Origin of the sequence: Hoylesella marshii DSM 16973 = JCM 13450, assembly GCF_000146675.1 — a bacterium.
In the GTDB taxonomy this organism is placed as follows: Bacteria; Bacteroidota; Bacteroidia; order Bacteroidales; family Bacteroidaceae; genus Prevotella; species Prevotella marshii.
The window spans coordinates 796,788-854,458 of the sequence record NZ_GL397214.1; the positions used below are offsets into that span (position 1 = coordinate 796,788).

Genomic DNA, 57,671 nt, shown 5'->3' on the forward strand with positions numbered 1-57,671 from the left:
CTCGTAGCCGGCCATACTCTGCCCGTGCGCTTCGTCGTCTTCATCAAAGGAGCCGCCTTTGGCATCGCCGCCACCGCCAGGGCCTCCGCCCGGAGATATGGGCAGAGAGATGGTTTGCATCACAGCGTCGATGTCGTTGATATGAATCACCTCGATGCGGGGTGAGATGTATGTTTGCTTTTTCATTTCTTTCCTCCTTTAGAATTTATAAAACTTCTTGCCGTTGATGATATACATTTCGCCGCCGGGCAGGGCATTGTAGTCGGTGCCCACGTATCGACCGTCGAGCGTGTAGATGCGATGCGTGTTGCTCTTCAGGTCGGTTTCGGTATCGTTCTCCAATTGGCGGATGTCGGTTGTACCGCTCTCATTGTCAAACACCATTGTAAAGCCTTTGGCGGGTGCCGTGCCCGACTTGCTGTAGACGAAGCAACGGAAAGGGGCGATGTAATCGTTGGCCATGCCGTTCTGCACGGGATACCACTTGTTGCCACTTAGATAGTAGGCTTTCTTGGCAGTAGCAGCGGCGTTGTCGATGCGCTCGGTGGTGCCGCAGAAGGCCCAGTCGCCATCGTCGGTGGCAAGGGTTTCGGTGGTGTAGCCGGCTGGACTTACGGGCACTTCTACGTTCGTCATCACGGGCAGGGTGTGGGTGGCTCCGTCGGTGATGCGCACAAGGTAGGGCTTGTTGGCTTCAAGACGGGTTCCAGTAGGCAAAGCGCGGAAGTAGAATGCTTTAGAAGTACCCCACGATAGGTCTTTCTTCACCAGCTCGTAGGCTTGCATGCCGTTGGGCAGGTTGGTAGGATAGGGCAAGAAGAGGGTGCTCACGCTCTTGCCGCTGGTGTTGGAAAATACACGGTCGCACTGGGCAGTCTCGGTCGTGAAAGCGTAGGGAATGCGGTAGCTGTAGGCATCGTACACCTTAAATACTTTGCACTTGCCTTTGTGAATGATGTTTTCCTCCTCGACTTTAAACTTGGTTTCTTCTGCCGCATCTTGAAGATATACAAGGGTGTGATTCATCAAACCACTGTAAGGGCAGAAAAGAATATTTCGATTCCATTCGCCATAGTAACTAGTAACGCCGACAGTTGCCTTGGTGAAATCTATATACCGCGCATTCGTACATCCGGAAACAGGATTAGAATAGTGCATGCCAAAACCCTCGCCCCATGTGATATATTCTATACCGGTACAGTTTTCGAACTCATCACCAGAGTATATATGCTCAACATGATTGGGGATTTTTAATTCGCCTTTTAATCCTGTGCAATTGCGAAAAGCACCCTCCCATAAATATCCCAGATTATCAGGAAGTATTAGCTTTGTTGCGCCAGTATAATTTTCAAAAGCTTTTCCCTTTATCCCTCTCACAGGATATGAATAGGTTCCATCACTCACTATTGACGGAAAGTGTAATTCTCCTGTGAACGTAGCACTTCCTTTTATTTCACCATTGATTATTGCACTGGCATATGAGGTTCCTCCATCCGATCCTGTACATTTCCAAGTAACGCCATTGGCTGTATAAGTGAAGTCTACGTCCTGCCCTAAAACGGATATGGGCAGAAATACGATGCCTAACAGTAGGATAATTGTAATTTTCTTCTTCATATTCTCTTTATTTATCGTAAATGTTTAACCTGAATATCTTTCATTAAATCATCGTTATTTCCCTCTTGCGCGGCTTGGCAAAAGGGCACGAAAAAGCGAACAAAGGAAACTCCTTGGAGTCCTTTGCCTATAGGGGATGCGGCACGCTTCTCGCGCGCGTATGCGAAAGTGTTTAAAGTATTATCCGACTGGCGGTGCGAATGTGTGTGTGTGTGTGTGTGTGTGTGTTACACTTTTTTCCGGTGTATGCAAATATAAAGCGTTAAAAGATGCAGAAAAATACACTTTTTTCTGCGTCTTGTCGATACCTTTATATAATAAGGTAGCTATGTTCTTGAATGATGGATTTAACACTTCAACTTCTTTTTACCGCGGCAAAGATACATAAAGATGATGAAACGAACAAGAAAAAGCCCGAAAACTTTGCCGCAATCGATGCTATTAAGACTTTTCCTTTCCTTATATGAAGACCATCGCATTCCATGAACACAATCAATTCCCGCAAACCATTGTTTTGCATAAAAAAGACACCATATTATATATAGAGTGCTCAAAGATTAAAATCAGGAGGTTTCGTTTTGCCATTCAAGCCTTTTGCCGTACCTTTGCAGTTGCCCGCGAACAAGATGCGGAGACAAAACAATGACAAACAGATAACAAAAACAATATGACGACTTTATATCCCAAGTTGATAACCGATGCCTTGGCCACAGTGACTTATGCCGGCACGAAAAAGAATCTGATAGAAAGCGGTATGTTAGCCGATGATGTGCGGATAGACGGCATGAAGGTGTCGTTTACGCTTATCTTTCCGCGCGATACCGACCCGTTTCTGAAATCTACTGTGAAAGCGGCCGAAGCGGCTATCCATTACCATGTGGACAAAGCTGTGGAGGTGAGCATCGCTACGGAGTTTGCCTCGAAGCCCCGTCCCGAAGTGGGCAAATTGCTGCCCGATGTAAAGAATATCATAGCAGTCAGCTCCGGCAAGGGTGGCGTGGGTAAGAGCACGGTGGCCGCCAATCTGACCATCGCCTTGGCAAAGCTCGGCTATCGGGTGGGACTGCTTGATGCGGACATCTTCGGGCCATCGATGCCCAAGATGTTCGATGTGGAAGACGAACGCCCCTACGCGATAAAGAAAGATGGCAGAGACCTGATTCTGCCCGTAGAGAAATACGGCGTGAAGCTGTTGAGTATCGGATTCTTCGTCGATGCCGATACGGCTACGCTGTGGAGAGGAAGCATGGCCTCGAATGCGCTGAAGCAACTCATTGCTGATGCCGATTGGGGCGAGCTCGACTTCTTTATTCTCGACACACCACCCGGCACAAGCGACATCCATCTTACTCTGTTGCAAACGTTGGCCATCACGGGAGCCATCATCGTAAGCACACCGCAGAACGTGGCGTTGGCCGACGCACGCAAAGGCATCGACATGTATCGAAACGACAAGGTAAATGTGCCCATCCTCGGGCTGGTAGAGAATATGGCATGGTTTACGCCCGCAGAACTGCCCGCCAACAAGTATTATCTCTTCGGGAAAGATGGGTGCAAGAATCTGGCCAAGGAAATGAACATGCCGCTGCTGGCACAGATTCCTATCGTGCAGAGCATCTGCGAGAGCGGAGATAAAGGCACACCGGCCGCTATGAGCGTGGACACGGCCACCGGTCAGGCATTCATCAATTTAGCACAGGCCGTAGTAACTGTGACCAACCGACGAAACAAGGAGCAGGCACCGACCCAAATTGTACGAGTAAACGAGTAAGTACTTTCATTCCCTAAAGAGCTATGACACAATTCGACAAAAGAAACATCAGCATGATGACCGACCTATACGAGCTGACGATGGCCAACGGTTATTTCCTCAACGGAAACGAAAACGACCGCGTCGCTTTCGACGTGTTCTATCGCCGTAATCCCGATGGAGGCGGTTTCGCCATCTTTGCCGGTCTGGAACAAGTGGTGGAACTCATCGAGGGCTTGCACTTCGACGATGAAGACATCGACTATCTGCGAAGCTTAGGCCTTTTCGACGAACGCTTCCTCGCATTCTTAAAGGACTTCCGTTTTACGGGCGACGTGTACGCATTCCGCGAAGGAAGCATCATCTATCCCAACGAACCCATACTCACAATTGTGGCACCACTGGCGCAGTCGCAACTCATTGAGACGGCACTGCTGACGATTATCAACCATCAGTCGCTCATCGCCACGAAAGCCAACCGCATTGTCAGAGCGGCGCAAGGAAGAGCCATCTCCGACATGGGCGCGCGACGGGCACATAACCTCGACGCTGCCGTTTATGGTGCGCGGGCTGCCTACATCGGTGGCGTGGCAAATACAGCCACTGTGCTCGCGGGCAAACAGTTTGGTATTCCCGTTGTAGGCACAATGGCACACAGCTGGGTGATGTTCTACGAAAACGAATACGATGCTTTCTGCCGCTATGCCGACATCTACGGTAGCAAGAGCGTGTTTCTTGTGGACACGTATAACACGCTGGAGTCGGGTGTGCCGACAGCCATCCGAGTGGCACACGAAGTGCTTCATCCACGCGGCGAACGATTGTTGGGCATCCGTATCGATTCGGGTGATATGGCCTATCTCTCGAAGAAAGCGCGTCGCATGCTCGACGATGCCGGCATGCAAGACTGTCGGATACTCGGTTCCAACAGTCTCGATGAGTTCACGATTTCATCGATGCTCACACAAGGCGGATGTATCGACAGCTTCGGCGTTGGCGAACGACTTATCACGTCGTACAGCGATGCTATGTTCGGAGCGGTCTATAAGCTGGTGGCCGTGGAGCGCGATGGTCATTTTGTGCCGAAAATAAAGTTATCTGAGAATATAGGGAAGATTACCAATCCCGGGCTAAAGAGTGTGTATCGTATCTACAGCGAAGAGGGACAGGCCGTAGCCGATTTGCTGACCTGCCGTGACGAAACACCCGACCTGTCGGTTCCCTACACTTATATTTCGCCCGACAAGCCTTGGCAACAACGGCAATTCCGCCATTGCACAGCAAAACCGTTGCAACAACTCGTTATCAGCAACGGTCAACGCACGATGACGGCTCCTTCGCTCAACGAGATACGCAGCTACGTGAGGCATCAGCTCGACACAGAAATATGGAAAGAGGAGCAACGTTTCAACAATCCTCATGCACATTATTTAGATATGAGCCCCGCCTATTATCAATTGAAGATGAACCTGATGCAGGCTTGTAAAATCTGACAAGTGACGATGATGAAAGACAAACTAATGATTGCCGTGCGCCTCGTAGCATGTGCCTTGATTATCTTTGTTGCCGCTTATCATCGCGACCATCGCATCTTGGGGCACGAGATAAAACCGGCCACTCATGCCAAGGTTAAGAAGATTGTACCCGATACCCTACGTACACTTTCCGATGGTACGGTGGTTATCAATACAGCACCATTAGCCAAAGATGTGGTAGGTTATGCAGGGCATGTACCGCTGGAGATATACCTACGCGAAGGCCGTGTGGTACGCGTGGTAGCACTGAAGAATGCAGAAACGCCCGATTTCTTTGATGAAGCCCGTCAATTATTGGTGCGCTGGAACGGCAAAACACTTGCCGAGGCTGCACGAATGCACGTGGATGCCGTTTCAGGAGCCACCTTCTCATCGCATGCCATCATTATCAACGTGCAGCGCGGTCTGCAATATGCCACCAAGCAAGCGAAACGCCCCTCGCTGTGGCAACGCATTGATTTATCGCCAAAGACTGCGTTATGTCTCATTGTGGTACTCATGGGTGCCATCATTCCCCTATTTTATCGGCATAAACGATACCGCACATTACAACTGATACTCAACGTTGCTGTGCCAGGCTTTTGGTGCGGCACATTCATCTCCTATGCACAACTCACGGGCTATATCGCCAATGGTATCAATCCCTTGACTGTTCTTGTATCGTTCATCATGCTCACAACTGCTTTTATCTATCCTTTCTTTGGTAAAAAAAATCATTATTGTAACCACATCTGCCCTTGCGGTTCGTTACAGGAGTTGGCTGGTAAAGCTACGCGTCGAAAGATACGTATGAGTACACACTTAGTGAAGTGTCTCGACATGTTGCGACGCGGATTGTGGGTGACGCTGATGATGCTGATGCTTATTGGCACGGGGATGGAATGGATGGACTACGAGATATTCTCGGCTTTCATCTTTCAATCCGCTTCATGGACGGTCATTGTGTTGGGCATTGTCTTCGCAGTGTTGTCAATATGGGTTCCCCGCCCCTATTGCAGGTTTGTTTGTCCCACAGGTTCGCTTTTCAAGATGGTGCAAAGCGGAAAGCAAAGCGTGTAAGATGTCAGCCAGACTGCGCACCGGGCATATAGAACGTTCTCCTAAATGGAGTGTTGCAGGTGTGACAGAATCCCACAAACGATACCATTTGCCGTAAGAAAGGTTGCCGAACTTTCCCTGTACAAACGGCATCTGTACATAGGACAAACGGCATCTGTACATAGGACAAACGCCATCTGTACAGGGTACGAATGCCGACTTATCAATCGTAATTTTAAGACCCTTAAAACTTGCGATCTCGAACTTTTGGACATCAAATACTAAAGAATCATCACAAAAACGGGGTGAAAAGTTACGAATGTAAACCACCCTTTAGACTGCTTTTGCATCTTCATCCACAATAAATATCCTCATAAATTTGCTGCATACAGATTTATTTGCTATTTTTGCCCTATCATAAAAGCGAAACTGACGTATTAAAATATAAAAACAAATACAACTTATGACCCCAATAAACGGACACATCTCTCAAATCATAGGTCCTGTCATCGATGTTTACTTCGAGACAGCAGGCCAAGATGCAGAGCAGGTGTTACCCAAAATTCACGATGCGTTGAAAGTTCGCCGCACCGATGGTCGCGAATTAGTGATAGAAGTGCAGCAACACATTGGTGAAGACACCGTGAGATGCGTGGCGATGGACAATACCGACGGTCTGCAACGCGGATTAGAAGTATTGTCTACAGGCAGCCCTATCACTATGCCGGCCGGCGAACAAATCAAAGGACGTATGATGAACGTTATCGGGCAACCCATTGATGGTATGGCCTCCCTTGATATGGAAGGAGCCTATCCCATACACCGCGAGCCGCCGAAATTTGAAGACCTCTCCACCCACAAAGAAATGCTGGCTACGGGAATCAAAGTCATCGACCTGCTCGAACCCTATATGAAAGGCGGCAAGATAGGCCTTTTCGGAGGTGCAGGCGTGGGTAAGACAGTGCTTATCATGGAGCTGATTAATAATATTGCCAAGGGGCACAACGGCTATTCCGTGTTTGCTGGCGTGGGAGAGCGTACCCGAGAGGGTAACGACCTGATTCGCGACATGATAGAATCGGGCGTAATTCGCTATGGCGAGGCATTCCGGAAAGCCATGGACGAAGGCAAATGGGATTTATCCCTCGTAGACCCCGAAGAACTGAAACAATCGCAAGCCACCTTGGTCTACGGTCAGATGAACGAGCCACCCGGCGCGCGCGCTTCCGTAGCCCTATCAGGACTTACCGTGGCCGAGGAATTCCGCGATCACGGAGGAAAAGACGGCGAGCCGGCCGATATCATGTTCTTTATCGACAACATTTTCCGCTTCACTCAGGCAGGATCGGAAGTGTCAGCCCTATTGGGACGTATGCCTTCTGCCGTAGGTTATCAACCTACACTTGCCTCAGAGATGGGGACGATGCAAGAACGAATCACCTCCACAAAAAGAGGGTCTATCACTTCGGTACAGGCCGTATATGTGCCGGCCGATGACTTGACCGACCCCGCACCCGCTACAACCTTTACCCACCTTGATGCCACGACGGAGTTAAGCCGTAAGATAACGGAGTTAGGCATCTATCCCGCCGTAGACCCGCTGGGTTCCACAAGCCGTATCCTCGACCCGCTGATAGTTGGCAAAGAGCACTACGACTGCGCACAACGGGTAAAACAGATACTGCAACGTTACAAAGAGTTGCAGGATATCATTGCCATCTTGGGTATGGACGAATTAAGTGATGAGGACAAGCAGACGGTGAACAGAGCACGGCGCGTGCAGCGTTTTCTGTCGCAACCTTTTACTGTGGCCGAACAATTCACAGGTGTAAAAGGTGCCATGGTGAGCATTGAAGATACCATCAAAGGCTTCAACATGATACTTGACGGAGAGGTAGACAACCTTCCGGAGCAGGCTTTCCTAAACGTAGGTACCATAGAAGATGCCATAGAAAAAGGCAGGAAACTGTTAGAAGCTGCCAAGGCATAAGGCCACACCGGTCGACTGTTGATTAAAACGACGCAGAATGAGCTTGAAGTTAAGGATAGTTTCTCCCGAGAGAATCGTCTTCGATGGTGAGGTGGAAAGCGTATTGGTGCCCGGCACACTGGGCTGTTTCGAGATACTGAAAGACCATGCGCCCATCATCTCATCACTGGAAGAAGGCAAAGTGGAGTACACTGCTAAAGACAGCAAAGTGCATTTCAACATCAAAGGAGGCTTCGTGGAAGTAAAAAGAAACGAGGTATCATTAGTTGTGGAAATGTAGCTTTGAATGGCTACGAACATTTAGGAGTGCGACAAAAAGGGCATACGGATGGAAAAGACAATGACAGTAGACGCAATAGGAAAGCGGTTTCGCAAATACAGCCTATGGTTGGTAGTTGCCCTGTCACTGACAGCGTTGCCTATGATGAACTATTATTGTGGCCGTGTGATGATGCCGTCGCTGCTGGTACCTGTGGTATTCTCACTATTGATGAACGAGGCATACGTATCGGCATGGACGATAACGGCAAGGAAAGCTCCCGCACGTCTGTCGCTTTTCTATATGGCGGCATCGGGTCTGCGCCTGTTTCTGTCGGCATTGGTAGTGCTGGTGTTCTGTCTGATATACAGGGGATGCCCCGAGGTGATACCCTTTGTCGTCTTGTTCCTATCCTATTATATAGCCCTGCTGGCCTTAGAGTGTATCTTCTTTGTCCGCATAGAAAAGCAGAGGAAAAACCAATGAAAATGAAATCAATCAAATATATACTATCCGTCATACTCCTTCTTGCGATTGTTCTCCCTATGAGCGCAACCGAAGAGAAGTCGCCTGTAGATGTGCAGGAAGTATTATGGGGGCATATCAAAGACTCGTATGAATGGCATGTCACTGACATCGGCCACACGCATATTACCCTACATTTGCCGGTCATTGTGAAGAGTTCCACAGGATGGCATGTATTCAGCAGCAGCAAATTTGCCCATGAGAAAGATGCACAAGGCAACCGTCCGGGGCCTTACGGGCTCTATATATCAGGGGGAAAACAGTACCCGAATAAGATATGCGAGCAGGTGAACGGGACAGAGGTACGACCCTTGGACATTTCCATGACCAAGACCGTATGCACACTTTTCATAGATGCCGTGTTGCTGTTGCTGTGTATCCTCATCCCTGCACGCTGGTGCAGAAAGCACAGGGTGACGGATGAAGCCCCGAAAGGATTCATCGGACTCATGCACATGTTTGTGATGTACGTATATGACGACATCATCAAACCGACTTTAAAAGAAGATGCCGACAAGTTTGCACCCTATTTGCTTACCTGCTTCTTCTTTATCTTTACTGCCAACATCATGGGACTCATCCCGTTTCCCCCCGGTGGCGGTAACCTGACGGGTAATATCGCCTGCACATTCTTTTTAGGATGTTGCACGTTTATAGTGACCAACGTCTTCGGCACAAAGGAGTATTGGAAAGAGATTTTCTGGCCGGACGTGCCCCTTCCGCTCAAGGCTCCGCTGCCCATCATCCCGTTTATAGAGTTCTTCGGCATCTTTACGAAACCGTTTGCACTCATCGTGCGTCTCTTTGCCAATATGATGGCAGGCCATGCCATTGCCCTGACGTTTGTCTGCATCATCTTCATCATGTTCGGACTGGGTGCCATTGCTGGAACGTCGATGACGATAGTAAGCGTGGGCATGAGCATCTTCATGACGTTGCTCGAGGTACTTGTATGCTTGATCCAAGCCTTGGTTTTCACCATGTTGAGTGCCATCTTCATCTCATTGGCACGCGTAAAGCATGAACACAAAACGCCTGTGGTGACAGAATCATAAGCATTTTATCAATATCAAACAAAGAATATATCAATATCATTATTAAAATTTACAGACTATGTTATCATTATTATTGGCAGATGTTGCTATTGCAAAAGTAGGTGGTGCTATCGGTGCAGGTTTGGCTGCTATCGGTGCAGGTATCGGTATCGGACGTATCGGCGGACAGGCTATGGATGCCATGGCACGCCAACCCGAGAAGATAGGAGATTTACGTTCGGGTATGATTGTGGCCGCAGCCCTCGTGGAAGGTGTGGCTCTGTTTGCCGTTATTGCCGGAATCTTGGCTATCGTCCTTTAAGGAAGTGCTTAGCGCACAAGTAAACAACGTAATTCACAGTCTATGGATTTATTGATTCCGGATAGTGGTTTGCTCTTTTGGATGGCGATAGTCTTTATCATCGTCCTCGCCGTTTTATGGAAATGGGGATTCCCCGTTATCATCAAAATGGTGAACGACCGTAAGGCCTACATCGACGATAGTCTGAGAAAAGCTCATGAAGCAAATGAGAAACTCACCAATATCCAAAAGGAAAGTGAATCCATTTTGCAGGAGGCACGTGAGAAACAAGCCACCATACTGAAAGAGGCCGCAGAGACAAGGGAAGCCATTGTGCAGGCTACCCAAGCCAAAGCACAGGCAGAAAGCTCACGCCTTTTGGCCGAAGCGAAGGCGGAAATAGAGGGCGAGAAACAGAATGCCATACGCGACATTCGCCTACAAGTGGCTGAACTCTCTGTACAGATAGCTGAGAAAGTATTGCGTCAGAAATTAGATACTGAACGGTCTCAAATGGATATGATTGACCGGCTGTTGGACGAGATTTCTGTTGAACACAAGAACGGGTTAGGATAGTTTATGGATACAGGTATCATATCGGTTCGCTATGCGAGGGCACTGCTAAAGTGCAGCATGGAGGCTTACGTTGAGGAGCATGTATATCATGAGATGCAGCTTCTCTCAAGCAATTATCTTGAAATGCCACTCTTGGGGCAGACGATAGGTAATCCCATGTTTGCGAAGTCTACGAAAGAGGCTATTCTGCTGGCAGCTTGCGGCGAAAAAGTGACCGATATTACAAAACGTTTCATAGCCCTCGTGCTGCGTGAAGGCCGAGAGAATATCCTGCCCTTTATGGCACGTTCATATATCGCACTTTACCGACAACAGAGAAATATTACCCAAGGAAAGCTCATTACAGCGGCGACCGCTTCTCCGAAAATCAGGCAGCGAATGCAGCAAATGGTGGAAGAGAGAACCAAGGGAACCGTGGAGTTTGAGACCGAAGTGAAGCCCGAAATCCTCGGAGGTTTCATATTGGAGTATGATACATATCGGTTGGATGCCAGTGTGCAACGCAACCTGCGTACCATCCTCTCGCAATTGAAACATTCGTAGAGAGGTTCTCTCGTTACAAAATCCTGTGATGGATTCAAACTCGGGTATATACCTTTTATATTATAACTCAAATCTATTAAAATGTCAGATAAAATAAAACCAAGTGAAGTCTCGGAGGTATTGCTGAAACAATTGCAAGACCTTAGCGACGAAGCACAGTTCGATGAAGTGGGCACCGTGCTACAGGTTAGTGACGGTGTGGCACGTATCTACGGACTAAAGAATGCCGAGGCCAATGAATTGCTGGAGTTTGAAAACGGCACCATGGCTATCGTCATGAACTTGGAGGAGGATAACGTGGGATGTGTCTTGCTTGGAACTACCTCCGGTATCAAAGAAGGAATGGTGGTGAAGCGTACCAAACGCATTGCAAGTATCCGCGTGAACGACCATATGTTAGGACGTGTTATCAATCCATTGGGTGAAGCTATCGATGGAAAAGGAGAACTCGACTTGTCCGAATCCTTTGAAATGCCCCTTGACAGGAAAGCCCCCGGTGTTATTTTCCGCCAGCCGGTAAAGGAACCTCTACAAACAGGCCTAAAAGCTGTAGACTCAATGATACCGATAGGTCGCGGTCAGCGCGAATTGATTATCGGAGACCGCCAGACAGGAAAGACGGCCATCGCCATTGATACCATCATCAATCAGAAGAGCTTTTACGAAGCAGGGAAACCCGTGTATTGTATCTATGTAGCCATCGGACAGAAGGCTTCTACCGTTGCTGCATTAGTTTCCACCTTAAAAGAACATGGTGCCATGGCTTACACTATCGTTGTGTCGGCTACCGCTGCCGACCCTGCCGCCATGCAGTATTATGCACCTTTTGCCGGAGCTGCTATCGGCGAGTATTTCCGCGACAGAGGAGAAGCTGCTCTCGTTGTGTATGACGACCTCTCGAAGCAGGCCGTGGCTTACCGCGAAGTGTCGTTGATACTTCGTCGTCCGTCGGGTCGCGAGGCTTACCCGGGCGATGTGTTCTATCTCCATAGCCGTTTGTTGGAGCGTGCCGCACGTATCAACGACCAACAGGAAGTGGCCGAACAAATGAACGATTTGCCAGCTTGTCTGAAAGGGCATGTGAAAGGCGGCGGATCGCTTACAGCCTTACCTATTATTGAAACGCAGGCAGGAGACGTTTCTGCCTACATTCCAACGAATGTAATCTCAATTACCGACGGACAGATATACTTAGAGTCCGACCTCTTCAACCAAGGTTTCCGTCCTGCCATCAACGTTGGAATCTCCGTCAGTCGTGTAGGAGGTTCGGCGCAAATCAAGAGTATGAAGAAAGTGGCCGGTACGCTGAAGATAGACATGGCGCAATATCGCGAACTTGAGGCTTTCTCTAAATTCTCCAGCGACATGGATGCCGTAACGGCCATGACACTGGACAGAGGAAGAAAAAACAACCAATTGCTCATACAACCCCAATACAGCCCTATGCCCGTAGGCGAGCAAGTGGCCATTCTGTATTGCGGAACAAAGGGATTGATGCAGGCCGTTCCCGTGGAAAAAGTGCGCGAATGTCAGGAAACGTTCTTAGACAAGATGCGCTCCACGCATCATGCAGTCATCGACCAATTGGCTTCCGGTCAAATTGATGACACAGCCATTGAGGTGATAGAGCGCACCATGGCCGACATCACCGCCACCTATAAACAGGAGTAGCCACCTATGCCGTCGCTCAAAGAGATAAAAACAAGGATAGCCAGTGTCAATAGCACGCGCAAAATAACCAGTGCTATGAAAATGGTAGCCTCGAGCAAACTGCACCATGCTCAGGTAATGATTGAGAATATGTTGCCCTACGAATGTGAGTTGGAGCATATTCTAAAATCGTTCCTTGCCTCCGTTCCCGAGGTGCAAACGCCTTTCAACGTAGAACGGAAGCACATTCGCAGGGTAGCACTGGTGGTTTATTCCAGCAACAGCAGCTTGTGCGGAGGCTTCAATGCCAACATCTTGAAAATGCTACAGCACGCAGTTGAAGACTATCGGACACAGGGCATCAGCGATATCACCGTTTACCCTATCGGCCGCAAAGTAGCCGAACGAGTAGCCAAGATGGGGCTTCCCTCTGCCGGCGACTACCTCGAATTGGCCGAGAAGCCCAGTGCCGTCGACTGTCGGGATATAGCCAAGCGCATTGCCGAGAGGTTTGTGGAAGGTGAGTATGACAAGGTGGAGATGATTTACCACCATTTTAAGAGTGCCGGTTCGCAGATTCTGACCCGCAAGACTTTCCTACCCATCGATATTAGTACGGAACTCGGCCGCGACAACGACCGCGACCTGTCATCGAATATCGCCACAGCCAAGGCGCAGGAATACCTGAAGAAAAAGGGCAAGAGTAAGGAACGGATAGTGGAAGAGGTCGTGCCGCTGAATGACAACTTCCTCGTAGAACCCGACCTGCCCACCGTCCTCACCCAGCTCATTCCCAAACAGCTGCACTTAATGTTGTACACTGCCCTGTTAGACAGTAAGGCCAGCGAGCATGCCGCACGTATGGTCGCCATGCAGACAGCAACGGATAATGCCGATGAGTTGCTGCGCGAGTTAAACCTGCAATACAACAAGAGCCGTCAGCAGGCCATCACCAACGAATTGCTCGACATTGTAGGAGGATCGGTAAACAACTAATCCCCTACCCTACACATCGTATTTCTATATGCGGCCGTTTCTCACCTCAAGAGAAGCGGCCGCATTTTCTTTCTATCGAGGAACTAACCGGACTCTATCTCATCTATCTAACCCTTATGCGAGTTCGGGATAAGAGAATCTTATTTAATAGCCCCAAAGGGGCGACAGAACACTAACCCGCCATCCTCCATCACCTCTACGGGGTTCATCTTTCCACACATGCTTATCAGGGGTTTCACTCTTTCGAGCTCCACACCCTGCCTAAGGTCTTACGCCCCCTCGGGGCTTACAGTCCGATAGTCTTATCCCGAACTCGCGTATTTGCATAAGCTCTGCAAGCGCCCTTTTTTTACATTTTACCATTTGCATAGGCTATGCAAGCACCATTTTTTTTATTTTGGCATTTGCATAAGCTATGCGAGCACCATTTTTTTATTTTACCATTTGCATAGGCTATGCAAGCACCCAATTTTTTATTTTGGCATTTGCATAGGCTATGCGAGCACTCCATTTTTTATTTTGGCATTTGCATAGGCTATGCAAGCACCCAATTTTTTATTTTGGCATTTGCATAAGGTATGCAAGCACTAAAATTTTTGTTTTGCTCCTTGCAGTCCAACTGCAAGCGCTACTTTTTTTATTTTGCTCCTTGCAGTTCAACTGCGAGCGTTACTTTTTTTATTTTGCTTCTTGCAGTTCAACTGCGAGCGTTACTTTTTTATTTTGCTTCTTGCAGTTCAACTGCGAGCACCAAAAAATTAGAATTACTTATACGTGAGTTCGGCGAATTCACTTTAAGTTAGATTAGATTGTGATTCCGACCTTGGCAGAAATACTCAAAGAAATGCCTGCTTGGATTGAAAAGAAAACAGGAGGACTAAAAGTGTCCTCCTGTTTTGATTCACAACGGCGGGTTATTTCTTCGGCTCCCGTTCGTTGATATAGCCGTGACGGTAGGCATAAAGCAATTCCTCAAGATCCTTAATCTGTTGATTCAACTCCACCCCCTTGTCGGTATCGGCTACCAGCATGCGATGAGCGGACATCTCTACAATCTGTGTGGTACTCTTGATGTCGGTACCTCGCTTGATGGCATCGGCAGCACTGGTAAATGGTTCGTGTTGCACGAGTTGCAGTCCGCGGCTGTGGTAAACAAGGGTGTATCCGGCAATGCCTGTCTCCTGATGGTAAGCTTCGGAAAAACCGCCGTCGATAACGAGCAGTTTTCCGTTGGCCTTGATGGGATTTTCACCTTTGACCACATGCACGGGCACGTGTCCGTTGATGATATGGCGGTTGGTGCCTTTCACGTCGAACGCATCAAGTATGCGGTCTACCACCTCCTCGTTGTCGCGCAGTTTGAAGTATACGCCTTTCTCTTCGTGGTAGATGGCTTTGTCTTTGAAGAAATATCGCTCAAAGGTGGTCATCTTGGCCTTGTCGAAGAGAGGTGAGTCTTTGCCCAGCCAGAGGTAGAGAAAGTAGTCGATGGCATAGCGACGCTCCTTGGCATCGGAGTCGGACTGGAACGCTGTGCGTATCATGATGCCGATGTTGTGCATCAGTTCTTTTCCTTTGTATTTTCGTCCGGGATAGATTTCCACTTCTTTCAGGGAGCCATCTTCGTTGAGCGGTACGGAGGCATGGAAGAGCAAGTTGTTGTTATAGACCGAATACATGCAGCCATGGTTGAGCTGGATGCGGATATGTCGATGGAGCTTCTCACTTAACCGAAAAGAGTTTCTTAGCTTCTCGAGCAGTTCTTCTTCGCCCTTGCTGAGCACGTTCGGCCTCTTGGGGTCGATGGTGGGGAAATGGTTGCTAGACATCTTGAGGGGTTTCCCGTCGATGGTGCATTCTCCTGTCTCGTAGTTGATGAAGTTGAGCATTTCTCGGTCTTTCATGTTCCATTTGGGATGCTTCTCGAAGAGTTTGGCTTCTTCCTTGAACTGCATGATGGCAATGGCTTTGTGCATGAGTGAGGCAAGACGTATGGTTTTTTCATCGAGTCCGTCGCAGACTTTGGGAATGAACTCCGTGCAGGGGTCATCGCCATAGGTTTCCATAGCAAAAGTGGCGAGGGGGAGGAGGTTGATGCCGTAGCCGTCTTCAATGACAGAGAGGTTGCCATAGCGCAACGACAGGCGGATGACGGTGCAAATACAAGCATCATTGCCTGCACAAGCACCCATCCAGAGTATGTCGTGGTTTCCCCATTGAATATCCCAGCTATGGTATCGTTCGAGCGTGTCCATGATGATGTGGGCTCCCGGGCCGCGGTCGTAAACGTCGCCAAGAATGTGGAGTTGGTCGATGGCCAACCGTTGTATGACATGTGCGAGGGCGATGATGAAATCGTCGGCACGTCCTGTAGAGACGATGGTGTCGGTAATCACGTTCACATAGGCTGTCTTGTTGGAATCTTCTGCACGCTCGTGCAGTAATTCCTGTATGATGTAGCTGAAGTCTGATGGCAACGACTTGCGTACTTTTGAGCGGGTATATTTGCTGGAAACGTCGCGACAGACTTTCACCAATTGGTGCAGCGTGATGTGATACCAGTCGTTGATATCTTCTTCTTGTGCCTTGACGAGTTCGAGCTTCTGTTCGGGATAATAGATGAGTGTACACAATTCTTTCTTTTCACTCTCTCGCAATTCGTTGCCAAAAAGGTCGTTTACTTTTCGCTTGATATTACCTGATGCGTTTTTAAGCACGTGCTGAAAGGCCTCAGATTCACCATGTATGTCGGCCAAGAAATGTTCTGTGCCCTTAGGCAAGTTGAGTATTGCCTGCAAGTTGATGATTTCCGTGCTGGCATCAGCCACTGTGGGGAATGACTGTGCGAGCAACTGTAGATAACGCATATCGCGTTCGATGTCATAAGGATGTTTCATAATATTTATTTGTTTTAGTGAGACATTTGCGTATGATATCTGCATGGCGGTTGTGTGATGGTGGAAGCGGCATGTAGCCTTCTTCTAACAAGATGTATTCGTAGAGAATTTGTAGAAGACCGGCTGTAAAGTTTATCAGTCGATGTCGATGCAATAATGCCATGAGCTTGTCTTCATCGTATTCTGTATATCGCAGGGCAATGTATAACTCAGATAGGTGAGCAAACTTCAGTTTTTTGTTCTCTACCATTTTCTTTGTTGATGCCAATGCTTCACAGAGGGTGTCTTCCTTCACCGGACTTCCTGTTGGAAACAGCGGTCGATACGTCGAAGAGGGTAGCACGGCGAGGACAGATGGGGCAAGTGCAGGCATTTGTAATCGTAGCATTTCCACACCTCTTGCTATCTGACCGGACACTCCCTCTGCTGCGGCAAAGACCTGCAGACAGTTCCATTCCTGTGAGTGAAGGGAATGCAGACGAGATAAATATTCCGCAGACAACATATTGGGAGCATCGCTTTGCCGGCATCCTGCATAAAGGAGTGCAGTAAAGGCATCCCATGCATTCAAGGTCATGAAACGGCGAATGTTACTATTTAATACTCTTGCATAAAATGCAAGATACTGTGAGTACAGTTGTGGAGTATTGGTTTCCTCTGGGGAAATCGATAAGCGAAGATGCCCTATGCGTCTGTTCCATCCTAATTCCTCTAAGTGTTTGCGTTCCGTAGCGGAAACGGCGAGCAGAGCATCAGCCTTTCTTACGGCACGAAACTGATAAGCAATAAGACGCGGCAGTTTCTTCTTCCAAAAATCAATACTGATGATAGATGGTTCTAATCCCTTGTCGGGCGAGTAGACCACGATAAAGCCTTTCTGTCGTGAATATTGTATGATTTGATAGATAGAGTAATCCCATGCGCCATGTACATGCACGATGTCGGGTAAAACCTCGCTGAGTATCTGAAAGTAAAGGCGTTTGATAGAGAATGAGGAAATGAAAGTATGATGACCTATACCGCTAAGATAGTGGATAAAAAGATTCTTTGTTGGGATTGAAGCTGTATTATCTGTCGTGACAATGTGCTGTTCTATCGAAGAGCCGCTATGCCCTCCTAATCTTGACAGTTGAAGCATCAGGGTTTCCTCTGCCTGCATTGTCATATGCAGATAATGCAATATTCGCATCTGTGCTATATCTTGTGAGTGATAAAATTGTTTCGGTTGGTCATTAAGTACTTGACTCGGTAGTAGAGATGATGCCATATGATGGACAGCTCAAAAGGAATAATAGCCCCAAGGGAGATGTTGGTGTCGAACCGTCTGAATGCCTTTTTGATGAAGATAATCCGTAACGTGAGCGTAATAACCATAGCCAAAGCCGTAGCAGAGAGGAGTATCGTGTTCATCTCTCGCAAGGCAACTCCTGTGACTATTATTATCGCAATGTAGTTAAAATATAGGACTGTCATGTCCATGTTGAATACGGCTCTCATAGCTGCAGAACGAAAGAGATGCCGGCGGGTCTCTTGATAATAAAGTTGTTTGTGTAGCCACTCTTTACGCGTGGGATTTTCTATGAGCCAACCGTCTTCTTCGGGTTCAATAGCTGTAGAGTGGTATTGTGCAAATTTGTTGATAAGGAAGTCGTATTCTCCTTTTGTAAATTTCAGATTACCTTGGAAGCCATTCTCCGCAAGGAAAGCACTCTTGCGGAACAGAATATTCCGACTGTCTGTAGTATAGGCAATAGATTGTTGTGCTTTTCTCAACAGGTATAGTTCCTTGTAGATATGGGCAAACCGAAGATATGACTTGACATCCTCTCCATAAGCCGAATAACCCATAACGATATTGATATCTTCTTTGCAGTTACGTGCCATGGTCGTTAACCATTGGTCAGTATGAGGTGTGCATGAAGTATCTATCAGCGCTACCCAATCGTTCTTCGCAGCTTTTACACCCAACGTAATAGCCAATTTGTATTTACTCATATAACGCGACGTGGTAGGAAGAAATGTAGAACGCACGCGTTTGTCTTCACAAAATCGGTTGATAACGTCTTCTGAAGCCTTATCTGCCATGTCAGTTACGATGATGACCTCGAACCCCGAAGTATATTTTTGTGATAGAATATGGGGTAGTACCTGTTTCAATTCTTCAGCATTGTTGTAGGAAGTAACAACAACCGACAGCGGAGGGCATGATGCAAAGTCTTCCTCTGATTCTTCCACACGGTTCCTAAATTTGCGGAAGCTGATACTAATCATGGGGGTAATAATGGAAAGGAAAATGAGTGCAGTACTTAAAGTGATTGTTGTCGTGTCGAGTTCTAACATGTTTTTATGCGGTTCTTATTAAATGATGGGAGCACATGTGATGAATTTTCGTACACCTTATTATATATAAGGGTTTCTTGTTTGATTTATCGGAGTACGGATGGGAATAGTACATCACGGAAACAACGACCTACTAAGGCTCTGTAAAGCCTGCGCCTTATCTTCAGCTTTTATTAAGAACGAGATATTATGGTTGCTTCCACCATAGCTAATCATACGGACGGGTATGTCTTTCATCGTGTCTGCAGCCCGTGTCTCAAATCCCACATTGTGCCAATCTAAATCGCCCACAACGCATACAATACACAATTCTGTATCCACTGTCACTGTACCATATTTCTTCAATTCGTCTACTATTTCTGTTAAGTGGGTATCATTATCTATACTCATGGATATGGCTACTTCTGATGTACAAACCATATCGATGGGGGTCTGATAGTGTTCGAATATCTCAAATACTTTGCGAAGGAAGCCTGTTGCCAGCAGCATTCTGCTACTCTTTATCTGAATTGCAGTAATATTGTCTTTGGCTGCAACTGCCTTTATCTCTCCTTTCTTTGTTATGTTGTCAATGAGTGTTCCTTCTGCTTCCGGGGCCATGGTGTTCTTTAGTCTAACAGGGATACCCGCAAACTTAGCCGGTTGCACACATGTAGGGTGTAGTATCTTTGCTCCAAAATAAGCTAATTCTGCTGCCTCTTCAAAGTTCAGATGATGCACAGGCTCAGTCTTCTCCACTATTCTCGGGTCGTTGTTGTGCATGCCGTCTATGTCTGTCCATATCTGTATTTCGTCAGCAGAGAGTGCTGCACCTACCAAAGAAGCAGTATAGTCCGAACCGCCACGTTGTAGATTGTCTACTTCTCCGTAGGCATTCCGACAGATAAAGCCTTGTGTCATATAAATTTGGTAATCGACATTCTGCTTCATAATAGTTGTCAGATGTTCTTTGATATAAGGTAAGTCCGGTTCAGCATTTTTGTCTGTGCGCATAAAGTCGAGAGCATCTATCAGCAGGGCTTTTACTCCTTGCTCGTTTAGGTAATTGATAATCATATTCGTGCTGATGACCTCACCGCAAGCTACGATGCTCTTTTCCTCGAAGCTTGTAAAGAGCTCTTTTGTGAATGAGCGAAGATAATCGAACTGTTTACTTAGGAAAGCCCGTGTTTTCTCTTTCATTTCTGCTGTCATGTATAACTCTTCCACATGCTGCATATATTTCTTTTCGAGGTTGTTGATAACCTCGTGGGCACCTTCCGTATTCTTCTTATAAAGATAATCAGAGATTTCAACGAGTGCATTGGTAGTGCCCGACATCGCCGATAATACAACGAATGTCGGCTCTCCCGAGCTCGTCACGAGTGAGGCTACGTGTTTCATGCGTTCCGGAGTACCTACCGACGTTCCTCCGAATTTCATTACTTTCATGTTCTTTTTTGTTTAATGGTTATTGCCATCCCAGCTTTTGTATTTTTCGAGGGTGGCAACTTTCTTGTATTCATGGGTTACATTCTTCAGTTCTCCATTATCACACCGATATACCGTACCGGGAAACTTATCTATCAGATGAATATTGTGCGTGGTGATGAGGACTGTAGTACCCCGTTCACTAATACTTTTCAACAATCCAACTATATGCAAAGCCGTCTCAGGGTCGAGGTTACCTGTAGGTTCATCTGCTAATATCATTTTAGGATTATTGAGTATGGCTCTGGCAATGGCGATACGTTGCTGTTCACCCCCCGATAATTCATGAGGTTTCTTGTTTTTCATTTCTGTCATGCCTACATCGGCTAACACGTTCTCTATTCGTTCATCTATCTTTGTTTTGTCTTTCCAGCCCGTAGCCTCTAAAACAAAACGAAGATTTTGATATACCGTTTTGTCATGCAGTAGCTGGAAGTCTTGGAAGATAATACCCGTCTCTCTTCGTAACGCAGGTATCTCCTTTCGCCTAAGAGTAGCCATGTCTTTACCCAACACTTCGGCCTTTTCCGATGTATAAATATCAAGTTCACCATACATGGTTTTGATAAGTGAGCTTTTTCCCGACCCTACTTTCCCTATGATATACGCAAATTCGCCGTCGTTTACTTGCAAGGAAACGTTCTTTAATATCTCAACATCTTCCTGGAAGATACTTACATTCCGATAATCTATTACCATTTTTTGAATCTATAACCAATTTCTGATAGTCGGCCGATTGATTTCAACCTAAGCCTCTTGCAAAGGTATAAAAAACTTTCATAATTATCCGTGGCGCTATATAAATTAATTCCTCATAAGAAATAAAGTCTCAATAAATTTGGCTGATTGTCCTAAAATCCATACCTTTGCATCCGTTTATCATGAAATAGTTGAATGAAGAATGACAGAATGACAAATCAGTACCGTGTGAACGAACAGATTCATGTACGGGAAGTTCGTATTGTAGGAGAAGACGGTTCAACAGTTGTCCCTACACGCCAAGCTCTTGATATGGCGCGTCAGCAGGGGGTTGACCTCGTGGAAATTTCTCCGAATGCACAACCACCCGTTTGTCGCATCATTGACTATTCCAAGTTCCTCTATCAACAGAAAAAGAAAGCTAAGGAACTGAAAGCTAAGCAAGTAAAAGTAGAAGTCAAAGAGATTCGTTTCGGTCCTCAAACTGATGACCATGACTATAATTTCAAGTTAAAACATGCCAAGGAATTCCTCGAAGATGGTAATAAAGTAAGAGCATACGTATTCTTTCGTGGTCGCTCCATTCTTTTCAAAGAACAAGGTGAGGTCTTGTTACTCCGCTTTGCAAACGATTTGGAAGAATATGGCAAGGTAGAACAGATGCCGCGCTTGGAAGGTAAAAAGATGTTTCTCTTCATTGCTCCTAAGAAAGCCGGTGTTGCGAAAAAGAGCCAGCAGAAATTAGACCGTGAGAAGAGAAATGCTGAGACCATGAGTGGAGAAAATACTGTGCAAAAAGAGGGAACTTCTGACAATGGAGGACTTTTTGCTAATGCCAAGAATGGCGAAGATGTTCTGAAAAAACTACAAGGCGAATAAAAAAAGACATGCGTAACGCTCGGTATATGCGTTGCCATGGTATATAATAACAATTAAAATTTAAAACAATGCCAAAACAAAAGACAAACTCCGGTGCAAAGAAGAGATTTCATTTCACCGGTACAGGAAAAGTAAAGAGACATCGTGCTTTCCACAGTCACATTCTGACTAAGAAGACCAAGAAACAGAAAAGAAACCTGACTCACCAGACGATTGTTGATCAGGCAAACATGAAGCAGGTACGTGACTTGCTGTGTCTTCGTTAAATCCATTGTCTCACATTTTAAAGTAAGAAAATTATGCCAAGATCAGTCAATCATGTTGCTTCAAGAGCAAAGAGAAAAAGAATATTAAAGCTGACCCGTGGTTACTACGGTGCCAGAAAGAATGTTTGGACAGTAGCCAAGAATACTTGGGAGAAAGGCCTTACGTATGCTTATCGCGACAGACGTTTAAAGAAACGCAATTTCCGTGCACTTTGGATACAACGTATCAATGCTGCCGCCCGCATGGAAGACATGAGCTATTCCACGTTGATGGGTGCACTCCACAAAGCCGGCATTGAAATTAACCGTAAGGTTCTTGCCGACCTGGCCGTAAATAACCCTCAGGCCTTTAAAGCTATTGTGGATAAAGTGAAATAAGTAAACTCTTTTTTTGCTTCCAAAGAGAAAAGATGAAGTAGTTTTTACTACTGCTCATTGAATCAGTGGTATGATAAAGCCCTCTTGAAAGTCTACATCCGACTATCAAGAGGGCTTTATCGTGGGACAGTTTTCCTAACTTATTACGCGAGTTCGGGATAAAGTTATCCAAACCGTAAGTCCCAAAGAGGCTATTGGATGAGATTTTCTTATCGCGAACTCGCGCAACTACTTGGAAGCCGGAAAAAGCTCTCAAAACGGATTTCCAACTACTTGGAAGCCGTCTGAATGCTCAAAACAGAACGATAAAGAACGTTTACATACACATACGCGAGTTCGGGATAAGGCTATCGGACTGTAAGCCTCTTTGGGGCTATTAGATGAGATTCTCTTATCCCGAACTCGCGTAACTTATTCTACCGATGTACAAGGCAAGTGGTGGGTGTAGAGTTTGTTGAATATCTCTTTCACCTTGTTGATTTCGAGAAACGTGGTGCCCGGTCCGTTGCCAATGGTACCGCTTAGATAGGCAATCTTATCGTCGTTGCCCACATAACCTTTTTGTTTCAGCATGCGAACGGCAGCCACTAACATATCGTGAGAGCTGAGATGAGCTTTTTGATAAACGGATATAACGCCATAGCTGAGGTTGAGTTCGCGTTGCAGCTTCTCTTTATAGCAGATGGCCAACACGGGATTGGGACCTCGGAAGGCAGCCAGGTTGCGGGCAGTACGACCCGTTTCGCTGTCAGTAATGATGCCTTTCACGCCCAATATCTCTGTGGCTTCGATAGCACTCTTGGCCAGGAACTCGCGTTGGTCGTCACGGTTCGTAAGCGGCACTTCTATATCGTTCTCGTGCAGCTTATCGCATTCCGCTTGTTCTGCAATGGCGGCCATGGTGCGCACAGCTTCCAATGGATATTTTCCAGAGGCCGTTTCACCACTCAGCATAAGTGCGTCGGTGCGATAATAGATAGCGTTGGCGATGTCGGTCACTTCGGCACGCGTGGGGCGCGGATTATCAATCATTGTGTGGAGCATCTGTGTAGCCACGATAACAGGCTTCTTGGCTTTTACGCACTTGCGAATGATGTTGCGTTGTATGCCCGGAATCTTTTCGATAGGCACCTCAATGCCCAAGTCGCCGCGAGCTATCATGATGCCGTAGGAGGCTTCTATGATTTCGTCGATATTGTCTACGCCTTCTTGATTTTCAATTTTCGATATGATTTTGATATCGCTGTGATGTTCGTCAAGAATCTTCTGCACGGCTAGCACGTCGTTTTTCGAGCGTACGAATGAGTGAGCGATAAAATCGATGTCTTGGTCAATGGCCAGCAGGATGTTGCGGCGGTCTTTCTCCGTGAGTGCCGGCAGATCGATATGTTCTCCGGGCACGTTCACACTCTTGTGAGCGCCGAGCACACCATCGTTTTGTACCTCGGCCACAATGCTGTCGTCTTCGAGTGCCGTAATCTTCATGTCGATGGCACCATCGTCGAAAAGTATATCGTCGCCCACGCGTACATCTTCCACAAATTGCGGATAAGATACGTTGATGACGTCGTGCTCTGTCTCGTTGTCAGGATGTCCATAGATACGCACCGTCTCACCCGTCTTGTACCGGATGGGAGCTTTCAGTCCCGTGGTTCTTACCTCAGGTCCTTTCGTGTCGATGAGTATGCCGATATGGGGCGATACGGCACGGGTGTTGCGGATGATGGTTTTCAATCCTTCTTCGGTGGCGTGCGCCGTATTCATCCTTACCACATTCATGCCGGCGAGGAAGAGACTGCGTATGAACTCTACGTCGCAGCGGCGGTCGCTGATAGACGCTACAATCTTTGTCTGTTTCATATTGAATGTTGTTTTATCCTGTTTGTTATATATATGCTGAACTGATGTCCTATCGAAAGTGTGGCAAAAGTACAGAAAAAAACTGAGACGATTGCATAATGCCTTACTTTATTCGTTCCATTGGTTAAGTTTCAACCGGTCATTAGGTTGCTCATCGATGAAAAAGGTTAAAGACAGGTCACAGAAGAGTTAGAGGACAACTACTTTTACAATAGGATTTCACCTCACAAGATATAAGGAATATCAAATTCCCTTCACGGGAGTATTACTCATTATACCCGTTTTTGTATAATGAGTTATACCCAACTATATAAATACCAGCATCTACTCCTACTAAAAGTTCTGCTCGGAGTTAATTGCCTGAAATTCAATGCAATTTTGCATTATTCGGCTTGTATGGGTAACGATTTAGAAATGAGCGGAGTGCATTGAGGTACATTGTTTTGAATAGCCAAAGAACGCTCACTATTTCACTTGCAAAGGTACATATTTGCGAGGGAAAGTGAGCGTTCTTTCTTGAATTTCTTCTTAAAAAGTTTTTATGGGACAGAAACACAACGATGAAAGGAAAAAGCGTGTCTATTCAATTACAGTCGTTGCGAACGGTTGCGATTGATAAGCTGTCTCCATTTCTGCTCGCACCAATTGGTAATGGGAAGCCCGTTGATGGTGAGGAGCGGTCGTTTCTTCTCATCCTTGATGATACGGATTTCGCTATCCTCTTCCGTAAACTCTCTCTTGTACAGCCCCGAATAGGTTTTAGCCGTTCCTCGCTGGGGAGTTTCCGTGCGATACATCTCCGCTATCCTGTCGTCAGAGAAACCCATCTTTCGGAGCATCAGACGGATATTCAAAAGCTGGTAGAAACCACTGAAGAAGCGTTTTATCCAATTCCGCTCTTCCTCGTAAACTTGCACAGTCTCTTTCAATTCGGCAATGGCTCTGTCCCTTCCCTTGACCGTGTCTTGCAAGAGAACGACCTCCTTTCGGATTTCATTCTTCTCCTTTTCTGAAAGATACTGCTGCCGTTCGGCTTCCTGCTCTAAGTCTTCTATGCGTTTCTCTGCCTTGTCGAGTTCGGAGTTGCCAAAGAGGGAGTACAGCGTGCCTTTCATACGGAGCTTGCCTGCCTGCTTCTCCAGCTCCTTTATCTTGGCTGTGAGTTCTGCTTCTTGGACTTTCTTCTCTTTCGTGGATTTGAGAATTTCCTTGTAATACTCCATCGTAGTGCGGTGCTTGGCTTCCGAGCCGTGCACTCCCCGTTCCAATCCGAACCGTTGCACTCGCTTGGCATAGTCCGTCTGATACTGCTCCAGTTTCTTGGGCGTAAGCACATCATCGGCACAAAGTCGGACTTTGTTTTTCTTCGTCTTGTACTTCCGCTTCCCATTCTCGGCTTCCTCTTTGGCTTTCCGTCTTTCACCCGTGACAATCGGAACGACTGTGGCGTGAATATGGGGAGTATCCTCGTCTGCGTGCAGAGTGGCAGCAACTACGTTGTCCGCCCCAAAAGTGGAACGAAGCCAATCCATCAATTCATCACACCATTCGTACAGGCGTCCTTCCTGCTCTATACGAGCCATATCCTCCAGTGAACTCGACAGGATAAAGCGCAGGGCTTTGACTTGGTTCTTTGCAACCTTTCGGTAGATACCGGCCGTGGCGATACGATGCTCTATCGCTTCGCTACGGTTGGTCACATTTGCAGGGAATTGCACCAATTCCCTGTTCAGGTGTGTGCGAGAAGGATCGACGTTACTCGGGGTATATGTCCGTGCTATATGAGCGGTATTTCCCGAGTCGTTGCTTCTCGCCTTGTCTATATGTAATACGGCGTAGCCCATTGTTTGAAGATTGATTTAGGGGTATCCAAAGGGGCGAAGTCCCTTGGCTCAGGAGGGTATTTTTAGCGATAACGGAGTGCAGCGTGAAGAAAATACCCTAATGAGCTATGGCATTTCTTGAAATGACCTTTCCGCAGCATCTCTTTCACTTTCGTTACCTGCTGCATTCTGTGAATGCCTGCACGCTTTGTTTCTAAGTTGGCTCTGCAAACTTGCGGTTCTGAGGAACTGCCGTAGCTATCGAAACAAAGCCGTTTATTCGCATACATTTTATTTCCTGCATCTTTGAATACCTGATGATAGAATAATGTTGTTTGCTCTGTTTTGCCTTATCGTCCAAGTCCTCGTTTACGAGGTGGTATCACCTGTTTTTGCCCTGTTCTTTGGGCAACGTGGTACTCATTGAGGTCTTTGCATCGAGCATAGTGTCGGCTCATATCCTCCACGTTGATACCTGCCGATTGGATAACTTGAAGAGCCTGTCGTCCTGCTTGGTCGTTGTCGAAGAAAGCCCGAACGGAATCGATACCTTTCTCGTGGAGGTAGGCGATGGCTCTATGGATATTGCTCACGGAGTTCAGAACGATGGAAGGCGAAATGGGTTCTTCCCTTTTCATCGTGAGATGGGAAAGAAAGTCCATAAAGCCCTCGAAGAGACAGGGCGTTTCAGAAGTACTCTCTTGAATGAGGCTTATATCCTTTGGTGCTATTGTGCCTTTGAACTTCTTGTCATCTCGGAGTTCGTACCCTCCTGCACGATTGGCAAAGCCGATGGCGGAGTATTCACGTCCTCCTACTTCGTAGCGAACGTGACGGAGATAAGGGCTTGCCGTGACAAGGTCTATCCCCCGTACCTCTCGGAGATAGCTTTGTAGAGGCAGGGGTAATTCTTCGCTGATGGAGAGAATGCGCCTTGTACTTGTAGAATTGGTCGTGAAAGCGGTTGTTTCACGATGAAAGGACGAGGAAATAAAACATTCCTCTTTACCTTCGGCAAGATGTGCCATTGCTTCGTAGGCATTGCATCCTTGCATCCGCACCACGAGGTCGATGATGCTTCCGCCTTGGCTTGTCCCATAGTCGTGCCACAAGTTTTGCCGAAAGTCCACTTTCAAGCTGGCGTTGGGGTCTTCTCGGTAGGGGGCGTGATAGAGGGCGTATCCGTTGTAACGCTTGGCAGGCTCGATACCACAGGCGTGCAGATAGTCGGCTATCGGTATTGCCTTGATAGTGGGGAGGTCGTAATATCTTGATTTCATAAGTTGATTCGATGATTATTGTGTGAATAAAAAGTGGATTCAAACGGTGAAAGGGAAAGGCTGTCGACTCATGGAGGACGAGCCTTGTCGCACTTCTCGGTAGAGAAATAGCAAAAAGCCATTCCTCGCTTTTTCTCTTTCACTGTATATCTCCTTTCACAGTGAAAGAAGAAAGTATCTATGGCATTTTTCGTTTGCTTGTTTCTTTTCATTGTTAGTACTTCTTCTGTTTGCTTGATTTTGGACTTTCACCCGAAAAAGGATGCTGAAACCAAGTTAGAAAGCCGAACCTATACCGCCAAGGTTTACGAGGCTGTTGCTTCGAGGTACAGAAGAATGCTCCGAAAATGGACGGCACAAACGGGAAAAATTGGGACAAAAACGCTCAAAAGAAGAGAACCAAAAGTAGGACGGCTCGGAAAGCGACTTCTTCGGATTGCCAAAGCCTGCATACTTTTTCTTCGAGGAAGAAAGGAGCGTCTGTTTTCACTGATAAGAGAGCCACTTCATACCGTATCGAAGCCACAAGTACGCACTTAGAGATAAGTGGGTGAATTAGGCAATTCATGTTTGTATATTTGCCTGCGACTTCCTTGTATTTCCCTTGATTTCATCAGGTCTGGTAACAAGGATTTCGCCTGCGTACATTTGCATCCAACGAAGTAAAAATGACAATTAAAACGATATTGATATGAGATTTACCGCTATCGACACCTCCGCTTGGGAGGAACTAAAAAAGAGCATCGAAGAGTTGGCTCTTTGTATGAGAGAACAATTCGGCACGAAGCCCGAAGTCCTCGACCTGTTGCACAACGGGGACGTTTGCCGAATCCTGAACATCAGCAAACGAACGCTCCAGCATTATCGGGATACTTCCGTATTGCCCTTCATTCAAATCGGGCATAAGTGCTACTACAAACGAGAGGATGTGGAAGCACTCCTCGAAAAGTCGAACCGAAAAATACAATGACTATGGAACACGAAATCATAAATAAAGAAACGCCCGAAATGAAACAACTCATCTCAGGCATTAAGGAAGTAAGCAAACGCCTTCGGGAGATTGCCCAAACGCACCGTCCGCTCTTCGGGGGAGAAATCTATCTCACGGGGCGAGAGGTCTGCGAACGGCTTTTCATCAGCCCCCGCACCTTACAGGACTATCGGGACAAGGGCATTATCCCCTACACCCAAATCGCAGGGAAAATCCTCTATCGACTATCCGACATCAATCGACTGCTACAAGAGAACTATCGGAAATAAAGCATTTGTAAGAGATATTTTCTTACTGTTCTATTCGTCTTTCTCGCTATGAATGAGTAACTTTGTGGCGGATTAAATAATGTACAACTTATGAGACAGAAACTCACTTTAATCACATTGGGAGTAAAAGACTTTCAAAAGGCATTGGCTTTCTACGAGGGCTTAGGCTGGAAGAAATCGCAACAAAGCCAGGAAGCCTACGCATTGTTCCCTTTGGGTGGGATAGTTTTAGGATTATATCCACTGCAAGAATTGGGAAAAGACACAACGCTGAATTATCAGCAGGCGTCCTTTTCGGGCATGACAATCAGCTATAATGCCACATCGGAGGAAGAAGTCAATGCAGTGATGCAGGAAGCCGAACGGCTCGGGGCAACCATTGTGAAGCCTGCGCAGAAAGTGTTTTGGGGCGGTTACAGTGGCTATTTTAAGGATTTAGACGGCTATGTGTTCGAGGTTGCCTACAATCCTTTTTGGCAGATTGACAACGAGGGAAACCTTGTTATATAGTTCGTCAGATGCAATGACCAAAGAGCAGACCATTAAGGAATTAACGGTAATTCCCGGAATAGGAAAATCGCTTGCCACCGACTTGTGGAATATAGGTATAACTTCCATTGACGACTTGAAAGGCAAAGACCCCGAAGTCCTCTTTACCTTATCCAACGACTATGCTGGAGTGGTGCAAGACCGTTGTGTATTGTAACGCTTTCAGATGTACGGTTTATTTTGCACAGACGCCACCAGAGCATCGGGAAAAAGAAAAACTGAACTGGTGGTTTTGGAAAGACTGATAAAACAGTTGTCATATTCCGCCAAATATGACGACATATTTTAACCATACCAACCGACAATCGAATAACGACTAAAACAAGAAGATATGGCACGAATCACATTTAGGATGAATGAATTTATAACAGCATTGTGTAGCAATACAAGGAATGGGCGAATCCCCGAAGAATATGATTTCTTCGGAGGTCTTATAGGCGAATGGGACATTGTGTGGAACGACCATTTGGAAGATGCCGAACCACGAAAGGTAAAGGGCGAATGGATATTTTCCCGAGTATTGGACGGTACGGCAGTGCAAGACCTTTTTATCGTCCCGTCTCGTGAGGAACGCCTGATAAATAAACAACCCGATGCCGAATACGGAACGACACTCCGTATTTTTAATCCCGAGACAATGGCATGGGATATTTTCTATGGTTGTATGGGCGAGGCTATCCGACTGACCGCCCGAAAGGTTGGCAAAGAAATTATCCTGACTGAAAACACGACAGAGAAGATGAGGTATGTATTCTCTGATATAGCGACTTCTTCTTTTCTGTGGAGAAAAGAGCGAATGACCGAAAACGACGAGTGGCAAACCGTAGCGAAAGTAATGGCAGAGAGAAAATAAAATAAATGAACTGATGATGAAACAGAAAGTATTATTTATCTTATTGAATGAATATACCGATTGGGAGGGGGCTTTTCTCTCTACGGCTCTTCACATGGGCGTGATACCGGGAGGTGAAATCAAGTATGAAGTGCATACCGTTGCCCCAACATCGGACGCTGTCCGTTCCATCGGAGGTTTCAGAACCTTGCCCGATTACTCTTTCGAGAATATGCCGAAAGATTATGCAGCCTTGGTACTTATCGGTGGCAACCGCTGGGATTCGTCCGAAGCGAAACTTGTCGCACCATTGGTGCAAGAGGCTTTAGATAAAGGTAAAATCGTCGGGGCAATATGTAACGGTGCTTCATTCCTCTGTTCTCACGGTTTCCTGAACAATGTAAAGCACACAGGCAACGGTCTCGACCAACTCAAAAAATGGGGTGGTGAGAAATATACGAATGAAGCTGGATATGTGGAAGCACAAGCCGTTAGTGACAAGAATATTGTTACGGCAAATGGTGTAGGACATTTGGAATTCACTCGTGAGATGCTTCTATTGCTGAAAGCCAATATCCCCGAACAGATAGCCCAATCGTATGATTTCTACAAAAACGAATTTGTGAGATAACGACATTTTCTGAAATCCTAAACTTTATGGTCGTAACATCAAACATAAAAGCTACGTTTCCATGCGATTTACAGAGAGTTTGGGAAATCGTAACATCGCTTACAGATTACTCATGGAGAAGTGATATTGAAAGGATAGAAGTCGTATCAGATACGCAATTTGTAGAGATTGCGAAAGGTGGGTGCAGAACTGTTTTTACAATAACAAAACAAGACCCTAACTGCCTTTGGGAGTTTGATATGGAGAATAAAAATATGAAAGGCCATTGGAGCGGTGTTTTCAGTGGAAACGAAAAGACTGCCACAATTGATTTCACGGAGTACATAGAGCCTAAGAAATGGTTTCCCAAACCGCTTGTAAAGATATATTTGAAGTACATGCAAGTCGGATATGTCCGAGATTTAAGGCAGGCATTGAAAATAAAATGACCATAGAATTTTACCCTATCAATAAACCAAGAGCAGTCGAACTTCTCGATTCTCTTATAAACGTATGGGAGAGAGCTGTTCGAGCAACTCATCTTTTTCTAACGGAACAAGATATTCAGAATCTTATTCCTCACGGTCGAAGAGCATTGAGTGTGGTTGATTTGTTTGTCGTGAATGACAATGAATGCCCCATTGCGTTTATGGGCATCTCAGACGACAAGATAGAAATGCTGTTTGTTTCGCCTGATTATTTCAGAAAAGGCATAGGAAAAAGACTTATTCGACTCGCCATTGACGAATGCAAAATACGCTATATTGATGTAAACGAACAAAATCCCAATGCTCTCGCATTCTATAGGAAAATGGGATTTCAAGTTTTCGAGAGAACAGAAACGGACGAACTTGGTAATCTTTTCCCGATATTAAAAATGAAACAATAAAGAGAAAGAGCTTGCTCCATTAATGAGGAACAAGCTCTTTTCATTTTAAGCCTATATATTCCTTTGTTGTATCAGCCTGTCCATATCCGAGGAAATCTTTTGATCAGTGATTTGGGCGTAGATTTGTGTGCTGGCAATGGACGAATGTCCCATCATTTTAGCAATGCTCTCTATCGGAATACCAGCCTCCAAGGTCAGCGTACCGAACGAATGGCGAGCAAGATGTGCGGTAATGGGAATTGTTATTCCTGCCCGATGTTGCAGCCCTTTCAGAAGATAGCGGTAAGTGGTATAAGGGATGTTCGGGAAAAGCGTATCTCGTTCTTCCGAGCTGTACTTTTCAATAATATGTTCTGCTTCGGGCAGTAATTTAACCCGACTTAAAGAATCAGTCTTCTGTCTCTGAAACTTCAACCAACTTTTGCCCTCATCGTCAAGAAAAAGATGTTCCTGATTGAGACACATCATATCACAATAGGATACTCCTGTATAGCACGAGAAGAGAAAGAGATTGCGTGCAGTCTCCAATTCCTTTTCATATTCATTCAGCTTCAGGCTCTGCAATTTCTCAAACGAAGCCTTATCTAATGCTCGTGGCATCTTTGCATCGCCTTTCTCTATTTTCACAAAGTCCAATATGGGGCGTTCCGTTATTCCCTCATTGAAAGCCATCTTGCAGGTCTTCTTGACCAATTGGGCTAACCTGCAAAAGTAAGCCTGCGAATAGCCCAGCTTGCTTTTCGCATAATGTTGGAAGTTGTCCAAGAAATCATCCTCGATTTGCGTAAAGGTCAAATCCTTGACTTTGTAATGGTTGAGAATGAAACGGCTTAACTGCTTTCGTGTATTGCGATAGATAGCAAACGATTGCCTCTTGATGTCTGTCCCGATACGTTTTTCCGCCTCTTCCACCATTCTGTCGTATTGTTGCAACAGGGTAACACGTCCTTGCATACAGCCTTGGAATGCTTCCTTGATGTCTGTGGCTGTAAATTCCACACCTCGCTCACAGAGGACTTGATACGCTTCCTGTATCGAGAGTAGAAGCCGTTCCAAATTAGCATTGGTTTCCACCGCCTCTTGGCTCTTGCCATTCAGTCGGCTTTCACGCACGTTCCACAACTTGGGATTGCACGACAGCTTACTGCTGAATTGTGCCATCGTGCGGTCGTAAGTAATACGCCCCATTATCGGAGCCAGCCCCACCTTGTTCAATCCGCCCTTTTTGAGGTAGAGCAACACCTTCATTTTGTCTTTTTTCATACGCTTCTTTTTTATGGGCAAAGTTACCCGATTTTGAAGCGTTTTTAGCTACGCAAAACATTGTTATTCAGCGCATAAGCGTCAATTTGCGAGATATTATAACCGCTGTGGTAATCGCTTTCCGTTACCTCGTACTAACGATATGGTTTAGACTAACGATTTGGTAACGCATCTTCTGCGCAAATCCACATTTTCTGCACTTTTCACCTCCAAGCAAACCACTGCATCAAATCGCATTTCTCACACATTTCCAAACACTTAACACTCATCTGCAACTTTCAGGACTTTACGCATATAATCTCGCTGTATAGATGCCATCTATCCCTACTATAGATGCCATCTACTCCTACTTCAGACAACAGACAGAATGATTTCCTCCGATATTCACTGAACTGCCAGAGACAATATTTCTTAATTGTATTGAAATACTTTCATCTTCGATTCACCAATCATTAAAATATTGGAAACTATAGGGATGGGAGAGCTTTTCTTTGGTTATCTCATTCTTTTTGTGTATCTTTGCACCGGTAAAAGTATAAGGATAACGACTTACGATTGTACAGTAAGAAATATTCATTTTAGTATCTAACAGGAATCCAAAGGTTGGTATTGTTTGGTTCTTTGAGTATCAACTTTGTGAGTATTATAGATGACTTTGTGTCTGTACTCAGGTTCCATAAATCAATAAATAATGGAAAGAATAATCAAAGTAGTATGTTTTCTAATTTTAGCAATGCTTCCGGGCACGGTTGATGCACAAGTTAATACGAATGACGGTTTTAACTGGAATCCTATCATTGATGCAATTATCCAGGTAGAGAGTGAGGGTAAAAGTCGTGCCGTGAGTGGAAATTCGTGTGGAGTTATGCAGATTACTCCTGTTTTGGTAAAAGATTGTAACAGGATATTGGCGAAAAGACGATCGAAGAAACGGTTTAAGTTGAGCGATAGATTTAGTGTAAAGAAATCAAAAGAAATGTTTCTTCTTTTCCAATCTTTCTATAACCCGATGAACAGTATAGAACAAGCAATTCGTTCATGGAACGGAGGAGTGCGGTATAGTATAGAAAAGACGCAGCGTTATTTCGATAAAGTAATGAAGTTCATAGAGTGATAGCTGAGAGATTCAATCAATGTGCATTAGCAACAAAGGTTGAATCTCTTTCTTTTGGGAACAATATTGTATCGAATAAGATGACAATGGCGACAAAGAAAAACGATAAAAAAGGCCACATTTGTTTATCGAGAAAGAGGGAATATACCGTTTGTGTATATTCCCTCTTTCCCGTTGTTGCGGAGATACGACTCGAACGTATGACCTCCAGGTTATGAGCCTGGCGAGCTACCAACTGCTCCACTCCGCGATGTTCAATCCTTGCATCTTCTTTCTGAAATGCGGATGCAAAGATACAATATTATATTGGAATAGCCAAACATTTCCCATTTTTATTTTTGGATGTATAGCACCATAAGTTCCACTAAGAAGTGGAAATGGTCTCTTTTATTAAAAGGGAACTATGAAAAACACTCGGGGAACACCGTCGGCAAGGGGCTGAAAGCCCCGACGAGACAAAAAGATTTCAGTAGCAATACAAAAAAAGAAAAGGGAGACCGAAATCTCCCAGAGATTAATCAACTTTGTATTGTATATGAGATATCATCAATTAACCTCAGCACAAAGATACACAATTTTTGTATTACTCAAAAAGAACGTATCGATAAAAGACATTGCAGATGATAAACGTGCACTACAGCACCGTTTACCGCGAGTTAAAACGCAACAAAGGACGTTATCATTACCACTACGGCGTTGCCCAAAAGCAGTGCGATGAACGCAAGCGGCGGATGCGTAAGCCTCGCAAGTTCAGTATTAACATGCGAAAGGAAATCATCGCACTGATGGTCAACGAGCAGTGGTCGCCCGATCAAATCAGAGGGTGGATGCTGCACAATGGAAAAACGTGCGTCTGCATCGAAACCATTTACAGTTATATCCGCTTCGACCGTTCTTGTGGAGGAGAACTCTACAAGAGTTGTCGGCACAAGCTCAAGCAAATCAAAAGAAGCCATCCCGTAGTCTACACGGCTATCAAGGACAGAATAATGATAGATGAGCGAGACCCGCAGGCCGACGGCACCCGATTCGGAGACTGGGAAATGGATACCACCATCGGAAAAGACGGTCGAGGAGCCATCGTCACCCTCGTTGAGCGAAGCAAAGACTATCTGCTCATGAGGAAACTGCCACAGGGAAAGAATGCCGAGGCTCTTGCAAGAACCGTCGTGGCCATGATGACACCGTTCATAGGAAACATCCATAGTATCACCACCGACAACGGAAGCGAGTTTGCCTGCCACAAGCTCATCGCACAACGCCTCAAAACAAAAGTTTACTCCACACACCCCTATTCTTCATGGGAGAAGGGAAATATCGAAAATACGAACAAACTCATCAGACAATACATTCCTAAAAGGACATCATTTGAACACTATACCGATGGACAGATAAAACAAATTATTGCTGTCCGGTAAACCTTTTTCTATATATAAAAGTTAAGGGCTAGAATCCTCTTTTGGATTTCAGCCCTTTTTTTACTTTTGTTTCTGCTATTAAACTTCAATAACATGGGCAAAAGTACACATTTTATCGGGCAAATGCAAGAAAAAGGTTGATTTATGTAGATTGATGGTAAGTGGTTGAGAATGTGTGAGAAATACGGATTATTGCCGTGTACTACTTTGATGGTGAAAGTGCAGAAAATGTGGATTTGTGCAGAAGATACGTTACCAAATCGTTAGCCAAATGTGTGTGAATAAAATGAGGTAACGATAAGCAGTTTGTACAGTGGTGTCGATTTTTGATATTATGGTGTTTATGCACTGACTCACAACATTTTGCATAACCGAAAACGCTTCAAAAACGGGTAACTTTGCCCACAAAAACAGAAGCGTATGCAAAAAGGAAAAATGAAGGTTTTGCTCTACCTCAAAAAGAGCGGTTTGGACAAGTCGGGGCAGGCTCCGATTATGGGACGGATAACCTACAATCGTACAATGGCGCAATTCAGCAGTAAACTTTCGTGCAATCCAAAGTTATGGAATGTGCGGGAGAGCCGATTGAATGGCAAGAGCCGTGCAGCAGTGGCAACCAATGCGAAGTTGGAACAGCTGCTCCTCTCTGTACAACGAGCGTACCAAACGCTTTGCGATAGAGGTATAGAGTTCTCTGCAAAAGACATCAAGGAACAGTTTCAGGGTTCAATGCAGAACCGCACTATGTTCTTGCAACGCTATGACCAAATGGTGGAAGACGAGAAGCAATTGGTTGGAGTGGAGATTACGGAACGCTGGCACTCGATGTATTACATGCTCCGAAAGCATCTGCAAGTCTTTATACAAGAGCGATACCATACCGGCGACATCACCTTTGGGCAACTAACCGAGGATTTCTTGGACGGCTTGCATCAATACAGCGTGGGAAAACACGGTCATTCACAGAGTTATTATCGCAAGATGGCTTTGGCGGTCAAGAAAGTATGCCGTTTGGCTTTTCGCGAGGGCATTATAGAGCGTCCTCTCTTTGACCTTGTCAAGATAGACAGAGGAGAGAGTAAACTGCCGAGAGCTTTGGATAGAGCTTCTTTGGACAGGATAAGGCAAGTTAGATTAGAGGAGGATGAAACAGAACTGACACTCGCCCGTAACCTTTTCCTGTTCACCTGCTACACAGGCACAGCCTTTTGCGATATGAAGAATCTGCACAAGGAACATCTTGTGCAGGATGATGCAGGGGCTATGTGGCTTAAATTCAGAAGACAAAAGACTAATACCCTTTGTCGGGTAAAACTTCTGCCCCAAGCCGTTGCTCTGCTTGATACATTCCATTCGGATGAACGGGACACGCTTTTGCCGACTATCAGTTACGAAACCTACAGTTTCCTCCTGAAAGCCCTACAACTGAGAGCAGGGATTGCCATTCCCTTGACCGCACATATAGGACGGCACACCTTTGCAACATTGATAACCTTGGAGAATGGAGTGCCGATAGAAACCGTGAGTAAAATGCTTGGTCATAGCAAGATTGAAACCACCGAGCGTTATGCCCATGTAACACCGAAGAAAGTATTTGACGAATTTGGTCGCTTCCTCTCTTTCACCGAAGATTTAACCCTTAGCCTTTGAGATTATGCGTAGTACATTCAATATTCTATTCTATATCAATCGCAGTAAATTGAGAACAGATGGCACTACGGCTATCCTTTGCCGTATTACGATAGACGGTTCAAAAGTGGTAATGTCCACAGGAGAAACCACTTCGCCCAGCGATTGGAGTGTAAAACGACAAGAAACCAATGATAAACAACAGAACCAACGCTTGCAATCGTTTCGTGAGAAGATTGAGCAGGGTTACAATACGCTGCTATTACAATTTGGGGCAGTGAGTGCCGAGTTGCTTAAAAAACACTTACAAGGTGTTGGAGCAAATCCGACCACGTTACTTGCTCTTAGTCGAGAGGTATTGTCGATAGTCCAATCTACGAGAACTTTAAGCACCTATCAAACATGCCGTAGCTATCATAGGCAGCTGGAATTGTTTGTGGAGAGTAAAGGAGATTCAGATATTCCACTTACAACTCTCACAATGGAGTTTTTCGAAGATTATCGTATCCACTTCAAAAGAAAAGGCTATGCCTTGTCCTCAACAAAACAAAATCTCTTTTGGTTAAGTCGTTTGATGTATAGGGCTGTGAGTCAGCAAACCATTCGTTATAACCCTTTTGAGGAAGCCAAGTATGAGCGAGTGGAACGAAAAATCCGCTGTTTGAGTAAGACGGATATAGCCCGTTTATTGGCTATGCCCTTGCAAAATGAACAGGCGGAATTTGTGCGGAGGCTGTTTCTCTTCTCGGTATTTACAGGTCTAGCTTTTGCTGATGTTAGCAAGTTGCGGTACTGTGATATTCAGACGAACAATGCCGGAATACGCTATATCCGTCAGGACAGAAAAAAGACAGGTGTAGAGAGCATCACGCCACTGCACCCGATAGCCGAGCAGATACTCTCGCTTTACCCACTGAAAGACAAGAAAGAGGATAGTCCTATCTTTGCAACCTCGATGAGTAGAATACAGATAGGTATGCACCTCAAGGCTATTGGCTTGGCTTGTGGTATTCGACAGCCACTTTCCTTTCATGTCGGTCGCCATTCTTTCGGCACGCTGACATTGGAAGCAGGAGTGCCGATTGAAAGTATCGCCAAAATGATGGGACATGCTTCCATTGCGAGTACACAGATTTATGCTCAAATAACGGATAGCAAGATTTCAAGGGATATGGACAGGTTGATAGAGAGCTATGCCAGATAATAATAAAGCGAAGAAAGTTTTTTGTCTCTTTCTTCGCTTTATCTTGTTTATGACTTTATCAATGATGACTATGCCCTATTTTATCCATAAATGTGATTGCCAATGCGGAAACAACAAATACAAGATGAATAGCTATCTGTATAGCGATGCGATGTGCGTCTATATTAGGAGAAACAAAACTCTCTAACAAATGAACAGCAGATATACTAATGAGTGAAATCATCAGTTTGTGCTTTAAAGTGTTAGGATTTATCATGCCAAGATAGTTGAATTGACTATTGTCTTTATCTTTTTCAACTATTTCCAATCTACTAACAAAGGACCAATAACCACCAATTATACATACAATTATCAAGTTAAGCACCATTGAAACATCTACTACTCCAATAGCTAACATAAGCATGCTTTCTTCTGTAAACATCTCTATCTCACCGAGATTGCATACAACTTCTTTGCAGAATACATAAGAATACATGGCCATTACTATACACATCCCAAGATATACTGGAACTTGAAGCCATCGACTTTGGAATATACTCCATTCTATAGCTTTTTCTAATTTATTACTCATTACATTAACGTTTAAAGAATTTCCATTAAGTAATCAATTATCTTTGTGTGGCGCTGACGAATTTTATCCTTGTCCCAAACTTGGTCTTGCTCCGTCATTCTCTGAACCTCTAATTGTTGTTGCAGATGTGTATAACTATCACGCTTTATTTGAAATCTACCATTGCTTAGCGAGATATTATGACTACCTGACAACAGTAAGTAATTGCCCAAGCACTCCAAGTCGTGGTTGTAAAAGTCCTCGTCATATTGGCAATACCCATTATCAGCTTCTTGGTTTTCAGTCTGAGGGGCGATATGTTCAAGATGTGGTTGGTCAATGTCATCAAATCTCAATGGCTTATACCCTGCTTTTCCGCATAGAATGAGATGATTTTCATATTTCCACAATAGTATCTTGGCTGTATTGTGGTTCATCCCCATATTTAGAGTGCGTAATAATTCGTCATTATTCCAATAGCCCCACCAATCATTTCTATTCTTCATCCACTGAATATGATTGACTACGGACACCGCACTATTATCCATCTTCTGAAAACATTCATTTAAGCGCCACACAAGATTAGCTCTTGTGCCAATAATTCGGTCGCGAAGGAATATTTGCTCCAATGCCTTTGCCAATTTATTCATATCCTTTTGGGGCATTTCTTTTAGCAACGCTTTAATAACGAATGGGAACATTATACCTCGATCTGAAGAAACCAATAGTGCATGGAAAGTGATATTTCTCTTTTCTTCTTCTAAGAAGTTGCTTATTTGGCTGAAACAGGATGCTAATTGTAACGTAAAATCCCTTATGAATGATATACAACTATCGGCTTTGCCTAATTCCTTTCCTACAAAAGTGATAGAGTTTATATCATCTAATGAATTGCGATAAACTTTTATAGTGTAATTCAATACATTATCCTCATCTATATAGCCCTCTATCTTAGAAATAGACTTATAGATGTGTTCAAACCGCTCTGTAATTTCAGATAATATGTATTGTTTGTCCTCGATAGGCGCATACAGATGTATGTTATACATAAACTGTGCTTTGATAATTTCCAAGTTTGTAGGCTTCTTGCCACGATTATTTTGGAAAATAAACATTTGCACAGCTTCACTTTCATCCTTAACCACATGGGTGGTGCAAGAGGCATTTGTAATCGCTTTAAGAAACTGCAAGAGTTCTTCTTCGGTTTTGTTAGAAAGTTTATTGCAGAAATAGTCGGAAGCATCAGCAATCCTTTTCTTTGAAACTGTGTCTATGTCGTTCCGAGTATGAATTGTTTGGTCTATCACATAATCTCGAAATAGTTGATTATCATATTCAACTGTAGCAAATCTATATGAAGTTCCTTGCTTGATAGTATTGCAATAAGCTACATACAAATCGTCATCAAAGTCTCTGATACTTTCTGCATTTTTAATTTCTTTCAAACGCCTATACAGTGCAGAAATAAAAATTACAGTTGTCGTTAAGCGTTGTTGTCCGTCTATAATAGCATATTCAGATGTACTCCTTTCTTCAAAAAGAAAATGACCGAAATAATAAGGAGTAGAAGAATGACTTTTAACGTAGTCTTGCAAATCCGACAAAAAAGTATTTACTTGCTTCGGGTTTTTATCGGATGAGTCTGTATCCCACGAATAGGCACGTTGGTAGTTAGGCACTACAATACGTTTGCCCGAGAGCATTGCAGAAATGTTAGTTAAAGATTCCATAGAAAGCAAACTGTTTATACCCATTCCTACTTTATGAGTAAATTTTACTCATAAAGTAGGGAATTGACTTGTGTGTTAGCGAGCAGAACGTGTATTGATTTTCTTGCCGAAGCGGTCGTAAGTATCTAACCAAGCACTTCTTCGTACGACAAAGGTTTCTCCTGTAACACTTGTAACAATACCGATATTTTCACTAAGTGTCTTGTACTTCTTTCCACTTTCATCATAAAGGTCATACCATGCACTACGTCTTACGATGAAGAAATGAGGCCCATAGCCTACTATTTCTCCAATGTTCTGTGATAACGTTTTAGTTTTCTTTCCTTGCTCGTTGATAATATCATACCAAGCATTTCTGGGTTCAATCATTGATATAGCCATAGCGTTTCTTCTTTCCCTGTCAATTCCTCCCGGGGTCTTTTTGTCTTGATTTTAAATTAAAGAAGCGTGGAACTGTATGCTCCACGTCTTAATGTACTGGCCCTGAGAAAACCATTTGTGACAGATGTGGGAATAACAGCCCCACGCTATAGCGTGGAGACTATTACGACCTTTCTTGTCACATTGTTGGGAAGTTTCTCAGGCTTCGTACATACAAGAATAGGGCATAACGCCTCTTTTTTACCAAAATGTATGAGCACATAATATGCTCAACTGCAAAAATACTATTTTTCTGTGATATTCTAAAGAAAAACAAAGCATTTAATACAAAACAACAGTAAAATAGAAAAAAACAGAGGTGAGACAAAGAAAAACCTGCACCATTATTGATGCAGGTTTCTGTTTACATAATTCTCTTTCAGAATTCGTTGCAGGTCAGACAGTCGGTAAAGTATCTTCCCTGCAATCTGCGTGTATGGGAAAATGCCTTTGTCCCGATAGTCCTGCAAAGTGCGGGGAGAGAGGAAGAGCCTCTCGCATACTTCTCTCCCTGTGAGATAGAGTTCTCCCCCGAATAGGGGGCGGTGTGTCTGTGCCGTTGCCCGCACACGCTTTGTGAGGTTTCTGATGCCCGAAATGAGCTGTTTCATTTCGGGTGTTTCTTTGCTGATAGTTTCGTATTCCATAGTTCATTTTATTTAGGAGGGTCAGACTTAGCGAGTAGTGTCTCCACGTCCTCACGTTTGTAATAGCATTTATGCCCGATTTGAATAAATGGCAGCACGGAAGTGTCTCGGTAGTGCTGAAGTGTCCGCTTACTGATGTTCAGTATTCGACACACGTCTCCATTGTGCAACAGGTCGGGCAGTTCGGCAGGTGGGGCAAAATGTTCGTTGAAACAGTCGGTCAGCTCCACGATGCTCTCTTTCAGTTCCTCCCAAGCGGAGGTGTCAATGGCTGTAAATCTCATTTTTCGTTGTTGTTTTATTTGCGTAATTATTGATTTCTGACGCAAAAGTAAGTAGGAGTTTTCGGATTTTGAAAGGGTCGGGATAAGCAGGGAAAAAGAGGGAAACAGCAGGAAGTCCGCACCCCTAAACTTCTTTGTTTTTTCCTTTTAAAATCCTCCTGCACCGTCCGAAAAGACATTTGCTCCTTTTTGGATAGTGCGAAGCCCTGCGAACGGTTACAGACCGCACAGTCTTCCACCATGCAATCCGCACACTCATTTTGTCCCTTTTCCTCCGTTTTAGGAGCGGAAAGGGGCTTTTTTGTTGTGCCGTAACAGGGAAAAGCAATGCATCACAATGCAAGAACACCGCAACCTTTGGCTCTGCGAAAAAGGCTGTCTAACTTGGCTTTGGCATTCGAAAACGTGCCAAACATCAAAACCAAGTAATAGAAAGCAATCCGCACAATGAAAAGAGAAAACAACGACAACACTTCAAGGAATACCCAAATAGAGGAGTTCCTTTCGGCTCGGTACGAGTTCCGTTACAACACCGTGTTAAACCGTGCAGAGTACCGTCCGCGAGAAACCGGGGACTATGCGGCAATAGACCGCTACCGCATCAATACCCTCAAAAGAGCCTTGGACAAGGAAATCAATGTACAGACCTCGCCAGAAAATCTATACAGCATCATCGAAAGCGATTTCTCCCCACGCATCAACCCTGTGCAGGCTTATTTCCACAGCTTACCGATAATGGAAGAAGCCAAGAAGGGAGCAATTACCGCCCTTGCAGACTGCGTGAGCGTAGCCAATCCAGAGAAATGGAGGGAATACCTCACCAAGTAGCTGGTGGCAGTGGTCGCCAATGCGATGGACGACAGGCAGTGCCGTAACCACACCTGCCTTGTACTGACAGGTGAGCAAGGGAAATTCAAAACCACATTTCTTGACCTGCTCTGCCCACCAGCACTGTCAGACTATCAATATACGGGAAAGATATATCCGCAGGAAAAGGACGTGCTGAGCCTTATCGGTCAAAACCTCATCATCAACATTGACGACCAACTCAAAGCCCTCAACAAACGGGATGAGAATGAACTAAAGAACCTGATTACCTGCCCACAAGTGAAGTATCGTATGCCTTACGAGAAGCATATAGTTGAGCGACCGCACTTGGCAAGTTTCGTGGCTTCGGTCAATGGTAACGACTTCCTCACCGACCCGACAGGGAGCAGGCGCTTCCTTCCCTTTGAGGTGCTTGCAATAGATATAGACCGAGCCAAGACAATCCCAATGGATGCGGTGTATGGCGAAGCCAAAGCATTGCTGAAAGACGGATTTCGCTATTGGTTCAATGATGAGGAAATTGCCGAACTGCACCGAAACAGCGAGGCTTTCCAAGTCTATACGGCAGAAATGGAACTGTTGCTCCGCCATTTCACCTTTCCCACAGAAGCGGAGAAAGCCACCAAGCGTTTCTATATGACCAATTCGGAAATAGTGGGTTATCTCTCTGTCTATACCAGACAGCAACTCTCACCCAAACGGATGGGTGAAGCCCTGCGAAAGGTAGGATATGCGAGAGAATGCCGCAGGGTAAATGGCAATCCCGTATATGTGTATGCCGTCCGCAAGATTTTCCCCGATCAGCCACCATAGCATTCAGTTGTTACCTATCTCCCTTTGTTATACTCCCCTCTCTTTTCTTTCCTATTCTCCTTACTACATTACTACAAACAAGGATAATACAGTGAAAGAAAAAGGATTGCAAAGGGTATTCATCTTGCGACACAGCTTACTACTATCTTTCTACGCTTCTACGAGAGAGAATAAATAAGAAAAGGTGTAGAAAGGAGGTGTAGAAAGATAAAACCGAAAGAAGTGTTACACTTTTCTCTTTCATTGTCAATTACTTATCCGAGTGTCGAAAGGTAGTAAGATAAAAAGGGGAAATTCCAAAAATAGAAAACAGAGCGAACAATAAAATATCGAACAATCAAAATTCAACGATAGCAACTATGAACAACGAATATTACAACTTACAAAACATCAAGAATATACCCATAGCGGATTATCTTCATGCCTATGGCATGCAGCCCGTCAAGAAATACGGCAGTTATGCCCTTTACAACGCACCTTATCGGGAAGACCATAATGCCAGTATGAAAGTGGATTTTGCACGCAACCTCTGGTACGATTTCGGTTTGGGCAAAGGCGGTAGTATCATAGACCTTGTGATGTTGTTACAAGGGTGCGATGCTCACGAAGCAATGACCCATTTGGCTGGGAACGCCCTTCCCTTTCACCCGGCAACTCCTCCAAAGGGAAAAGCTACAGCACAGTCCCCGAGTGCAAGGCGCATTCTCGGTATCAGTGAGGAATTGCCTCCACACTTGCAACACTATTTGCAGGAGGAACGCAAGATTGACCTCTCACTTGCAAAACCCTACCTGCGTTCCGTATGCTACGAGGTAGGAGGAAAAACTTACACCGCCATAGGATTTGCCAACCGTGCAGGAGGGTATGAACTTCGGGACGACAAGACATTTAAGGGAACTATCGCACCAAAGGATATTTCTGTGATTGCAGGAGGAACGAACAACACCTCTCACTGTATCTTTGAGGGCTTTATGGACTTCCTTTCCTATCTCACTATGAAAGGAAAAGAAATAGCCCCTTGCCTTGTGCTGAACTCCGTAAGCAATATCCATAGAGCCGTTGCATATCTCCGTGAACATCGTATTGCCTACGTCCGTGCGTTTCTTGACAACGATGAAGCAGGACGGCAAGCCATGCAAATTCTTCATTCGGTAAGAATGAACGTAGAGGATATGAGCCGACATTATGGCGGATATAAAGACCTTAACGAGTACCACGTTTCTCGCCAGAAAGTGATGGAACAGAAACAGAAGAAACCTCAATCGATTGTCAAACGGGGATTTCGCAGATAAGGCAAAAGAGTGCAATCAAAACCAAAAATCAATCGGGTATCCTTAAGGACTAAAAGAGAACAAAAGCAGAAAGATGGCTTTGTTTCGAGAGCGATGGCAGTTTCCCCAACTGCAAGTTTCCTCAAAAGAAACTTAGAAACAAAGCCCTCTGCGCATTCGGGGAATGCAATTACCGTAAAGGTTGACTTCAGACAGGGCGGAGCGCATTTAGAAGAAATGCCATAGCTTATTAGGGCATTTTCTTCACGCTCCACTCCGTTACCGCTGAAAAAGCCCTCCTGAGCCAAGGGTCTCCGCCCCTTTGGATACCCCTTAAAGCAATATTCAACTTATGGGCTACGCAGTATTACACATAGACAAGGCTCGGGGCAACGACTCGGCAATGACCGCCCACATCGAGCGTACATTCGTGCCGAACAACGTCGATGCCACCCGCACGCACTTCAACCGTGAGTTGGTGCAATTCCCCGCAGGTGTCACCACCCGCACGGAAGCCATAGAACACCGCATTGCCACGGCAAACATTTATCGAAAGGTGGCAGACAATCAAGTCAAGGCTTTGCGCTTTATCCTTTCTGGCTCGCACGAGGATATGCTCCGACTTGAAAGCGAGGGGCGTTTGGGAGAGTGGTGCGGCAGCACGATGCAGTGGCTTTACACCACCTTTGGTAAGGAAAACGTGGTGGCTGCCACACTGCACGCAGACGAGGAAACACCGCATATCCATGCTACGATAGTACCCATCGTACAAGGAGAAAGACGAAAAGCCAAGACCGAAGCCGAAAACGGCAAGCGGAAGTACAAGACAAAGAAAGACAAGGTACGGCTCTGTGCCGATGATGTGCTTACCCCGAAGAAATTGGAGGAGTACCAAACCACATACGCAGAACAGATGAGGCCTTTCGGGTTGGAGAGAGGTATGTACGGCTCGGAAGCCAAGCACCGCTCCAATATGGAGTATTACAAGCAGATACTCAAGGAGACGGAACAGAAGCAAGCCAAAGAAACCGAACTTATTGAAAAGGTAAGGGAATTGGAGAAGCAGGCAGGCAAACTTCGGGTAAAGGGTACGCTCTACTCGCTCTTTGGCAACATGGAACTTGACAAGGCGGAGAAGCGTATCGGAGAGTTGGAAAAGGAGATGGAGCATCAGAAGTTCCTTTCAGAAAAGGAAAAAACCGAAATCCGTAAGGAGGTAATTCTCCTGCAGGATACCGTTGCAGCTAAAGACAAGACCATAGTTGAACAGCAAAAGGAAATCAAGACGTATGAGGAGGAGCGAAGTTTCATTCGGCGTTTCTTCCACAGCTTCTACCTCTTGCTTAATATTCGTCTACTGCTCCGCAAGATGGACATCGATGACGATACCTTTGTCAGAATGCACCAAAAGCAGGTAGCAGTACGTAGTACGGCTGATGTGTATTCGGGAATGTACAAACGTAACTTCACAGAAGAGAATGCCGAGCTGCGTATCACTCTTAATGAGAAGCGTCAGCCTGTCCTCACCATCAATGGTCTGTCCGTCTCAGATTGGTGTGAGCAGAAGTGGCAACAACTCATTCACCGCAACCGCTCACAACGGCTGTAATCGCTTTTTCTTTCATCGCCAAAGAAGAAAAATACGAAAGGACGCTCACTTTTCCACACAAAATGTTACCTTTGCAAGTGAAATAGTGAGCGTTCTTTAGTTATCAAACTATTTTGTATCAGTGACTGCGCTTTTCTATAGAAACAAAAACATAACAATTACCTCCAAACTGTAAGGAGAAGGAATGATTGAATAATAGATAGACAGACAAACTCCAAGGGATGTCCCAATATAGTTTCTCATACAACTACGATTCGCTAAATGATGCGTTCAATGCGGTGAATAGGAAGGGAAAGATGCAGAAAAGGTATCTTTCAACTGAATATTTGGCTGCTGCTCAGAAGTATCGTGAGATGAGAAAGGTTCTTAATGAGCTATTGAGAAAGAAAAAGACAGAGCGTACGGAGGAAGAAACGAGCCAGATTGACAACTTGAAGCAATCGATGAAGAAGAATGCTCAGCAACAGAAAGCCTTGTTGCAAGAGCATCTTATTAAAGTGTCTTCAAATATTTTATCTAGTAGTTTTCGTTTCAACCTCACACCAGATTCGTCAGCAGATCCAAAGAAACCTGTTTATTCTATTGGAACTACAGCTGAAGAGTTTTTCGCAATGCAAGTCCTTTGCCGGAATGTGAAAAAGCTGTTTAATATATTCATGTCAAGTCGCAATGAGATTCTTTCTCAGCTAAAGATATTGTTGAGAGAGGATAAGAACAGGTACTATATAATCCGAACGGATGTTTGTCACTGCTTCGAGTCAATACCGCATGATAAGTTGTTTGGGTATTTGGAGGGTAACAATCTGCTTGATGTAAAGAGCAAATCCCTTTTGCGAGGACTCATTCGTAAGGAGTTTGAAGCCAAGAATCTGCGCCCACTTGTACGGACTCCTCAAACCGGTATTCCACGAGGTTGTGCTATTAGTTCGCTACTCTCTGAATTCTATTTGTCCAAGATAGATGAGGAAATTAGGCGTACACTGCCAGGAATAGTGTTCATGGCAAGATATGTGGATGATATTATTATCGTGGTACACCCAGATTTAGATGAAGAGCACCAGTGGTCATTGAATGATTATGTCAAAGCTCTAACTAATGCGTATATTAAGTATGGTTTGAAAATACACACACCTGCTACAGATGAAGAAAACAAATGCTATACTTATGATTCTCAAGGTACCGCAAGCCTAAAATTTGATCTTCTAGGATATACCCTACAGTCTATCAAAGGAAATAAGGATAAGCAAGGCATTTTCTCTTTATCTAAGGACAAAAAGAAAAAGTTATCAAATCGTATATCCAAGACTTTTCTGAAGTTTGACCATTTGCTAAATACCGCATCTTACGATGTTGCGGCTCATTATTTGTTTGATGCATTACATGTATTAACATGTAATATCAACCTATATAATGCTAAGAGAGGCGTGAAGGTGGGTATATTTTACTCAAACCAATTGTTGGACAATACAAAAACACAAGATTTGGAAAAGCTGGATAATGATCTTCAAAAGAAGTGTGCCCAAATATCATTGAATGGTAAGGCAGGTGTTGATCCGGCTAAAAAGTCACAGATAGAAGCAACCTTGAAGAAACAGCTTGCTCAAGTATCCTTTGTTAAAGGCTTTTGTGCTCATAAGCGATATAAGATAAAAAAAAGCAGACTGCAAATGATAAAACAGTCATGGGTATGAGAAACAGAAAGAAGATAAAACTTAGCTATAGCAAAGAGCGAGTCCTCTTTTCTGATGTCTTGCCCTACGAATGTCCTATAATATTCTCAAACCGATATTTGTATCGATTTCTTGCCAAATATTCATGGGTTGGTGAAGAACAAAAAGATCATGGTATTAAGTACAATGTTTTAAGTCAATCTAAACGTTCAAATGAAACTGATGCGAATGTTTTTGCTGCATTGCTATTCGGATCTTATGAAAAACATCAAAAAATCGGGACAATACAACATCGACTTAATGCTTTATTCTACCCCTATCAATTTAATATCGCTCACAAGAAAAATAAAAACAGAACGTTGTCTATTATACATCCATATAATCAGTGGCAAGTTGTTGAGTTTTATGATAAGTATAAGTATTCTATGCTCTATCTTTGTAATCAGAGCACATACTCTATTCGCAAGCCACATAAGATAGCACAAAGCATTTATTATAGAGATAGACTCCATCGAAAGTTGTTAGGGCGTAAGATTGATAATGTTGAATTGTTCCTCAACGAGTATGAAAACCAGAAGACTTACTATAGTTATGAGAAGTATTCAAATATATACAAGTTCTATGAGGATTACAGATACCAACGAGCAGAAAAGAAATTCAAACATCTTGTGAAGTTCGATTTACAGAGCTGTTTCGACAGTATTTACACCCACACCATAAGTTGGGCGACTGCAGGAGGTGCGGACAAGGTAAAGGTTTTGCCTGGGTATCATGGTTCATGGGTTGGTGATGCATTTGACAATCTAATGCAGTCCGTCAATGCTCGTGAAACAAATGGTATTGTAATAGGTCCGGAGTTCTCTCGGATTTTTGCAGAGATTATACTTCAATATATTGACCAAAAGGTTGAACAGGAACTGTTGGAAGAAAAACTTTACCAGAAATCTAACTATGAGTGTTATCGGTATGTTGATGATTATTTCCTCTTCTATAATGACGAAAAGGATAGAAATTTCTTCATGGAAGGTCTGACAAAATGGCTTAAAGTATTCAAATTGCAGATTAACCCATCCAAAACAGAAGAGTTTGAAAGACCTTTTATAACAAAAATAACATTAGCCAAACTACGAGTAGAAGATTTACTGAACAACATTTTTTCGATTTCACTTTGTGAAGATGCGGAATCGTGTTCGAACGTAGAGAAAGAAGATGAAACTGAAGGCGAAGATTCGGATAAAGACAGGGAAATATTTGTTATGAAGTTTAATAAATACCTGTCTGCAAATAGCATTAATGCTCAAATAAAAGCAATAATTAAAGAATGTGAAATTGAATATCGCGATATAGCAAACTATCTGCTTGAGAAAATGGGTCAACGTCTTGACACTTTTCTTAATCGATATGAAATGGGCTTCAATCAGTATGAGCGTCTGATGATAAAAGAAGATACAGATAAAGGAGATGTAGAAAATCATGCACTACGAGTACAAAGGAAGCTCACAAGTTATCTTATATCCCTGATAGATGTAGCGTTCTTTGTTTTCAATAGCAACAGACAGGTAAACACAACATTGAAATTGCAGAAGATAATGAATTCCATTGTTATCTATGCAAAGCGGCATGGTGATTTCAAAACTAATCCTAAGGTTAGATTCCAAACAATAAGCAAGGACATTATCTTTAAGAAGATTCAAGATGAAATAGCCTTGGTACTAGCTACAACGGATTCACATCGAAATACCTTGCATGAAAGTCTCTATCTGTTAATATTAGCCAAAGAGTTAGGTTCTGCATATCTGTTCGCACCTGAAGTTATTAAATCGTTTATTGATAAAAGTGACTTGCAGTATAACCTATTCGCATGCATTATATTGATGTATTACTATGCTAACCACAAGTGTTATAATGAGCAAAAGACAGTATTGAAAGATAAGATTTTGAAAAAGTATCGACTTGTTACGGAGTCGGAGCGTAAACGCAATTCAGAACTCACGATTCTCACGGCGGATATGATGACATGTCCCTTTGTGGATGATGCATATAAGCAAAAGCTCCTTACATTGATGGGCATTACTGAGATGAATGATCAACGAAAGATATTGCGCTTTGCTAAAAAGCAAAAGTACATTTTCACTCGCTGGACAATGTTTAATTTGAATAAAGAATTACAGGCAAAGATTTCACAGGAAGTATATTCGTAGCTTCTGTAACAGCTGTTGGTCCAACCACTCTTTCACACACATAACCTTCAAGCTAGCTGAAACGACGCAGGAAGTTACGTTTTCCAAAATGGTTGGTTAGGATTGTACCGAATGTGAAATCTTTCCTTTTTATGGCGTGTCCATCGTATTCATTGTTTAAAGCTCACGCACAAAGAATAACACCCGACAATGAATGAAGAATGGATACCTTATTTCTAATTCATATTTCCGATTAATGTAAGCAGAAGTGGCAACAACTCATTCACCGCAACCACTCACAACGGCTGTAATCGCTTTTTCTTTCATCAACAAAGAAGAAAAACGCGAAAGAACGCTCATTTTTCCACGCAAAGTATTATCTTTGCAACTGAAGTAGCGAGCGTTCTTTGGTTATACAAAACAATGAACTTTCAAGTGCACCGCTCATTTCTAAATCGTTACCTATAAAACCTGCATTTAATCGCAGAGCATTGTGCTTTAAGAACTTAGCCCGAAATCATATTTTTATCTTCGGACAGCCCCGCAAAAGGTAAACAGAAGACGTGGAAGAAGCTTCTGTATATGATGGATTCAACTACGATTACCTTTTTGATAACATCCTCAAGGGCGTAGGCAGACATCCGAAGCGTGGTAAGAAGAAAGGCGGTATGAAGGTTCATACGGTGATGAAGTATCATGTTGGCGTTCCCATGGTCGTACAGCTCACCTCTGCTGCTACGCATGATCACACTATCTACTTAAAGAAGTGCATCTTCCTAAGGATGAAACCCTTACAATGGACAGAGCATACGTTGATTATTATACTGTCCCCTATAAACCTTTTCCGTATATAAGAGTTAGGGACTGAAATTCAAACGAGGTTTTTTCTGTCATCTTCCATGGACGATGGCAGTTTTTTGGTTATTTTCTGCCATCTGCCGTGGACGATGACAGTTTTTACTCATTGGCAATCGATTTTCATCCCGTGCATGGAAATTCGCAGAACGATGAACTCATCATCATGGCAGAAAAAGCAAATGTACCACAAAAAAAACTTGATTTTATTTCATTAGGGGGGCTTGGATTTCAAAAAAGAATGCGGAATTACAATCCCGCAAGGATTTTTATGCGAATTAAGGGCTACCGGACAGCAATAAAAACAAATACAGATGAAAATTAATGCAAGACCAAGGAAAAAAACTAAACTTCTCAACATCAAAACAACAGTTTTACAATCGAATTACATAAATTTGCACTTGCTATTGGAATCTGCGAAAAAGATTTTCAGATTGGTTGACTCCCTTACTTCCATTTTCCTTTTTTTACCTTTGATTTCTATGGATTCTTATAGATTTTGTGCCTATTTATTTGTGTAATTAAGATAAAAGGACTACTTTTGCACACGATAATTACCATGTGCAGATACCATAAACGATAGGAAGCAATCAAATGTCAGTATCAAAGACACGGCAGAAATTAGTGGATGTAGCCCGCCAACTCTTTGCCAAGAATGGTGTAGAGAATACCACGATGAATGATATTGCCCTTACATCAGGCAAGGGAAGGCGTACGCTTTACACCTATTTCAGTCGTAAAGAGGATGTCTATTCGGCAGTGATAGAGTCGGAGCTGGAACGTCTCTCCGATAAACTCGACGAGGTGGCAGCTAAGAAAATGAGCCCGCAAGACAAGATTATCGAGCTAATATACACTCATCTTAGCATGATTCGCGAGACAGTTGTCAGGAATGGAAATCTGCGTGCCGAGTTCTTCCGTAATATTTGGATGGTGGAGAAAGTGAGGAAGAATTTTGATGAAGATGAGATTGAACTCTTCCGAAAAGTCTATGCCGAGGGCAAAGCAGAGGGCGAGTTCGATATTGACAATGTGGAACTCGTGGCCGACATCACCCATTATTGTATCAAAGGACTTGAAGTGCCATATATTTATGGGCGTCTCGGACACGGACTCACAGAGGAAGCCAGTCGTCCTTTGGTGGCTAAAGTCGTTTATGGTGCCTTAGGTAAGAATCTATTTAAATAGCCAATAACAAACATTAATTCAATATAGATATGATGAAACTATTAGAAGGAAAAACAGCTCTTATCACGGGTGCTGCCCGCGGTATTGGCAAGGCTCTCGCGTTGAAGTTTGCCGCAGAAGGCGCAAATATTGCATTCACCGACCTTGTCATCGATGAAAATGGCAAGGCTACAGAGGCAGAGATTGCCGCATTGGGTGTAAAAGTAAAAGGCTATGCCAGCAATGCTGCTGACTTCGCACAGAGTGAAGCTGTGGTAAAGCAGGTGAAAGACGACTTCGGTTCTATCGACATTTTGGTAAATAATGCTGGTATTACGAAAGACGGACTGCTGCTCCGTATGACCGAGCAGCAGTGGGATGCCGTTATCGGAGTAAACCTGAAGAGTGCTTTCAACTTCATCCATGCCTGTGTACCCGTAATGATGCGTCAGCGTGGTGGCTCTATCATCAACATGGCATCCGTAGTAGGTGTGCATGGTAATGCCGGTCAGGCCAACTACGCCGCCTCTAAGGCTGGTATGATAGCCTTAGCTAAGTCGGTAGCACAGGAGATGGGACCTAAGGGCATACGTGCCAACGCCATTGCTCCGGGCTTCATCGATACGGCTATGACGCAGGAGTTATCCGAGGAGATACGCAAAGAGTGGACAAACAAAATTCCGTTGCGTCGTGGTGGAACAGTAGATGACATTGCCAACTGTGCCACTTTCCTTGCTTCCGATATGTCAAGCTACATCAGTGGACAGGTTATTCAGGTAGATGGCGGTATGAACATGTAATCTATGCGGAATGTGGAATAATAACAGAGAAATTCCACATTCCACCATTTTATGATGCACATCGAGTACGAAGACAATCACATTATCATCGTTTCCAAGCGTAGCGGAGAAATTGTGCAAGGCGACAAAACAGGCGACAAGCCTCTGTCTGAGTCCGTTAAAGCCTATCTCAAAGAAGCATACGCTAAGCATGGTAACGTGTTCTTAGGCGTGGTTCATCGTCTTGACCGTCCCGTAGAGGGACTTGTCGTTTTTGCTAAAACCTCTAAAGCTTTGTCGCGTCTTAACGAAATGTTCCGCACAGGAGCAGTACGGAAAACCTATTGGGCTATCACGAAAAACCGTCCAACTACACCTGAAGGAACGCTTATCCATTGGCTTGTGCGCAATGAAAAGCAAAACAAGAGTTATGCTTACGACCATGAAGTACCCCACTCAAAGAAGGCCGAATTGCAGTATCGTATCATCGCGCAGGGCGACCGCTATACCTTGCTCGCCATCAAACTATTAACCGGTCGGCATCACCAGATACGCTGTCAACTATCTCATATCGGTTGCCCTATCAAAGGCGACTTGAAATATGGTGCACCGCGCAGCAATCCCGATGGCAGTATTTCTCTGTTAGCCCGCCATATAGCTTTCACGCACCCTGTATCAAAAGAGCTTGTCAGTGTGACGGCACCTTTGCCGGACGATACACTATGGACTGTGCTTGCCGCAGGGATTAGCAAAGAAGAGTGAAATTTCCTTGCCATTTTCCTCTTTTTCTTAGTAATAGCATATCGCTTCATTCTTATTCGTTTTCGGTCTTTCCTTTATCTATTTCGATAAAGACGAAATTTCTTTTACACACTGTTTTACGTACAACTTCTTTTCCTCGTTCTCCCATCATGGAAAAGAGCTTGTTTTAATCTACAATGCAGCATACACAAAAGGGTGTTTCGCACTTGCAACGTTTACCTTGGTTACATCGGCAAAGGCCATTTGCCGTGAGAAAGGTTGCCGATCTTTCCGCGTACAAACGCCATCTGTACGACGTACAAACGGCATCTGTGCATTGTACGAATGCCGACTTATCATCCATAGCTTTACGACCCTGAAACCCAAATCGGTTATGAGGACATCCTTTAATCGGAATGAAGTTTTTCTAAATGTTCAATTCTTTCAAGATTTATTCGTAGAAAGTTTCCCGTTTGGGTAAACTTTAGTTAAGGTTTTCTCCAAAGAATTTCCCCGAAATTGTGCTATATCTAAGAAAAAAAGTGTAGCTTTGCAAGCAGAATACAATCAAATAAAATAATGGAAAATAACAATACCTACTCTTATGATGAGGCCTATAAAGCCTCTTTAAAATACTTTGAAGGCGACGAGTTGGCTGCTCGCGTTTGGGTAAACAAGTATGCAATGAAGGATAGCTTCGGAAACATTTATGAGCAGTCTCCCGAAAACATGCATTGGCGTATTGCCAACGAGATAGCCCGCATAGAAAACAAATATGCGAACCCTTTGAAAGCGGAAGAGGTGTTCAGTTTATTAGACCACTTCCGTTATATCGTTCCGGCGGGCAGTCCCATGACAGGTATTGGCAATAACCATCAGGTAGCTTCGTTGAGCAACTGTTTCGTTATCGGGCTCGACGGCGATGCCGACTCCTATGGTGCTATCATGCGTATTGACGAAGAGCAGGTGCAGCTGATGAAACGTCGCGGGGGTGTGGGGCACGACCTGTCGCATGTGCGTCCAAAAGGTTCGCCCGTTAATAATTCGGCTCTGACGAGTACCGGCCTTGTTCCCTTTATGGAGCGTTACAGCAACTCCACCCGTGAGGTAGCACAAGACGGTAGACGCGGTGCCCTGATGCTGTCTGTCAGTATCAAGCATCCCGACAGCGAAGCCTTTATCGATGCCAAGATGACCGAAGGAAAGGTAACGGGTGCCAATGTTTCCGTGAAGTTAGACGACGAGTTCATGCAGGCAGCCATCGATGGGAGACCATATCGGCAACAGTTTCCCATCGCCGGCGACAACCCTATGGTAAGTAAAGAGATAGATGCTCGTAGCTTGTGGCAGAAAATCGTACACAATGCGTGGCAGAGCGCAGAGCCGGGCGTACTCTTTTGGGATACCATCCTGCGTGAGAGCATCCCCGACTGTTATGCCGACCTTGGCTTCCGGACTGTGAGTACAAACCCGTGTGGAGAGATTCCCCTTTGTCCCTATGACTCTTGTCGTCTGCTATCTATCAACCTGTTTTCCTATGTCATCGACCCCTTTACAGACCACGCGCGGTTTGACTTCGATACTTTTAAGAAGCATGTGGGCATGGCACAACGACTGATGGACGACATCGTAGACCTTGAATTAGAGAAAATAGACGCCATTATGAATAAGGTGCAGGATGACCCACAGTCGGGTGAAGTGAAAGGCGCAGAGTATCATTTATGGGAAAAGATAAAAGACAAGAGCAGTAAAGGCCGTCGTACGGGCGTGGGTATCACAGCGGAAGGCGACATGCTGGCTGCCATGGGCTTGCGGTATGGGACGGAAGAAGCCACGGCATTCTCTGTGGAAGTGCACAAAACCTTGGCACTGTCAGCCTATCGCAGTTCGGCAATAATGGCCAAAGAGCGCGGTGCGTTTGCCGTATACGATGCGCAGCGGGAGGCAAAGAATCCCTTTGTACTCCGTTTGAAAGAAGCAGACCCTGAATTGTATGAGCTGATGGTAAAATACGGCCGTCGTAATATTGCGTGTCTCACCATTGCCCCCACCGGTACAACAAGTCTTATGACGCAGACTACCAGTGGTATAGAGCCCGTATTCATGCCCGTATATAAGCGTCGTCGCAAGGTAAATCCAAGTGATACCAATGTACATATTGATTTTGTAGACGAGGTAGGCGATTCCTTTGAAGAGTACATCGTGTATCATCCCAAATTCATGCAGTGGATGAAAACAAACGGCTATGATACGGAGAAACGTTATACCCAAGACGAAATTGATGCCCTTGTGGCTAAGTCTCCTTACAACAAAGCTACAGCCAACGATGTGGACTGGCTCATGAAAGTACGTATGCAAGGCGCTATCCAAAAGTGGGTAGACCATAGCATCAGTGTGACGGTAAATCTGCCTAATGACGTAGACGAAGCCCTCGTAAACCGTCTCTATGTGGAAGCATGGCGCTCCGGTTGCAAGGGTTGTACCATCTATCGTGATGGTTCGCGTGCAGGCGTTATGATTTCGGTGTCGGAAAAAGACAAGAAAAAAGAGAAGAAGGAAGATGAACACGAGGAGTTGCCTCCCTGTCGCCAACCGGAGGTCACAGAGGTAAGACCGAAAGAGTTGGAGTGCGATGTCGTAAGATTCCAAAACAACAAAGAGAAGTGGGTTGCTTTCGTAGGGTTACTCGACGGCTATCCTTACGAGATTTTCACCGGTCTGCAAGACGACGAAGAGGGTATCGTATTGCCCAAGACCTGCGTGAAGGGTAAAATTATCAAGCAGAAAGAAGACGACGGACGTAGCCGCTATGACTTTCAGTTTGAGAACAAACGCGGCTACAAGACCACGGTAGAGGGACTGAGCGAGAAATTTAATCCAGAATATTGGAACTATGCCAAGTTGATTAGTGGTGTGTTGCGTTACCGCATGCCTATTGACAATGTGATAAAGCTGGTGGGTTCGCTGCAGTTGAAGAGCGAAAGCATCAACACGTGGAAGATAGGCGTAGAGCGGGCGTTGAAGAAATATATCATCGACGGAACGGAAGCCAAGGGTCAGAAGTGCCCGATGTGTGGCAGTGAAACGTTGGTTTATCAGGAGGGATGTCTCATTTGTAAGAACTGCGGAGCCTCCCGCTGTGGGTAATCCTTGAACCGTATCTGCGTTGCAGGTCGTCATCTGTAGGGGATGATGGGCAGGCATCTGCAGACCTTTATTGATGACAAACCATGCAACTGCAGCAAAGCTATATATATATAAAAGGTATCAGACTCCATGCTTACCACGGTGTGTTACCCCAAGAACGACTTACGGGCAACGAGTATTTGATAGATCTTATGGTGGAATATCCGGTGGAAACGGCCATGCTGTCGGACAGAGTGGAAGACACCATGAGTTATGCCGATGCCTTTGAACTTGTGAAGGCGGAGATGAAAGAACCTTCGGCACTTATTGAGCATGTTGCCCGTCGGATTGGGGAGGCCGTTTTTCTCCGTTTTCCCAAGGCTGCATCTCTCGTGTTGCGGATTACCAAACAGAATCCCCCTATGGGTGCCAGCTGCGATGGTGCAGGTGTGGAATTACACTTAATAAATGATAAAACCGTTTGATAAGTTCCCGTTTTCCGTATAAAAGCGTTATTTTTGCACAAG

Annotated in this window: 56 protein-coding genes, 1 tRNA gene and 1 pseudogene; 39 read left to right on the forward strand and 19 right to left on the reverse strand. The window is 44.7% G+C overall.

Features of this window, described 5'->3' with window-relative positions:
• A partial coding sequence (locus HMPREF0658_RS03345; RefSeq protein WP_006948525.1) for a hypothetical protein occupies positions 1 to 186 on the reverse strand: 186 nt, incomplete at its 3' end.
• A gap of 12 nt (positions 187 to 198) precedes the next feature.
• On the reverse strand, positions 199 to 1,617 hold the full coding sequence (locus HMPREF0658_RS03350; RefSeq protein WP_006948526.1) for a leucine-rich repeat protein: 1,419 nt from the start codon (positions 1,615 to 1,617) through the stop codon (positions 199 to 201).
• A 667-nt stretch (positions 1,618 to 2,284) separates the two neighbouring features.
• Here HMPREF0658_RS03350 and HMPREF0658_RS03360 point away from each other — a divergent pair.
• The 12 genes from HMPREF0658_RS03360 (at position 2,285) to HMPREF0658_RS03415 (ending at position 13,814) form a co-directional block, all read left to right on the forward strand.
• On the forward strand, positions 2,285 to 3,388 hold the full coding sequence (locus HMPREF0658_RS03360; RefSeq protein WP_006948529.1) for an Mrp/NBP35 family ATP-binding protein: 1,104 nt from the start codon (positions 2,285 to 2,287) through the stop codon (positions 3,386 to 3,388).
• Between the two features lie 23 nt (positions 3,389 to 3,411).
• Entirely contained in the window at positions 3,412 to 4,860 is a 1,449-nt protein-coding gene (locus HMPREF0658_RS03365) for a nicotinate phosphoribosyltransferase (RefSeq protein ID WP_006948530.1), read from the forward strand.
• A 9-nt stretch (positions 4,861 to 4,869) separates the two neighbouring features.
• Positions 4,870 to 5,961 carry an FMN-binding protein gene (locus tag HMPREF0658_RS03370; RefSeq protein ID WP_006948531.1) on the forward strand — a complete coding sequence of 364 codons (1,092 nt, stop codon included), beginning with the start codon at positions 4,870 to 4,872 and terminating at the stop codon, positions 5,959 to 5,961.
• A 442-nt stretch (positions 5,962 to 6,403) separates the two neighbouring features.
• Positions 6,404 to 7,930, forward strand: a complete 1,527-nt coding sequence (atpD, locus tag HMPREF0658_RS03375; RefSeq protein WP_006948532.1) for a F0F1 ATP synthase subunit beta — start codon at positions 6,404 to 6,406, stop codon at positions 7,928 to 7,930.
• 37 nt (positions 7,931 to 7,967) lie between these two features.
• Positions 7,968 to 8,210, forward strand: coding sequence for an ATP synthase F1 subunit epsilon (gene atpC, locus HMPREF0658_RS03380; RefSeq protein WP_006948533.1), 243 nt, complete (start codon positions 7,968 to 7,970; stop codon positions 8,208 to 8,210).
• A gap of 60 nt (positions 8,211 to 8,270) precedes the next feature.
• Entirely contained in the window at positions 8,271 to 8,675 is a 405-nt protein-coding gene (locus HMPREF0658_RS03385; protein WP_139047705.1) for a hypothetical protein, read from the forward strand.
• A gap of 2 nt (positions 8,676 to 8,677) precedes the next feature.
• Positions 8,678 to 9,769, forward strand: coding sequence for a F0F1 ATP synthase subunit A (locus HMPREF0658_RS03390; RefSeq protein WP_040557830.1), 1,092 nt, complete (start codon positions 8,678 to 8,680; stop codon positions 9,767 to 9,769).
• Between the two features lie 58 nt (positions 9,770 to 9,827).
• Positions 9,828 to 10,070 carry an ATP synthase F0 subunit C gene (gene atpE / locus HMPREF0658_RS03395; protein ID WP_006948535.1) on the forward strand — a complete coding sequence of 81 codons (243 nt, stop codon included), beginning with the start codon at positions 9,828 to 9,830 and terminating at the stop codon, positions 10,068 to 10,070.
• 42 nt (positions 10,071 to 10,112) lie between these two features.
• A complete protein-coding gene (atpF, locus tag HMPREF0658_RS03400) occupies positions 10,113 to 10,625 on the forward strand; it encodes a F0F1 ATP synthase subunit B (protein ID WP_006948536.1) in 513 nt (170 codons plus the stop codon).
• Positions 10,626 to 10,628: 3 nt separating this feature from the next.
• Positions 10,629 to 11,168, forward strand: coding sequence for a F0F1 ATP synthase subunit delta (locus HMPREF0658_RS03405; protein WP_006948537.1), 540 nt, complete (start codon positions 10,629 to 10,631; stop codon positions 11,166 to 11,168).
• A gap of 81 nt (positions 11,169 to 11,249) precedes the next feature.
• Positions 11,250 to 12,839 carry a F0F1 ATP synthase subunit alpha gene (atpA, locus tag HMPREF0658_RS03410; protein ID WP_006948538.1) on the forward strand — a complete coding sequence of 530 codons (1,590 nt, stop codon included), beginning with the start codon at positions 11,250 to 11,252 and terminating at the stop codon, positions 12,837 to 12,839.
• 6 nt (positions 12,840 to 12,845) lie between these two features.
• On the forward strand, positions 12,846 to 13,814 hold the full coding sequence (locus HMPREF0658_RS03415) for a F0F1 ATP synthase subunit gamma (protein WP_006948539.1): 969 nt from the start codon (positions 12,846 to 12,848) through the stop codon (positions 13,812 to 13,814).
• Between the two features lie 914 nt (positions 13,815 to 14,728).
• On the opposite strand, the gene HMPREF0658_RS03420 is transcribed toward HMPREF0658_RS03415, so the two are convergent.
• The 5 genes from HMPREF0658_RS03420 to HMPREF0658_RS03440 form a co-directional block, all read right to left on the reverse strand.
• A complete protein-coding gene (locus tag HMPREF0658_RS03420) occupies positions 14,729 to 16,711 on the reverse strand; it encodes a fructose-bisphosphatase class III (protein ID WP_006948540.1) in 1,983 nt (660 codons plus the stop codon).
• The gene (locus tag HMPREF0658_RS03425; protein ID WP_139047706.1) at positions 16,695 to 17,849 is read right to left on the reverse strand and encodes a glycosyltransferase family protein; all 1,155 of its coding nucleotides are present in this window, start codon (positions 17,847 to 17,849) and stop codon (positions 16,695 to 16,697) included. The genes HMPREF0658_RS03420 and HMPREF0658_RS03425 overlap by 17 nt, the downstream gene beginning before the upstream one ends.
• A gap of 56 nt (positions 17,850 to 17,905) precedes the next feature.
• Positions 17,906 to 19,051 (reverse strand): glycosyltransferase, encoded by a 1,146-nt coding sequence (locus HMPREF0658_RS03430; RefSeq protein ID WP_006948542.1) that lies wholly within the window; start codon positions 19,049 to 19,051, stop codon positions 17,906 to 17,908.
• Positions 19,052 to 19,165: 114 nt separating this feature from the next.
• Positions 19,166 to 20,482: an aspartate kinase gene (locus tag HMPREF0658_RS03435; protein WP_006948543.1), complete on the reverse strand. Its 1,317-nt coding sequence runs from the start codon at positions 20,480 to 20,482 to the stop codon at positions 19,166 to 19,168.
• 12 nt (positions 20,483 to 20,494) lie between these two features.
• A complete protein-coding gene (locus HMPREF0658_RS03440; protein WP_006948545.1) occupies positions 20,495 to 21,220 on the reverse strand; it encodes a cell division ATP-binding protein FtsE in 726 nt (241 codons plus the stop codon).
• Between the two features lie 195 nt (positions 21,221 to 21,415).
• Here HMPREF0658_RS03440 and infC point away from each other — a divergent pair, with 195 nt between their 5' ends.
• The 3 genes from infC (at position 21,416) to rplT (ending at position 22,743) form a co-directional block, all read left to right on the forward strand.
• Positions 21,416 to 22,099, forward strand: a complete 684-nt coding sequence (gene infC / locus HMPREF0658_RS03445) for a translation initiation factor IF-3 (RefSeq protein ID WP_006948546.1) — start codon at positions 21,416 to 21,418, stop codon at positions 22,097 to 22,099.
• Between the two features lie 68 nt (positions 22,100 to 22,167).
• Positions 22,168 to 22,365 (forward strand): 50S ribosomal protein L35, encoded by a 198-nt coding sequence (rpmI, locus tag HMPREF0658_RS03450; RefSeq protein WP_006948547.1) that lies wholly within the window; start codon positions 22,168 to 22,170, stop codon positions 22,363 to 22,365.
• Positions 22,366 to 22,398: 33 nt separating this feature from the next.
• Complete coding sequence (gene rplT / locus HMPREF0658_RS03455) at positions 22,399 to 22,743, forward strand: 50S ribosomal protein L20 (protein ID WP_006948548.1); 345 nt, start codon at positions 22,399 to 22,401, stop codon at positions 22,741 to 22,743.
• A gap of 411 nt (positions 22,744 to 23,154) precedes the next feature.
• Here the strand turns inward: rplT and pyk are convergent, their stop codons facing one another.
• The 5 genes from pyk to HMPREF0658_RS11495 form a co-directional block, all read right to left on the reverse strand.
• Positions 23,155 to 24,603, reverse strand: coding sequence for a pyruvate kinase (gene pyk / locus HMPREF0658_RS03460; RefSeq protein ID WP_006948549.1), 1,449 nt, complete (start codon positions 24,601 to 24,603; stop codon positions 23,155 to 23,157).
• Between the two features lie 587 nt (positions 24,604 to 25,190).
• Positions 25,191 to 26,447, reverse strand: a complete 1,257-nt coding sequence (gene mobV, locus HMPREF0658_RS03465; protein ID WP_006948550.1) for a MobV family relaxase — start codon at positions 26,445 to 26,447, stop codon at positions 25,191 to 25,193.
• 62 nt (positions 26,448 to 26,509) lie between these two features.
• Positions 26,510 to 26,716 carry a hypothetical protein gene (locus HMPREF0658_RS10895; RefSeq protein WP_023939354.1) on the reverse strand — a complete coding sequence of 69 codons (207 nt, stop codon included), beginning with the start codon at positions 26,714 to 26,716 and terminating at the stop codon, positions 26,510 to 26,512.
• 60 nt (positions 26,717 to 26,776) lie between these two features.
• On the reverse strand, positions 26,777 to 27,706 hold the full coding sequence (locus HMPREF0658_RS03470; protein WP_006948552.1) for a toprim domain-containing protein: 930 nt from the start codon (positions 27,704 to 27,706) through the stop codon (positions 26,777 to 26,779).
• A 68-nt stretch (positions 27,707 to 27,774) separates the two neighbouring features.
• Positions 27,775 to 27,918 carry a hypothetical protein gene (locus HMPREF0658_RS11495; RefSeq protein ID WP_006948553.1) on the reverse strand — a complete coding sequence of 48 codons (144 nt, stop codon included), beginning with the start codon at positions 27,916 to 27,918 and terminating at the stop codon, positions 27,775 to 27,777.
• A gap of 479 nt (positions 27,919 to 28,397) precedes the next feature.
• Here HMPREF0658_RS11495 and HMPREF0658_RS03480 point away from each other — a divergent pair, with 479 nt between their 5' ends.
• The 8 genes from HMPREF0658_RS03480 (at position 28,398) to HMPREF0658_RS03515 (ending at position 31,846) form a co-directional block, all read left to right on the forward strand.
• A complete protein-coding gene (locus HMPREF0658_RS03480; RefSeq protein WP_006948555.1) occupies positions 28,398 to 28,676 on the forward strand; it encodes a helix-turn-helix domain-containing protein in 279 nt (92 codons plus the stop codon).
• Positions 28,677 to 28,678: 2 nt separating this feature from the next.
• Positions 28,679 to 28,966, forward strand: a complete 288-nt coding sequence (locus tag HMPREF0658_RS03485; protein WP_024990993.1) for a helix-turn-helix domain-containing protein — start codon at positions 28,679 to 28,681, stop codon at positions 28,964 to 28,966.
• A 90-nt stretch (positions 28,967 to 29,056) separates the two neighbouring features.
• Complete coding sequence (locus tag HMPREF0658_RS03490) at positions 29,057 to 29,476, forward strand: VOC family protein (protein WP_006948557.1); 420 nt, start codon at positions 29,057 to 29,059, stop codon at positions 29,474 to 29,476.
• Positions 29,477 to 29,489: 13 nt separating this feature from the next.
• Positions 29,490 to 29,672: a helix-hairpin-helix domain-containing protein gene (locus HMPREF0658_RS03495; protein ID WP_006948558.1), complete on the forward strand. Its 183-nt coding sequence runs from the start codon at positions 29,490 to 29,492 to the stop codon at positions 29,670 to 29,672.
• Positions 29,673 to 29,867: 195 nt separating this feature from the next.
• A complete protein-coding gene (locus tag HMPREF0658_RS03500) occupies positions 29,868 to 30,368 on the forward strand; it encodes a hypothetical protein (protein ID WP_024990992.1) in 501 nt (166 codons plus the stop codon).
• Positions 30,369 to 30,384: 16 nt separating this feature from the next.
• Positions 30,385 to 30,978, forward strand: a complete 594-nt coding sequence (locus HMPREF0658_RS03505) for a type 1 glutamine amidotransferase family protein (protein WP_374188087.1) — start codon at positions 30,385 to 30,387, stop codon at positions 30,976 to 30,978.
• Positions 30,979 to 31,004: 26 nt separating this feature from the next.
• A complete protein-coding gene (locus HMPREF0658_RS03510; protein WP_006948561.1) occupies positions 31,005 to 31,406 on the forward strand; it encodes an SRPBCC family protein in 402 nt (133 codons plus the stop codon).
• Positions 31,403 to 31,846, forward strand: a complete 444-nt coding sequence (locus HMPREF0658_RS03515) for a GNAT family N-acetyltransferase (protein WP_006948562.1) — start codon at positions 31,403 to 31,405, stop codon at positions 31,844 to 31,846. The genes HMPREF0658_RS03510 and HMPREF0658_RS03515 overlap by 4 nt, the downstream gene beginning before the upstream one ends.
• A gap of 51 nt (positions 31,847 to 31,897) precedes the next feature.
• Here HMPREF0658_RS03515 and HMPREF0658_RS03520 read toward each other — a convergent pair whose 3' ends face one another.
• Complete coding sequence (locus tag HMPREF0658_RS03520) at positions 31,898 to 33,109, reverse strand: site-specific integrase (RefSeq protein ID WP_024990991.1); 1,212 nt, start codon at positions 33,107 to 33,109, stop codon at positions 31,898 to 31,900.
• A 691-nt stretch (positions 33,110 to 33,800) separates the two neighbouring features.
• Between HMPREF0658_RS03520 and HMPREF0658_RS03525 the strand changes: the two genes are divergently transcribed.
• Positions 33,801 to 34,223 (forward strand): transglycosylase SLT domain-containing protein, encoded by a 423-nt coding sequence (locus HMPREF0658_RS03525; protein WP_006948565.1) that lies wholly within the window; start codon positions 33,801 to 33,803, stop codon positions 34,221 to 34,223.
• A gap of 177 nt (positions 34,224 to 34,400) precedes the next feature.
• On the opposite strand, the gene HMPREF0658_RS03530 is transcribed toward HMPREF0658_RS03525, so the two are convergent.
• A tRNA-Met gene (locus HMPREF0658_RS03530) sits at positions 34,401 to 34,473 on the reverse strand.
• Between the two features lie 370 nt (positions 34,474 to 34,843).
• Between HMPREF0658_RS03530 and HMPREF0658_RS03535 the strand changes: the two genes are divergently transcribed.
• The 3 genes from HMPREF0658_RS03535 to HMPREF0658_RS03545 all read left to right on the forward strand — a co-directional run bounded on the left by HMPREF0658_RS03535 (position 34,844) and on the right by HMPREF0658_RS03545 (position 38,474).
• Positions 34,844 to 35,641 carry an IS30 family transposase gene (locus HMPREF0658_RS03535; RefSeq protein WP_006948568.1) on the forward strand — a complete coding sequence of 266 codons (798 nt, stop codon included), beginning with the start codon at positions 34,844 to 34,846 and terminating at the stop codon, positions 35,639 to 35,641.
• A gap of 420 nt (positions 35,642 to 36,061) precedes the next feature.
• Positions 36,062 to 37,291, forward strand: a complete 1,230-nt coding sequence (locus HMPREF0658_RS03540; protein ID WP_006948570.1) for a site-specific integrase — start codon at positions 36,062 to 36,064, stop codon at positions 37,289 to 37,291.
• A gap of 4 nt (positions 37,292 to 37,295) precedes the next feature.
• Entirely contained in the window at positions 37,296 to 38,474 is a 1,179-nt protein-coding gene (locus tag HMPREF0658_RS03545) for a site-specific integrase (RefSeq protein WP_006948572.1), read from the forward strand.
• 58 nt (positions 38,475 to 38,532) lie between these two features.
• Here the strand turns inward: HMPREF0658_RS03545 and HMPREF0658_RS03550 are convergent, their stop codons facing one another.
• The 5 genes from HMPREF0658_RS03550 to HMPREF0658_RS03570 all read right to left on the reverse strand — a co-directional run bounded on the left by HMPREF0658_RS03550 (position 38,533) and on the right by HMPREF0658_RS03570 (position 42,105).
• Entirely contained in the window at positions 38,533 to 39,045 is a 513-nt protein-coding gene (locus HMPREF0658_RS03550) for a YqhA family protein (protein ID WP_006948574.1), read from the reverse strand.
• A gap of 11 nt (positions 39,046 to 39,056) precedes the next feature.
• Positions 39,057 to 40,754 (reverse strand): DUF262 domain-containing protein, encoded by a 1,698-nt coding sequence (locus HMPREF0658_RS03555; protein WP_024990990.1) that lies wholly within the window; start codon positions 40,752 to 40,754, stop codon positions 39,057 to 39,059.
• A gap of 75 nt (positions 40,755 to 40,829) precedes the next feature.
• Positions 40,830 to 41,123, reverse strand: a complete 294-nt coding sequence (locus HMPREF0658_RS03560) for a hypothetical protein (RefSeq protein ID WP_244860898.1) — start codon at positions 41,121 to 41,123, stop codon at positions 40,830 to 40,832.
• Between the two features lie 395 nt (positions 41,124 to 41,518).
• A complete protein-coding gene (locus tag HMPREF0658_RS03565) occupies positions 41,519 to 41,821 on the reverse strand; it encodes a helix-turn-helix domain-containing protein (protein ID WP_006948579.1) in 303 nt (100 codons plus the stop codon).
• Between the two features lie 8 nt (positions 41,822 to 41,829).
• A complete protein-coding gene (locus tag HMPREF0658_RS03570; RefSeq protein ID WP_006948581.1) occupies positions 41,830 to 42,105 on the reverse strand; it encodes a helix-turn-helix domain-containing protein in 276 nt (91 codons plus the stop codon).
• 447 nt (positions 42,106 to 42,552) lie between these two features.
• Here HMPREF0658_RS03570 and HMPREF0658_RS03575 point away from each other — a divergent pair.
• The 12 genes and pseudogenes from HMPREF0658_RS03575 to folB all read left to right on the forward strand — a co-directional run bounded on the left by HMPREF0658_RS03575 (position 42,553) and on the right by folB (position 57,629).
• Positions 42,553 to 43,746 (forward strand): annotated as a pseudogene (locus HMPREF0658_RS03575) (VapE domain-containing protein).
• A 359-nt stretch (positions 43,747 to 44,105) separates the two neighbouring features.
• A complete protein-coding gene (locus HMPREF0658_RS03580) occupies positions 44,106 to 45,038 on the forward strand; it encodes a toprim domain-containing protein (RefSeq protein ID WP_006948588.1) in 933 nt (310 codons plus the stop codon).
• A 331-nt stretch (positions 45,039 to 45,369) separates the two neighbouring features.
• Positions 45,370 to 46,626, forward strand: coding sequence for a MobV family relaxase (mobV, locus tag HMPREF0658_RS03585; RefSeq protein ID WP_006948590.1), 1,257 nt, complete (start codon positions 45,370 to 45,372; stop codon positions 46,624 to 46,626).
• A gap of 296 nt (positions 46,627 to 46,922) precedes the next feature.
• A complete protein-coding gene (gene drt3a / locus HMPREF0658_RS03590; protein WP_238305593.1) occupies positions 46,923 to 48,317 on the forward strand; it encodes an antiviral reverse transcriptase Drt3a in 1,395 nt (464 codons plus the stop codon).
• Entirely contained in the window at positions 48,314 to 50,497 is a 2,184-nt protein-coding gene (gene drt3b, locus HMPREF0658_RS03595; protein ID WP_025066317.1) for an antiviral reverse transcriptase Drt3b, read from the forward strand. The genes drt3a and drt3b overlap by 4 nt, the downstream gene beginning before the upstream one ends.
• Before the next feature lie 542 nt (positions 50,498 to 51,039).
• A complete protein-coding gene (locus tag HMPREF0658_RS03600) occupies positions 51,040 to 51,330 on the forward strand; it encodes a transposase (protein WP_006948594.1) in 291 nt (96 codons plus the stop codon).
• A 167-nt stretch (positions 51,331 to 51,497) separates the two neighbouring features.
• Positions 51,498 to 51,656, forward strand: a complete 159-nt coding sequence (locus HMPREF0658_RS11500; RefSeq protein ID WP_154645747.1) for a hypothetical protein — start codon at positions 51,498 to 51,500, stop codon at positions 51,654 to 51,656.
• 269 nt (positions 51,657 to 51,925) lie between these two features.
• Positions 51,926 to 52,519 carry a TetR/AcrR family transcriptional regulator gene (locus tag HMPREF0658_RS03610; protein WP_006948596.1) on the forward strand — a complete coding sequence of 198 codons (594 nt, stop codon included), beginning with the start codon at positions 51,926 to 51,928 and terminating at the stop codon, positions 52,517 to 52,519.
• Between the two features lie 32 nt (positions 52,520 to 52,551).
• Positions 52,552 to 53,298, forward strand: a complete 747-nt coding sequence (gene fabG / locus HMPREF0658_RS03615; RefSeq protein ID WP_024990989.1) for a 3-oxoacyl-[acyl-carrier-protein] reductase — start codon at positions 52,552 to 52,554, stop codon at positions 53,296 to 53,298.
• Positions 53,299 to 53,352: 54 nt separating this feature from the next.
• On the forward strand, positions 53,353 to 54,039 hold the full coding sequence (locus HMPREF0658_RS03620; RefSeq protein ID WP_024990988.1) for an RluA family pseudouridine synthase: 687 nt from the start codon (positions 53,353 to 53,355) through the stop codon (positions 54,037 to 54,039).
• A 558-nt stretch (positions 54,040 to 54,597) separates the two neighbouring features.
• Positions 54,598 to 57,165, forward strand: a complete 2,568-nt coding sequence (locus HMPREF0658_RS03625) for an adenosylcobalamin-dependent ribonucleoside-diphosphate reductase (RefSeq protein WP_006948606.1) — start codon at positions 54,598 to 54,600, stop codon at positions 57,163 to 57,165.
• Positions 57,166 to 57,248: 83 nt separating this feature from the next.
• Positions 57,249 to 57,629 carry a dihydroneopterin aldolase gene (gene folB, locus HMPREF0658_RS03630; RefSeq protein ID WP_006948607.1) on the forward strand — a complete coding sequence of 127 codons (381 nt, stop codon included), beginning with the start codon at positions 57,249 to 57,251 and terminating at the stop codon, positions 57,627 to 57,629.
• The last annotated feature ends 42 nt before the right edge of the window (positions 57,630 to 57,671 follow it).

Excerpts from the sequence above, each read along its gene's own strand:
- HMPREF0658_RS03490 (WP_006948557.1), top strand. The coding sequence starts at position 29,057 with ATGAGACAGAAACTCACTTTAATCACATTGGGAGTAAAAGACTTTCAA.
- HMPREF0658_RS03435 (WP_006948543.1), bottom strand. The coding sequence starts at position 20,482 with ATGAAAGTAATGAAATTCGGAGGAACGTCGGTAGGTACTCCGGAACGC.
- HMPREF0658_RS03510 (WP_006948561.1), top strand. The coding sequence starts at position 31,005 with ATGGTCGTAACATCAAACATAAAAGCTACGTTTCCATGCGATTTACAG.
- fabG (WP_024990989.1), top strand. The coding sequence starts at position 52,552 with ATGAAACTATTAGAAGGAAAAACAGCTCTTATCACGGGTGCTGCCCGC.
- HMPREF0658_RS03520 (WP_024990991.1), bottom strand. The coding sequence starts at position 33,109 with ATGAAAAAAGACAAAATGAAGGTGTTGCTCTACCTCAAAAAGGGCGGA.
- HMPREF0658_RS03425 (WP_139047706.1), bottom strand. The coding sequence starts at position 17,849 with ATGCTTCAACTGTCAAGATTAGGAGGGCATAGCGGCTCTTCGATAGAA.
- HMPREF0658_RS03470 (WP_006948552.1), bottom strand. The coding sequence starts at position 27,706 with ATGAAATCAAGATATTACGACCTCCCCACTATCAAGGCAATACCGATA.
- HMPREF0658_RS03580 (WP_006948588.1), top strand. The coding sequence starts at position 44,106 with ATGAACAACGAATATTACAACTTACAAAACATCAAGAATATACCCATA.
- HMPREF0658_RS03420 (WP_006948540.1), bottom strand. The coding sequence starts at position 16,711 with ATGAAACATCCTTATGACATCGAACGCGATATGCGTTATCTACAGTTG.
- HMPREF0658_RS03625 (WP_006948606.1), top strand. The coding sequence starts at position 54,598 with ATGGAAAATAACAATACCTACTCTTATGATGAGGCCTATAAAGCCTCT.
- mobV (WP_006948550.1), bottom strand. The coding sequence starts at position 26,447 with ATGGGCTACGCCGTATTACATATAGACAAGGCGAGAAGCAACGACTCG.
- HMPREF0658_RS03565 (WP_006948579.1), bottom strand. The coding sequence starts at position 41,821 with ATGGAATACGAAACTATCAGCAAAGAAACACCCGAAATGAAACAGCTC.
- HMPREF0658_RS03390 (WP_040557830.1), top strand. The coding sequence starts at position 8,678 with ATGAAATCAATCAAATATATACTATCCGTCATACTCCTTCTTGCGATT.
- HMPREF0658_RS03485 (WP_024990993.1), top strand. The coding sequence starts at position 28,679 with ATGGAACACGAAATCATAAATAAAGAAACGCCCGAAATGAAACAACTC.
- infC (WP_006948546.1), top strand. The coding sequence starts at position 21,416 with ATGAAGAATGACAGAATGACAAATCAGTACCGTGTGAACGAACAGATT.
- HMPREF0658_RS03350 (WP_006948526.1), bottom strand. The coding sequence starts at position 1,617 with ATGAAGAAGAAAATTACAATTATCCTACTGTTAGGCATCGTATTTCTG.
- HMPREF0658_RS03505 (WP_374188087.1), top strand. The coding sequence starts at position 30,385 with ATGAAACAGAAAGTATTATTTATCTTATTGAATGAATATACCGATTGG.
- HMPREF0658_RS03405 (WP_006948537.1), top strand. The coding sequence starts at position 10,629 with ATGGATACAGGTATCATATCGGTTCGCTATGCGAGGGCACTGCTAAAG.
- rpmI (WP_006948547.1), top strand. The coding sequence starts at position 22,168 with ATGCCAAAACAAAAGACAAACTCCGGTGCAAAGAAGAGATTTCATTTC.
- HMPREF0658_RS03535 (WP_006948568.1), top strand. The coding sequence starts at position 34,844 with ATGATAAACGTGCACTACAGCACCGTTTACCGCGAGTTAAAACGCAAC.
- atpD (WP_006948532.1), top strand. The coding sequence starts at position 6,404 with ATGACCCCAATAAACGGACACATCTCTCAAATCATAGGTCCTGTCATC.
- folB (WP_006948607.1), top strand. The coding sequence starts at position 57,249 with ATGCAACTGCAGCAAAGCTATATATATATAAAAGGTATCAGACTCCAT.
- HMPREF0658_RS11500 (WP_154645747.1), top strand. The coding sequence starts at position 51,498 with ATGGCAGAAAAAGCAAATGTACCACAAAAAAAACTTGATTTTATTTCA.
- HMPREF0658_RS03515 (WP_006948562.1), top strand. The coding sequence starts at position 31,403 with ATGACCATAGAATTTTACCCTATCAATAAACCAAGAGCAGTCGAACTT.
- HMPREF0658_RS03365 (WP_006948530.1), top strand. The coding sequence starts at position 3,412 with ATGACACAATTCGACAAAAGAAACATCAGCATGATGACCGACCTATAC.
- HMPREF0658_RS10895 (WP_023939354.1), bottom strand. The coding sequence starts at position 26,716 with ATGTATGCGAATAAACGGCTTTGTTTCGATAGCTACGGCAGTTCCTCA.
- HMPREF0658_RS03555 (WP_024990990.1), bottom strand. The coding sequence starts at position 40,754 with ATGGAATCTTTAACTAACATTTCTGCAATGCTCTCGGGCAAACGTATT.
- HMPREF0658_RS03550 (WP_006948574.1), bottom strand. The coding sequence starts at position 39,045 with ATGAGTAATAAATTAGAAAAAGCTATAGAATGGAGTATATTCCAAAGT.
- mobV (WP_006948590.1), top strand. The coding sequence starts at position 45,370 with ATGGGCTACGCAGTATTACACATAGACAAGGCTCGGGGCAACGACTCG.
- HMPREF0658_RS03560 (WP_244860898.1), bottom strand. The coding sequence starts at position 41,123 with ATGATTGAACCCAGAAATGCTTGGTATGATATTATCAACGAGCAAGGA.
- HMPREF0658_RS03430 (WP_006948542.1), bottom strand. The coding sequence starts at position 19,051 with ATGTTAGAACTCGACACGACAACAATCACTTTAAGTACTGCACTCATT.
- HMPREF0658_RS03415 (WP_006948539.1), top strand. The coding sequence starts at position 12,846 with ATGCCGTCGCTCAAAGAGATAAAAACAAGGATAGCCAGTGTCAATAGC.
- HMPREF0658_RS03540 (WP_006948570.1), top strand. The coding sequence starts at position 36,062 with ATGCAAAAAGGAAAAATGAAGGTTTTGCTCTACCTCAAAAAGAGCGGT.
- atpC (WP_006948533.1), top strand. The coding sequence starts at position 7,968 with ATGAGCTTGAAGTTAAGGATAGTTTCTCCCGAGAGAATCGTCTTCGAT.
- atpA (WP_006948538.1), top strand. The coding sequence starts at position 11,250 with ATGTCAGATAAAATAAAACCAAGTGAAGTCTCGGAGGTATTGCTGAAA.
- HMPREF0658_RS03570 (WP_006948581.1), bottom strand. The coding sequence starts at position 42,105 with ATGAGATTTACAGCCATTGACACCTCCGCTTGGGAGGAACTGAAAGAG.
- HMPREF0658_RS03440 (WP_006948545.1), bottom strand. The coding sequence starts at position 21,220 with ATGGTAATAGATTATCGGAATGTAAGTATCTTCCAGGAAGATGTTGAG.
- atpE (WP_006948535.1), top strand. The coding sequence starts at position 9,828 with ATGTTATCATTATTATTGGCAGATGTTGCTATTGCAAAAGTAGGTGGT.
- HMPREF0658_RS03480 (WP_006948555.1), top strand. The coding sequence starts at position 28,398 with ATGAGATTTACCGCTATCGACACCTCCGCTTGGGAGGAACTAAAAAAG.
- HMPREF0658_RS03525 (WP_006948565.1), top strand. The coding sequence starts at position 33,801 with ATGGAAAGAATAATCAAAGTAGTATGTTTTCTAATTTTAGCAATGCTT.
- HMPREF0658_RS03495 (WP_006948558.1), top strand. The coding sequence starts at position 29,490 with ATGACCAAAGAGCAGACCATTAAGGAATTAACGGTAATTCCCGGAATA.
- HMPREF0658_RS03500 (WP_024990992.1), top strand. The coding sequence starts at position 29,868 with ATGAATGAATTTATAACAGCATTGTGTAGCAATACAAGGAATGGGCGA.
- pyk (WP_006948549.1), bottom strand. The coding sequence starts at position 24,603 with ATGAAACAGACAAAGATTGTAGCGTCTATCAGCGACCGCCGCTGCGAC.
- atpF (WP_006948536.1), top strand. The coding sequence starts at position 10,113 with ATGGATTTATTGATTCCGGATAGTGGTTTGCTCTTTTGGATGGCGATA.
- HMPREF0658_RS03385 (WP_139047705.1), top strand. The coding sequence starts at position 8,271 with ATGACAGTAGACGCAATAGGAAAGCGGTTTCGCAAATACAGCCTATGG.
- HMPREF0658_RS03370 (WP_006948531.1), top strand. The coding sequence starts at position 4,870 with ATGATGAAAGACAAACTAATGATTGCCGTGCGCCTCGTAGCATGTGCC.
- HMPREF0658_RS03545 (WP_006948572.1), top strand. The coding sequence starts at position 37,296 with ATGCGTAGTACATTCAATATTCTATTCTATATCAATCGCAGTAAATTG.
- HMPREF0658_RS03620 (WP_024990988.1), top strand. The coding sequence starts at position 53,353 with ATGCACATCGAGTACGAAGACAATCACATTATCATCGTTTCCAAGCGT.
- drt3b (WP_025066317.1), top strand. The coding sequence starts at position 48,314 with ATGAGAAACAGAAAGAAGATAAAACTTAGCTATAGCAAAGAGCGAGTC.
- rplT (WP_006948548.1), top strand. The coding sequence starts at position 22,399 with ATGCCAAGATCAGTCAATCATGTTGCTTCAAGAGCAAAGAGAAAAAGA.
- HMPREF0658_RS03610 (WP_006948596.1), top strand. The coding sequence starts at position 51,926 with ATGTCAGTATCAAAGACACGGCAGAAATTAGTGGATGTAGCCCGCCAA.
- HMPREF0658_RS11495 (WP_006948553.1), bottom strand. The coding sequence starts at position 27,918 with ATGAAAAGAAACAAGCAAACGAAAAATGCCATAGATACTTTCTTCTTT.
- drt3a (WP_238305593.1), top strand. The coding sequence starts at position 46,923 with ATGCAGAAAAGGTATCTTTCAACTGAATATTTGGCTGCTGCTCAGAAG.
- HMPREF0658_RS03360 (WP_006948529.1), top strand. The coding sequence starts at position 2,285 with ATGACGACTTTATATCCCAAGTTGATAACCGATGCCTTGGCCACAGTG.